The 57,671-nt window shown below is 69.4% G+C and carries 44 protein-coding genes (1 of these 44 running past the window's edge); 11 read left to right on the plus strand and 33 right to left on the minus strand.

Annotated elements, in window-relative coordinates; genetic code table 11:
- The 4 genes from H0E84_RS00005 to arfB all read right to left on the minus strand — a co-directional run.
- Window positions 1-679, minus strand: a 679-nt coding sequence (locus H0E84_RS00005) for a transglycosylase domain-containing protein (RefSeq protein ID WP_180676570.1), incomplete at its 3' end; no start/stop codon positions are given.
- Entirely contained in the window at window positions 676-6,480 is a 5,805-nt protein-coding gene (locus H0E84_RS00010; protein WP_180676571.1) for an alpha-2-macroglobulin family protein, read from the minus strand. The genes H0E84_RS00005 and H0E84_RS00010, both read right to left, overlap by 4 nt.
- A 68-nt stretch (window positions 6,481-6,548) precedes the next feature.
- Window positions 6,549-7,109, minus strand: a complete 561-nt coding sequence (locus tag H0E84_RS00015; RefSeq protein WP_180676616.1) for a 1-acyl-sn-glycerol-3-phosphate acyltransferase — start codon at window positions 7,107-7,109, stop codon at window positions 6,549-6,551.
- A gap of 46 nt (window positions 7,110-7,155) precedes the next feature.
- The gene (gene arfB, locus H0E84_RS00020; protein ID WP_180676572.1) at window positions 7,156-7,569 is read right to left on the minus strand and encodes an alternative ribosome rescue aminoacyl-tRNA hydrolase ArfB; all 414 of its coding nucleotides are present in this window, start codon (window positions 7,567-7,569) and stop codon (window positions 7,156-7,158) included.
- A gap of 101 nt (window positions 7,570-7,670) precedes the next feature.
- Between arfB and H0E84_RS00025 the strand changes: the two genes are divergently transcribed.
- Entirely contained in the window at window positions 7,671-8,165 is a 495-nt protein-coding gene (locus tag H0E84_RS00025) for a DUF2059 domain-containing protein (protein ID WP_257643975.1), read from the plus strand.
- Between the two features lie 387 nt (window positions 8,166-8,552).
- On the opposite strand, the gene H0E84_RS00030 is transcribed toward H0E84_RS00025, so the two are convergent.
- From H0E84_RS00030 to H0E84_RS00060, 7 genes are all read right to left on the minus strand, one after another.
- Window positions 8,553-9,263, minus strand: coding sequence for a pseudouridine synthase (locus H0E84_RS00030; protein ID WP_180676574.1), 711 nt, complete (start codon window positions 9,261-9,263; stop codon window positions 8,553-8,555).
- A 238-nt stretch (window positions 9,264-9,501) separates the two neighbouring features.
- Window positions 9,502-11,169: a ubiquinone biosynthesis regulatory protein kinase UbiB gene (ubiB, locus tag H0E84_RS00035; protein WP_180676575.1), complete on the minus strand. Its 1,668-nt coding sequence runs from the start codon at window positions 11,167-11,169 to the stop codon at window positions 9,502-9,504.
- Complete coding sequence (locus H0E84_RS00040; RefSeq protein WP_180676576.1) at window positions 11,166-11,843, minus strand: ubiquinone biosynthesis accessory factor UbiJ; 678 nt, start codon at window positions 11,841-11,843, stop codon at window positions 11,166-11,168. The genes ubiB and H0E84_RS00040 overlap by 4 nt, the downstream gene beginning before the upstream one ends.
- Window positions 11,844-11,945: 102 nt before the next feature.
- On the minus strand, window positions 11,946-12,104 hold the full coding sequence (locus H0E84_RS00045; protein ID WP_180676577.1) for a DUF1328 domain-containing protein: 159 nt from the start codon (window positions 12,102-12,104) through the stop codon (window positions 11,946-11,948).
- A gap of 64 nt (window positions 12,105-12,168) precedes the next feature.
- Window positions 12,169-13,179: a 2-alkyl-3-oxoalkanoate reductase gene (gene oleD / locus H0E84_RS00050; RefSeq protein WP_180676578.1), complete on the minus strand. Its 1,011-nt coding sequence runs from the start codon at window positions 13,177-13,179 to the stop codon at window positions 12,169-12,171.
- Complete coding sequence (gene oleC / locus H0E84_RS00055; RefSeq protein WP_180676579.1) at window positions 13,176-14,891, minus strand: olefin beta-lactone synthetase; 1,716 nt, start codon at window positions 14,889-14,891, stop codon at window positions 13,176-13,178. The genes oleD and oleC overlap by 4 nt, the downstream gene beginning before the upstream one ends.
- A gap of 54 nt (window positions 14,892-14,945) precedes the next feature.
- Window positions 14,946-15,863, minus strand: a complete 918-nt coding sequence (locus tag H0E84_RS00060) for an alpha/beta fold hydrolase (protein ID WP_180676617.1) — start codon at window positions 15,861-15,863, stop codon at window positions 14,946-14,948.
- A 170-nt stretch (window positions 15,864-16,033) separates the two neighbouring features.
- Between H0E84_RS00060 and H0E84_RS00065 the strand changes: the two genes are divergently transcribed.
- Window positions 16,034-16,672: a TIGR00645 family protein gene (locus H0E84_RS00065; RefSeq protein ID WP_180676580.1), complete on the plus strand. Its 639-nt coding sequence runs from the start codon at window positions 16,034-16,036 to the stop codon at window positions 16,670-16,672.
- Between the two features lie 432 nt (window positions 16,673-17,104).
- Complete coding sequence (locus tag H0E84_RS00070; RefSeq protein ID WP_180676581.1) at window positions 17,105-17,614, plus strand: hypothetical protein; 510 nt, start codon at window positions 17,105-17,107, stop codon at window positions 17,612-17,614.
- Between the two features lie 522 nt (window positions 17,615-18,136).
- Here the strand turns inward: H0E84_RS00070 and H0E84_RS00075 are convergent.
- The 4 genes from H0E84_RS00075 to H0E84_RS00090 form a co-directional block, all read right to left on the minus strand.
- Window positions 18,137-18,337, minus strand: coding sequence for a hypothetical protein (locus H0E84_RS00075; protein WP_180676582.1), 201 nt, complete (start codon window positions 18,335-18,337; stop codon window positions 18,137-18,139).
- Between the two features lie 66 nt (window positions 18,338-18,403).
- Window positions 18,404-18,601, minus strand: coding sequence for an RNA-binding protein (locus H0E84_RS00080; RefSeq protein ID WP_180676583.1), 198 nt, complete (start codon window positions 18,599-18,601; stop codon window positions 18,404-18,406).
- Between the two features lie 140 nt (window positions 18,602-18,741).
- Entirely contained in the window at window positions 18,742-19,191 is a 450-nt protein-coding gene (locus H0E84_RS00085) for a hypothetical protein (RefSeq protein ID WP_180676584.1), read from the minus strand.
- 207 nt (window positions 19,192-19,398) lie between these two features.
- Window positions 19,399-20,079 (minus strand): XAC0095 family protein, encoded by a 681-nt coding sequence (locus tag H0E84_RS00090; protein ID WP_180676585.1) that lies wholly within the window; start codon window positions 20,077-20,079, stop codon window positions 19,399-19,401.
- A 424-nt stretch (window positions 20,080-20,503) separates the two neighbouring features.
- Here H0E84_RS00090 and H0E84_RS00095 point away from each other — a divergent pair, with 424 nt between their 5' ends.
- Window positions 20,504-20,869 (plus strand): MarR family winged helix-turn-helix transcriptional regulator, encoded by a 366-nt coding sequence (locus H0E84_RS00095; protein ID WP_180676586.1) that lies wholly within the window; start codon window positions 20,504-20,506, stop codon window positions 20,867-20,869.
- 159 nt (window positions 20,870-21,028) lie between these two features.
- On the opposite strand, the gene H0E84_RS00100 is transcribed toward H0E84_RS00095, so the two are convergent.
- The 6 genes from H0E84_RS00100 to H0E84_RS00125 all read right to left on the minus strand — a co-directional run bounded on the left by H0E84_RS00100 (window position 21,029) and on the right by H0E84_RS00125 (window position 31,392).
- Window positions 21,029-23,680: a DEAD/DEAH box helicase gene (locus H0E84_RS00100; RefSeq protein ID WP_180676587.1), complete on the minus strand. Its 2,652-nt coding sequence runs from the start codon at window positions 23,678-23,680 to the stop codon at window positions 21,029-21,031.
- 4 nt (window positions 23,681-23,684) lie between these two features.
- Window positions 23,685-25,202 (minus strand): site-specific DNA-methyltransferase, encoded by a 1,518-nt coding sequence (locus tag H0E84_RS00105; protein ID WP_180676588.1) that lies wholly within the window; start codon window positions 25,200-25,202, stop codon window positions 23,685-23,687.
- Between the two features lie 477 nt (window positions 25,203-25,679).
- Window positions 25,680-26,741: a Fic family protein gene (locus tag H0E84_RS00110; protein WP_425600437.1), complete on the minus strand. Its 1,062-nt coding sequence runs from the start codon at window positions 26,739-26,741 to the stop codon at window positions 25,680-25,682.
- Window positions 26,742-26,955: 214 nt separating this feature from the next.
- Complete coding sequence (locus H0E84_RS00115) at window positions 26,956-27,972, minus strand: 3-oxoacyl-ACP synthase III (protein ID WP_180676590.1); 1,017 nt, start codon at window positions 27,970-27,972, stop codon at window positions 26,956-26,958.
- 175 nt (window positions 27,973-28,147) lie between these two features.
- Entirely contained in the window at window positions 28,148-28,456 is a 309-nt protein-coding gene (locus H0E84_RS00120) for a DUF4156 domain-containing protein (RefSeq protein WP_180676591.1), read from the minus strand.
- Between the two features lie 101 nt (window positions 28,457-28,557).
- Window positions 28,558-31,392, minus strand: a complete 2,835-nt coding sequence (locus H0E84_RS00125; RefSeq protein WP_180676592.1) for a M16 family metallopeptidase — start codon at window positions 31,390-31,392, stop codon at window positions 28,558-28,560.
- Between the two features lie 184 nt (window positions 31,393-31,576).
- Here H0E84_RS00125 and H0E84_RS00130 point away from each other — a divergent pair, with 184 nt between their 5' ends.
- Complete coding sequence (locus H0E84_RS00130) at window positions 31,577-32,287, plus strand: SDR family oxidoreductase (RefSeq protein ID WP_180676593.1); 711 nt, start codon at window positions 31,577-31,579, stop codon at window positions 32,285-32,287.
- Window positions 32,288-32,434: 147 nt separating this feature from the next.
- On the opposite strand, the gene H0E84_RS00135 is transcribed toward H0E84_RS00130, so the two are convergent.
- Window positions 32,435-35,311 (minus strand): TonB-dependent receptor domain-containing protein, encoded by a 2,877-nt coding sequence (locus H0E84_RS00135; RefSeq protein WP_345776235.1) that lies wholly within the window; start codon window positions 35,309-35,311, stop codon window positions 32,435-32,437.
- 250 nt (window positions 35,312-35,561) lie between these two features.
- Window positions 35,562-36,536: a helix-turn-helix transcriptional regulator gene (locus H0E84_RS00140; RefSeq protein ID WP_180676594.1), complete on the minus strand. Its 975-nt coding sequence runs from the start codon at window positions 36,534-36,536 to the stop codon at window positions 35,562-35,564.
- A 357-nt stretch (window positions 36,537-36,893) separates the two neighbouring features.
- Between H0E84_RS00140 and H0E84_RS00145 the strand changes: the two genes are divergently transcribed.
- Together H0E84_RS00145 and H0E84_RS00150 are read left to right on the plus strand one after the other, a co-directional pair.
- Entirely contained in the window at window positions 36,894-38,006 is a 1,113-nt protein-coding gene (locus tag H0E84_RS00145; protein ID WP_180676595.1) for a sensor histidine kinase, read from the plus strand.
- Complete coding sequence (locus H0E84_RS00150) at window positions 38,003-38,791, plus strand: response regulator (RefSeq protein WP_180676596.1); 789 nt, start codon at window positions 38,003-38,005, stop codon at window positions 38,789-38,791. Before H0E84_RS00145 ends, H0E84_RS00150 begins: the two co-directional genes overlap by 4 nt.
- 117 nt (window positions 38,792-38,908) lie before the next feature.
- Here the strand turns inward: H0E84_RS00150 and H0E84_RS00155 are convergent, their stop codons facing one another.
- Window positions 38,909-41,356: a TonB-dependent receptor gene (locus H0E84_RS00155; RefSeq protein ID WP_180676597.1), complete on the minus strand. Its 2,448-nt coding sequence runs from the start codon at window positions 41,354-41,356 to the stop codon at window positions 38,909-38,911.
- Between the two features lie 190 nt (window positions 41,357-41,546).
- Between H0E84_RS00155 and H0E84_RS00160 the strand changes: the two genes are divergently transcribed.
- Window positions 41,547-42,020, plus strand: a complete 474-nt coding sequence (locus H0E84_RS00160; protein WP_180676598.1) for a tRNA (cytidine(34)-2'-O)-methyltransferase — start codon at window positions 41,547-41,549, stop codon at window positions 42,018-42,020.
- Between the two features lie 127 nt (window positions 42,021-42,147).
- On the opposite strand, the gene H0E84_RS00165 is transcribed toward H0E84_RS00160, so the two are convergent.
- The 8 genes from H0E84_RS00165 to H0E84_RS00200 all read right to left on the minus strand — a co-directional run bounded on the left by H0E84_RS00165 (window position 42,148) and on the right by H0E84_RS00200 (window position 54,132).
- Window positions 42,148-43,776, minus strand: coding sequence for a serine hydrolase (locus tag H0E84_RS00165; protein ID WP_180676599.1), 1,629 nt, complete (start codon window positions 43,774-43,776; stop codon window positions 42,148-42,150).
- Between the two features lie 65 nt (window positions 43,777-43,841).
- Window positions 43,842-44,981, minus strand: coding sequence for a YkvI family membrane protein (locus H0E84_RS00170; protein WP_180676600.1), 1,140 nt, complete (start codon window positions 44,979-44,981; stop codon window positions 43,842-43,844).
- A 37-nt stretch (window positions 44,982-45,018) separates the two neighbouring features.
- A complete protein-coding gene (locus H0E84_RS00175; RefSeq protein WP_180676601.1) occupies window positions 45,019-46,071 on the minus strand; it encodes an N-acetyltransferase DgcN family protein in 1,053 nt (350 codons plus the stop codon).
- Between the two features lie 85 nt (window positions 46,072-46,156).
- Window positions 46,157-48,496, minus strand: a complete 2,340-nt coding sequence (locus H0E84_RS00180; protein ID WP_180676602.1) for a TonB-dependent receptor — start codon at window positions 48,494-48,496, stop codon at window positions 46,157-46,159.
- A 44-nt stretch (window positions 48,497-48,540) separates the two neighbouring features.
- Complete coding sequence (locus H0E84_RS00185) at window positions 48,541-49,677, minus strand: dipeptidase (protein WP_180676603.1); 1,137 nt, start codon at window positions 49,675-49,677, stop codon at window positions 48,541-48,543.
- Window positions 49,678-49,728: 51 nt separating this feature from the next.
- Window positions 49,729-51,039 (minus strand): oligopeptide:H+ symporter, encoded by a 1,311-nt coding sequence (locus tag H0E84_RS00190; protein ID WP_180676604.1) that lies wholly within the window; start codon window positions 51,037-51,039, stop codon window positions 49,729-49,731.
- Window positions 51,036-52,028 (minus strand): dipeptide epimerase, encoded by a 993-nt coding sequence (locus tag H0E84_RS00195; protein WP_345776236.1) that lies wholly within the window; start codon window positions 52,026-52,028, stop codon window positions 51,036-51,038. The genes H0E84_RS00190 and H0E84_RS00195 overlap by 4 nt, the downstream gene beginning before the upstream one ends.
- A gap of 70 nt (window positions 52,029-52,098) precedes the next feature.
- Window positions 52,099-54,132 carry a serine hydrolase domain-containing protein gene (locus H0E84_RS00200; protein ID WP_180676606.1) on the minus strand — a complete coding sequence of 678 codons (2,034 nt, stop codon included), beginning with the start codon at window positions 54,130-54,132 and terminating at the stop codon, window positions 52,099-52,101.
- A gap of 208 nt (window positions 54,133-54,340) precedes the next feature.
- Here H0E84_RS00200 and H0E84_RS00205 point away from each other — a divergent pair, with 208 nt between their 5' ends.
- On the plus strand, window positions 54,341-54,982 hold the full coding sequence (locus tag H0E84_RS00205; protein WP_180676607.1) for a helix-turn-helix domain-containing protein: 642 nt from the start codon (window positions 54,341-54,343) through the stop codon (window positions 54,980-54,982).
- 20 nt (window positions 54,983-55,002) lie between these two features.
- Here the strand turns inward: H0E84_RS00205 and H0E84_RS00210 are convergent, their stop codons facing one another.
- Window positions 55,003-55,749 carry a MipA/OmpV family protein gene (locus tag H0E84_RS00210; protein ID WP_180676608.1) on the minus strand — a complete coding sequence of 249 codons (747 nt, stop codon included), beginning with the start codon at window positions 55,747-55,749 and terminating at the stop codon, window positions 55,003-55,005.
- Window positions 55,750-55,949: 200 nt separating this feature from the next.
- Here H0E84_RS00210 and H0E84_RS00215 point away from each other — a divergent pair, with 200 nt between their 5' ends.
- Window positions 55,950-56,609 carry a response regulator transcription factor gene (locus H0E84_RS00215; RefSeq protein WP_180676609.1) on the plus strand — a complete coding sequence of 220 codons (660 nt, stop codon included), beginning with the start codon at window positions 55,950-55,952 and terminating at the stop codon, window positions 56,607-56,609.
- A 15-nt stretch (window positions 56,610-56,624) separates the two neighbouring features.
- Window positions 56,625-57,671, plus strand: the 5' portion of a protein-coding gene (locus H0E84_RS00220) for a sensor histidine kinase (RefSeq protein WP_257643981.1). 339 nt of this gene lie beyond the right edge of the window; only the first 1,047 of its 1,386 coding nucleotides appear in the window; it begins with the start codon at window positions 56,625-56,627; the stop codon falls past the right edge of the window.

A 57,671-nucleotide genomic window follows, 5' to 3' on the forward strand; every position in this document is an offset into this window, starting at 1 on the left:
CGAGGCCGGCGCCGGCATGGCTGGCGTCCGCGTCCGGCGCGGCGTGCAGGCGGCCGCGCCGGGTCGGCGCCTGCGGCAGTACCGCCAGGGTCAGCGCTTCGGACAGGGTGAGCGCCGAGGCCGGCTTGCCGAAGTAGATCAGGCTGGCCGCACCGACGCCCTCGATGTTGCCGCCGTAGGGCGCGAGGTTGAGATAGGCCTCGAGCAGCTCGCGCTTGGAGTAGCGCGCCTCGAGCTGCAGCGCGCGCGCGATCTGCACCAGCTTGCCGCCCGGGGTGCGGGTATCCAGGCGCCAGCGCAGCCGCGCCAGCTGCATGGTCAGGGTGGACCCGCCGATGCGCGGGCCGCCGGTGTAGGTGCTCCAGGCCGCACGCGCCAGGCTGGCCGGATTGACGCCTGGATGGGCATGGAACCAGGCGTCCTCGTGCAGCAGCGTGGCCTGCACCAGCGCCGGCTCCATCTCCTCCAGCGGCAGCCACAGGCGGTAGCGCTGGTCGCCGGCCAGCACCAGGCGCAGCAGCCCGCCCTCGCGGTCCAGCACCGCCAGCGATTGCGGCACGCCCTGCGACAGCGGCGGGTGCGGGAGCAGCCGCACCGCGAGCAGCGCCGCGACCGCCAGCGCCGCGACGATCAGCAGGCGGCCGGCGCGGCGCCACCAGCGGCCCGCCGCCGCGCTCATCGCTCCGGTGCGGTCACGTTGAGCGCGGCGCCCGCCGCGCCCTGGGCGTAGATCACGCGCTCGTACATCGACTCGGCATGGATCGGCGGCACCGCGAAGCGGCCGACGTTGCCGGCGCGGATGCGGTAGCGGAACTCGCGCGCCTCGCCGTGCGCGGTGCCGTACAGCAGCACCCGGTCCTCGCGCGGCTCGATGTGCTCGGGGACGAAGCTCGATCCCGGCAGGGCCAGACTGGCCGCAGGCGGCTCGGAGGCGTCGGCGTCGTCGCTGGCGCGCGCCGGCAGCTGCATCACCGTCTCGAAGCCGCCCGGCAGCAGGTCGACGATGGCGATGTCGCCGCGGCGCTCGGCGTCGAGCGCGCGCACCCGCAGCCGCACCGTGACCTCGGCGCCCAGCGGCACCTCGGCGACCGGCCGGCCCTCGTCGTCCAGGTAGTCGCGGACCACCTCCAGTCCGCGATCCTGCACCGCGGGGCCGGGCTGCAGATCGAAGCCCGACTGCGACAGCGCATACCACGCAGTGGCGCCGTCGCCGGGCAGCACCCGCAGGGCGCGGTCGTCGGCGGCGAACGTCGCCTGGCGCAGCAGCCCGGCGACCTCGCCGATCGGGCGCGCCCGTCCGCCGGCGTCCACCGCCTCGATCGCCGGCGGCGCGGCCTGCGCCTGCGCCGCGCCGTAGGCCTCCAGCGCCAGCAGGGTCAGCGCCGAGGACAGCGTGTTGTGGCGGTTCTCGCGCAGCGGCGCCAGCAGCCCTTCGATCGCCGCGGGGCCGAGCCGCCGCGCCATGTCGGGGAAGTGCCGGTGCAGCAGCAGCATCGCCCAGCCGCGGGCGATGCCGGGGTCGTGGTAGTCGGCGAATCCGGACCACGGCACCGGCGCGGCCGCGTTCATGCGCTGGAACACCGGGCCCGCCAATGCCCGCGCCGGTTCGTCCTGCTGCAGCAGGCGGTAGCTCGAGGCCAGCAGCATCACGGTGGCATCGTCGCCGTGCCAGCGGTCGGGGAAGTCGCGCTGCAGTTGTTCGCGCACCGCGCCCAGCAGGTTGCCGGCGCTGCGGCCCTGGCGCACCAGCAGGTAGACCGCCAGCGCCCGCGCCCGCAGCTGCGCCTGCGAGCGCAGCGCACGATCGGCGGCCATGCCGGCGAGATAGCGGTTGGCGGCATCGAGCATGCCCGGCGGCACCGGCCGGCCGCGCTCGCGCGCCTCGACCAGGTACAGCGCCGTGTAGGCCGACACGAAAGGATCGGCATCTGGCGTCGCCCGCCACGTCCCGAACCCGCCCTCGCCGTTCTGGCGCGCGCGCAGCGCGGCGATGGCGCCCGCCACGGCGTCGTCGCCATTTCCGGGCAGCAGCCCGAACTCGGGATGCGTCGCGTCGACCAGCCCCGGCACCGCGGCGCTGACCACCTGTTCGGTGCACAGGTGCGGATAGTCGCGCAGGAACGCGGCCAGGCCGTCGACGGCCACGAACGGCGACGTCGAGGCCGCGATCCGCCGCTGCGCGCGCTGCCCGTACATGCGCCGCAGGTCGGTCAGCTCCTCCCGGCGCTGGGCGTGGCCGAGCCGCACGTCCTGGCGCGCGACCGTGGCCGGACGCACCGAGACCTCGATCGTCCGCTGCGCGCGGTAGCGGCCGGACTCGGCGATGACCGTCACCGGCACCGCGCCCAGCCGCTCGCCGGCGCGCACGCGCAGCCGCACGCTGTCCTCGCGCCCGGAGCCCAGCGACACGGTCGCGGCCGGGTCGCCGACCGCCTCCAGCTCCGGCGGCAGCGACAGCCGCACCGTCACCGGCAGCTCGCCATCGCCGCCGGTCACCATGTTGGCCACCCCGACCGGCAGCTCGAACTCGTCGCCAGGCGCCACGTGGGTCGGCACCGTGGGCGTGAGCACGAAATCGCCGCGCGAGACCATCGTGGTTTCGGCCAGACCGATGCGCTGCGGCGTGACCGCCACCGCCACCACCCGCGCGCGGCCGTTGAAGTGGTCGGGCAGGCGGAACTCGAGCGTTCGTTCGCCGTCCACCTCCACCATCCCCGACCACCAGACCGCCGGCTTCTCGCTCTTGCGCCCGAACGGGTTGAGGTGGCGGGCGAGACCCGCGTCGCCGTCGCCGCCGGGGGCGGCGATCGTGGCCAGGCGGCTGAATTCGGGCAGGATCAGGTCGAGGATCTGCGCGGTGTCCACCTGCAGCCGCTTGCGGGCGAAGAAATCGTCGAGCGGGTCGCCGACACGGTAGCGCGCGACCTGCAGGATGCCCTCGTCGACCGCGAAGGCCACCACCCGCGCGCGGCCCTCGGTGCGGATGGTCAGCGGGATCTCCGCGCCCGGCCGCGACACTTCCGGCAGCGAGACCGACAGCGGCTGGGTGCGCGCGCCGCGGTCGACCCGGAACGGCGCCACGCCGTAGGACAACGGACTCATGAACACCTCGTCCGACATCGGGTCGCGCAGGAACTGCACGTTGACGTAGCCGTTGCCCTCGAACCCTTCCGGCAAGCGGATCCGCTGCACCGAGCTGGTGGTGTCCGCCTTGAACCAGGCGTGCGCGTACACCCGGTCGCGCTCGATGGTGATCAGCCCCGCGCCGGGATACGGCGCGCGCACGCCGATCTCGATGACGTCGCCCGGCGCGTACTCCTGCCTGGATAGCGACAGCGACAGCTCCGCGTTGCGCTCGAGCGAGCGGGCCAGGTTCGCGGCGCCGGCCACCGAGTACGCGATGCGGTTGAGCACGCTGCCGTCGCCGTCGCGGATCTCGAGCAGGAAGTCCCCTGGCCGGTCGGTGGCCAGGACATGCTCGCTCTCGCCGGCCCGCAGCGCCAGCGGCTGGTCGCTGCGGTCGTCCAGCCGCTGCTGCGATACGTAGCGGTAAAGCCCGGAACGCTGCCTGGTCAACACCGAGACGTGGCTGCGCTCGACCAGCACCGCGCGCAGCCCGTCCACCGCCCGCGCCTTGGCGTCCGGGCCGATGGCGACCAGGCGCACGCTGCGCTTGCTGCCGCGAGCGACGTGATGCAGCGGGTCGGCGCTCTTCATGCCGACCAGGAACGCGTTGTCCGACACCAGGGTGGTGGCGCGTGCCGCGACGTTGCGGCCGCTGCCCGGCTCGAACGCCCGCACCAGCAGGTCCAGCTGATAGCTGGCGCGCGCGTAGCGTTCCAGGTCCAGGGCGATCTCGGCCTCGCCGTCGGCGTCGGTCACGGTCTCGCTCAACGATTCCTCGTAGCCCTCCTCGGCGCGCTGCGGATCGTGGAAGGTCCAGCCCGGCCAGCCGGCGAACGCCGGCAGCGCCGGGCGCAGCACCATGTCCGCCTCGACCCGGCGCTTCGCTGCCGGGGTGCCGAACAGGTTCTCGGCACCGACCCGCGCCACCAGGCCCTCGGGCCTGACCCAACCGTCGCCGGCCTGTCGGTTGAAGCGCACCCCGACCCGCATCGAGTCCGGCAGGAACTCGCGCACCTGCACCGTGGTGGCGCCGATGCCGGTGCGCTCGTCGTCCTTGCCGAGCAGGTACAGGTTGGCCTCCCAGGCGCCGCTGGGCGCGTGCCGGGGCGGCGTGAAGTCGAAGCCTTCGAACCCGATCTCGCCAAGGGTCAGCCGCTCGCGCCGCGCCACCGTGCCGCGCGGATCGGTGATCACCATCTCCAGCGGCAGTCCCTGCAGGGGCCGCGACCAGTCCGCGGCGCGCACGATCAGGCCCAGGTGCACGGTGTCGCCGGGGCGGTACAGGCCACGGTCGGAAAACAGCGACGCCTTCAGCGCGCCGGCCTCGCGCTGGTTCTCGTCGCCGCCGACGTCGAAGCGCGAGTAGTCCAGCCGCCGCCGCCGATCGTCGATCGGCAGGAACGACAGGTCGTCGCCCTGCGCCACGGTCAGCATCAGCGGCTGCTTCTCGCGCTTGAACTCGTCCAGCGCCGGCAGTCGCGCACGGCCGTCGGCGTCGGTCAGCGCCTCGACCAGGGTCTCGCCGTTGCGGGCGATCGCCCGCACCCGCGCGCCGGCCACCGGGGTGCCGGCGGAGATCGACTGCACGAACACGTCGCGGCTGCCATCGAGCGCGCGCTTGACCAGCATGCCCAGGTCGGTCAGCACCACCAGCCGGCTGTCGCGCTCGCTGCCGGCGTTGTCGGCCAGGGTCTGTTCGGCGGGCTTTTCCGCATCCGATTCGCTCAGGGTGCGCAGGCTGAGCAGGAACACGCCGCGCCTGCCAGGCGCCAGGTGCGGCCCCAGGTCGATGCCCTCGTAGCGGGTGCGCGCCGGATCGCCGGCGGGAAGGCGGCGGCGGATCTCCTCGCGCTCGACCAGGCTGTCCTCGGACAGCGAATAGAAATGCGGCTCGCCGTAGTCGCCGCGGTTGTGCTGCACCAGCTGGTGCAGGGCGCCGGGCAGCACCCGCGCCACCTCCAGCCGCAGCCCGGGCACGTTGCGCGCCGCGACGCTGACCCGGCGCTCGCCGCGCAGCGACAGCAGCGCGCCCTCGCCGACGAAGCGCAGCAGTTCCGGGTAGTCCGGCACCCGCTGCACCGCCGATGCGGGCTGCCCGAGCAGGAACCCGCCGAACGACTTCAGCCCCTTGTCGACGCGGACGTACAGATAGCGTCCGGGCGGCGCCTGGTAGCGGAAGCTGTGGGTCTCGACGTATTCGCGCTCGGCCGGCAGCGGCGCCAGCGCCAGCGCCTGCGAGGCCTTCAGCACCGCTTCGTCGACCTCCGACGGCGACCAGCGCCAGGGGCCGGACTGCCGCGACGCCGGACGCTGCGGATGCCGCTCGGGCAGCAGCCAGGCCTCGACCGCCTGCGACACGTCGGCGTCGCGCATCGCCTGGTTGAAGCCGACCACCAGCACCTGTTCCGGTTCGTAGCGGTCGTTCTCGGCCAGCGCCGCGTCGATCGCGCCGACCTCGACGCTGTACAGCGACGGCAGCGCCACCTCCGACCAGAGCGCCTCCGGCGTGCCCTTGCCGCCCAGCGCGCTGGCCACCCCGGCGTCGACCTCCAGCTTCAGCGCGCCGCCGTTCTCGGGAATCCGCAGCGGCGCCGAATGCACCCAGGCCTCGAGCCGGCTGTCGTCGTAGACCACGGTCCACTCCGGCGCCGGCAGCGCGCGCCCGGCACCGTCGCGGTGATCGAAGGCCAGGGCCCGCTCCAGCGACGCGGCATCGACCGGATGCGAGAAGCGCAGGGCGTAGACCGCCTTCTTCAGGTTCGGGTCTTCCGGGTCCTGGTGGAAGTCGGCCCCGGAGGTCTTCGCCTCGAACGGCGCCGTGGAGAACCCGAACCCGGTGTCGGTCAGCGGCCTGCCCGGGGCCAGCGCCTGCGCCGGGTCGATCCGGATCTCGAAGTCGGTGGCCACCGGCCAGTCCTCCGCCGGGGTGAACACCAGGGTGCGGTCGTCGCTCCACAGCCAGGTCCCCGGATGCGCCGGCTTCAGCGCCACCCCCTGCGGCTCCTCGCCGATGCGTTCCAGCGGCGCCACCGGTTTGGCGAAACGCAGGCGCAGCGGCGAGATCCGCGGCGGCGACTTCGCGTAGTCGGTGGCCTTGGGTTCGATGACGGTGGCGGCGATGGCATCCGGCCGCGGCGGCGGTTCCGGACGGTCGTGCCACCACAGCAGCACGGCGATCAGCGCGAACGCGCCGCCCAGCCAATGCATCGGCCGGTTGCGCACCTGCCCGCCCCAGGCCCGGAGCCAGCCGGGCGGTTGCCAGTCGAAGCGCCCGAACAGCGCCTGCGCAAGCCGCTCCGGCCAGCTGTCGTGCCGATACCGCGACGGCGTGGATGCCGGTTCCCGCGTTGTCATCGCTTCCCTGCCCGCCGGCCGAGGCCCCATCCCCTGTTGGGGTCGAGCTTAGCAGTCCCGATGCGCGCCTACACCGTGCCGCGGCACTTGCCCTGCCAGGGCCGATACCACTCGCGCAGGCGGGCGATGTCGGCCTGGGCATCGTCGCCGACGTGGAACAGCTCGCCGATGCCGATCACCCGCTCCGGGTAGTGGAAATAGGCCGGCAGGATCGGCACCCGCGCGGCATGGGCGATCTTCCAGAAGCCGGTTTTCCATTGCCGCACGCGCCTGCGGGTGCCTTCGGGGGTCACCGCGAACCACATGCGGTCGGCGCGCATCAGCATCTCCACGGCCTGCCCCACCGTGCCCTGCGGCGCGCTGCGGTCGATCGGGATCACCCCGAGCCGCCGCAACAACGGCGCCAGGGGCCACCAGAACAGTTGCCGCTTGCCCAACACCCGCACCTCCAGCCCCATCGCCAGCTTGGCGGCGAAGCCCCACAGGCCGTCCCAGTTGGACGAATGCGGCGCCGCGATCAGCACGAGCTTGGGCAGGTCCGGCAGGGTGCCGACCACCCGCCACCCGCCCAGCCGCAGCACGCTGCGCCCGATCCAGCGGGCGAAGGCGTTGGGCCGCACCCGCGGCATCGACGGCGGGATCGGCGGAGTCAGCGGCTGCGCGCGGTCCAAGGATTCACTCCAGGTCGGGCGAGGAACGCCCGCGCTTGACCTGGCTGCGCTGGCGCTTGCCCTCCAGGCGCCGGCGCTTGGCGGCACGGCTGGGACGGGTGGCGATGCGCGGCCGCGGCGCCTCCAGGCTGGCGCCGATGAACGCCTGCAGGCGCGCGCGCGCGTCCTCGCGGTTGCGCTCCTGGGTGCGAAAGCGCTGGGCGCTGATCACCAGCACGCCGTCGTCGGTGACGCGGCGGTCGCGCCTGGCCAGCAGCCGCTCGCGCAGCGCCTCGCTCAGCGACGGCGAGCGTGCGATGTCGAATCGCAGCTCGACCGCGGTGGCGACCTTGTTGACGTTCTGCCCGCCGGGCCCGCCGGAGCGCACGAAGCGTTCGACGAGTTCGCGCTCGGGGATCTCTGGCATCGGCTCGGTCATACCACCTCCGCGGGGGATTGTAGTCATCCCGTCGTGGCGCCGTATTGACGCACCGCGATGCAGCATCGACGATGCCGGTCCCGACAGCAGGAGAAGTCCCGATGAGGCAGATGTCCCGCGTACTGGCGCTCACGGCGCTGCTGCTGGCGGCCCCGCTGGCGTTCGCCCAGCAGGCCAGCGACGCCCAGGTGGACCGCCTGCTCGAGGTGATGCGGGCGCAGGCAACGGTGGAGGCGATGATGCCGCAGGTGCAGGCCTCGCAGCAGCAGATGGTGGCCCAGCTGACCGCCGGCCAAGAGCTGAACGAGCAGGACCGTGCGAGGCTCGACGCGATCATCGCCAGCTCCAACCAGCGGATCGCCGAGACCCTGACCTGGGACAGGCTCGAGCCGATCTACCGCGACATCTACATCCGCACCTTCGCCTCCGAAGACATGGAGGCGATGATCGAGTTCTACGAGAGCCCCGCGGGGCAGAGGCTGCTCGACAAGATGCCGCAGCTGATGCAGAACACCATGGTCGCGGTGCAGCAGCTGGTGATGCCGATGATGCAGCAGCTGGAGCAGGACATCCGCGAGCACACCGCCGCGGAATGACCGCCGCCGGCCCGCTTCGCGGCATGCCCGCGGGTCCGGTCCGGCTGTCGTAGAGCGGAGCTTGCTCCGCTGCTCCCGGCTCCGGAGCCCGCGCAGCCGAGCAAGCTCGGCTCTACGGGGCGGAGTGATTTTCGCGACGGCGATGGCATCCCCGGGCGATTTTCGCGGCGGCGACGGCATCCCCGGGGCGATTTTCGCGGTGGCGATGGCATCGCCGTAGAGCGGAGCTTGCTCCGCTGCTCTTTGGCGCCGGAGACCGTGCAGCCGAGCAAGCTCGGCTCTACGGGGGGCTTCGGTGCCCGCGTCGCCGGTGGTCCGGCCTTCGTAGAGCGGAGCTCGCTCCGCTGTTCCCGGCTCCGGAGCCCGCGCAGCCGAGCAAGCTCGGCTCTACGGGGCGGGAGCGTCGAAGAGCGCCAGCGCCTTCGCGAACTCCGCGTCCGGCGGCGCCTCCACCGTCACCCGGCGGCCGTCGCCGGGGTGCAGGAACGCCAGCCGCTGCGCGTGCAGCAGCATCCGGTGCACGCCGAGCATGCGGAAATGGCGGTTGTGGCGGCCGTCGCCGTGGCTGGTGTCGCCGATGAGGTGGTGCGAGGCGTGCTTGAGGTGGCGGCGGATCTGGCGGAAGCGGCCGGTTTCCGGCGCGGCGCGCAGCAGCGCGTAGCGCGAGGTCGCGAAGCCGGCCGAGGGCACGTCCAGTTCCGCGGTCGCCAGGCGCACGAAGCGGGTGATCGCCGGCTTCCTCAGCCGCTTGCCCGGCCCGCCATCGAGCGGATGGTCGATGGTGAACTCCGCCTCCGGCCAGCCGCGGCACACCGCCAGGTAGTGCTTTTCCACGGTGCGCGACATCAGCTGCTCGCCGAGCGCGCTGGCGGCGTCGCGCGCGAAGGCCAGCAGCAGGCAGCCGCTGGTGGCGCGGTCGAGGCGATGGACCAGGAACACCGCGCGTCCGAAGTGCCGCCGTGCGCGATCGACCAGGAAGTCGGTCTCGCCGCCGGCCAGCTGGCTGTCGTGGACCATCATCCCGGCCGGCTTGTCGACCACCGCCAGCAGGTCGTCGGCGTAGAGCACCTCGATGCCCGCGGACACGCCGACGCTCATGCCGCCGCCCCCGGCTGCGCACCGACCGGTCGGTCGCGCTGCGCGCCCCGGCCCGGCGACACAGCAATCGACCGCCCACACCGCCGCCAACCGGAAGGCCAGGGCGAGGTCCCGGCGTATTGGTCACTCAGACGGTCTATGTCGTTGGCCAAGGGTCGTGGGATTCAGGTGGCATCGGCAAGGTGCGACACCAAGTCCAGGGGTCCGGCGCGCAGCCGCCACGGATCGCCGGCACGCGCTACCTGCGTGGCCAGGCCGCGAGCAGCGCCCACAGCCCGCCCAGGCCGGCCACCCATGCCGCGGCGGGCACCCCGGCCAGGGTCGGGCCGCCGGCCTCCAGCGCGTACAGCACCGCCGCGGCGATCAGCAGGCCGGTGCCGAGGATCGCCGCCACGGTGCGCCGCTGCAGCGCCCGCATCACATGGGTCAGCTCGGCCAGGTCGTGCGAGCGCAGGCGCAGCTCGTGGCGGCCCTCCACCTGCTGGGTCAGCCAGGTATGCAGCAGCCGCGGCATGTCGGGGGCGCGGGTGATCAGCTCGGGCAGTCGCTTGCGGAACTCGCCGGCGAGCCGTTGCGGGCTGTAGCGCTCGACCAGGATGCGCTCGAGCACCGGCCGCGCCACCGCCCAGATGTCCAGCTTCGGATCCAGCAACCGCCCCACCCCCTCGATGCTGAGCAGGGTCTTCTGCAGCAGCATCAGCTGCGGCTGCAGGGTCAGTTCGTAGCGCTGCGCGGTGCGGAACAGCTTGCCCAGTACCTCGGCCAGCGAGATCTCAGACAGCGGCCGGGTGAAGTACGGCTCGCAGACCGAGCGCGCGGCGGCCTCCAGCTCGTCGATGCGGATGTGCGCGGGCATCCACCCGGCCTGCACGTGCAGCTCGGCGATGCGGCGGTAGTCGCGGTTGAAGATCGCCATGAAGTTCTCGGCGAGGTAGTACTGGTCCTCGCTGGAGAGCTGGCCCATGATCCCGAAGTCCAGGGCGATGAAGCGCGGGTTCTCCCGGCGCTCCTGGTCCACCCAGATGTTGCCGGCGTGGGCGTCGGCATGGAAGAAATTGTCGCGGAACACCTGGGTGTAGAACACCCGCACGCCCTTGGCGGCCAGCGCCCGGCGGTCGATGCCGGCGGCATCGAGCGCGGCGATGTCGTCGCTGGGGATGCCGCGCACGCGCTCCAGGGTGAGCACGCGCTCGGCGGTATGCGACCAGATCACCTCGGGCACGTACAGGTCGGCCGAATCGAGCCAGTTGCGCCGCAGCACCGAGGCGTTGGCGCCTTCGCGCTGCAGGTCGAGTTCCGCGGCCAGGGTGTTCTCGATTTCGGCGACGATCGCGCGCGGGCGGATCTTGTCGGCATTGGGGTGGGTGCGGTCGACCAGGGCGGCGAGACTACGCAGCAGGCCGACGTCGGCGGCGATCTGCTTCTCGATGCCGGGCCGCAGCACCTTGACCACCACCTCGCGGCCGGACGCCTCGCCCTCGGCGTGCAGCGTCGCCGCGTGCACCTGTGCGATCGAGGCGGAGGCCAGCGGCACGGTATCGAACGCGGCGAAGGCACTGCCGATGTCGCGTTCGAGCGAGCGCTCGACGATGGCGCGCGCGGCATCGCCGTCGAACGGCGCCACCCGGTCCTGCAGCAGCGACAGTTCCTCCGCCACGTCCGGCGGCACCAGGTCGCGGCGGGTCGAGAGGATCTGCCCGAACTTGACGAAGATCGGGCCGAGCTCCTGCAGCGCCATGCGCAGCCGCGCGCCGCGCGGCATCGCCTCGACCTCGCGGCTGGCGCGCGGCACGAACGGCCGCATCAGCTTGAGCCAGCGCTCGGCCGGGGTCTGGTCGAGCAGCGCGTCGAGCCGGTAGCGCAGCAGCACCCGGCCGATGCGCGAGGCGCGCAGCAGCGCGCTCACGCCCGATCTTCCGCCGCCGCGGCTCCCGCGGCGCCCTGCAGCCGCCGCACGCGCGCCGCCATGCGCTCGATGTCGTCGCGCAGGGCATCGACGTCGTCGAGGAAGGCGTTGAGTTCCTCGCGCCCGACCGCGTCGCGCGACTCCTCGGTCAGGTACTCGGCGGCGCTTCGCGCCAGGCTGTCGCCGGTGGCGCGCGCCTCGCGCAGCGCGCCGGCGATGGCGCGCGCGATCTGCACGCCGACCACGTCGCCGAACGCGCTGGCGAACGGCTGCTCCCAGTCGGGATCGAAGCGTTGCGCCAGGCGTTGCAGCTGGCGCGCGAGTTCGGCGTCGCCCTCGACGCGGATCCGCCCGACCGGGGCAGCGGCGGGCTCGCCCCCGCCGCCGAGCATGCCGGGCAGCTGCGCGAGCAGGCCGCCGAGCGTGCTGCGCACCGCCAGGTCGGGATCGCCGGCGGCGTCCGCCGGGCCGACCTCGATGCGGCCGCCGGCGATCGTCAGCCGCAGCGCCAGCGCCGGTGCCTCCAGCCGCAGCGCGACGCTGCGGCCATCCAGCGGCTCGAGCGCCTCGCGGGTCGCCGGGTCGAGCGCCAGGGCGCGGTTGAGCGCGGATTCGAGCACGCGCCCGGCGAGCGGGCGCAGCGCGATCAGCGGCGAGGTCGTGGGGGTGGCCATGCCGGCATTGTAGCCATCACCACGGGCGCGGCCGCTGCGGTTTCGGCAAAGAAGAAGGGCCCGCCTGTGCCGGCGGGCCCTCCGGGGTCCGACGCGGCTGCGTCAGACCTTCCTGCCGCGGATCATCGACACCACCGCCAGGATCAGGAATACGACGAACAGGATCCAGGCGATATTGGTGGCGGCGCCGGCGATGCCGCTGAAGCCGAGCACGGCCGCGATGATCGCAATGATGAAGAAGATGACGGCATAACTCAGCATCTCGAACCTCCGGTAAGGGGGAGCCGGTAGTGGCGTACCCCCGATCATCACCAGCGCCCGGTCGTCAGCGGGTGATGGCGCCGTCGCGGGCCCACCACTCCTTCAGCCTGGTGAGGCCCTCGTGAACGGAAACGCGCGGGACGTAGCCGAAATCGCGCGTGGCGGGCGTCATGTCGTACCAGTGCGTGGTCGCCAGCTGCTCGGCCAGGAACCGCGTCATCGGCGGCTCGCCGCGCAGCCGCAGCAGCGGCCAGACGCCCTCGCAGATCGCGCCGACGGCGTAGGCGACGCGGAACGGCACCGTGCCGGTCACCTCCGGCGCGCCGGCCGCGCGCAGCAGGGCGTTGACGATCTCGCGCACCGGCATCGGCTCGCCGTTGCTGATGAAGTAGGCGCGGCCGGCGCAGGCCGCGCCCGGCGCCAAGTGCTCGAAGGCGTCGAAATGCGCCTGCGCGGCATTGTCGACGTAGGTGGTGTCGATGCGGTTGTCGCCGCCGCCGACGAAGCGCAGGCGTCCGGCGCGCGCGCGTTCGACCAGCCGCGGCAGCAGCTGGTTGTCGCCCGGGCCCCAGATCAGCCTCGGCCGCAGCGCCACCGTCGCCAGGTCCGCGGCGTTGGCCGCCAGCACCTCGCGTTCGGCGACGGCCTTGGTGGCCGCGTACGGCGCCTTGAGATCCTCGCCGTAGGGCACGGTGTCCGCGGTGCCGCCCTCGACCGGGTGGGTGGCGCGGTGGGTGACGCTGGGCGTGGAGGTGTAGACCAGCCGGCCAACGCCATGCGCGCGGCAGGCGGCGATCACGTGCGCGGTGCCCGCGACGTTGGCGCGGTGGTAGCTGGCATGGCTGCCCCAGGCGCCGGCCTTGGCGGCGTTGTGGAACACCGCGTCCACGCCGCGGGCGGCGGCCAGCACCGCATCGGCCTCGCCCAGGTCTCCGCGCAACTGCCGTACGCCGAGCGCGTCGAGCGCCGGGTAGTCGCCGCGATTGAAACTGGTCACCGCGTGACCGCGTTCGACCAGGCCGCGGCACAGCGCCTGGCCGAGGAAGCCGCCGCCGCCGGTGACCAGTACCTTCATGCCGACCTCCCTTCGCCGCCCGGGTGCGGCGGCGCCTGGCGCAGGCGGGTGGCCGCCCAGGCCGCCAGCCGCTCGCGGCCGATCTTGGCGTTGTGGCGGATGTCGACCGGGAACCGCGGATGGAACAGGAACGCGTCGATCATCGCGGTATGCGCGTGGCCTGCGGCGATGCGGCTCAGTTCGGTGGCGATGCGCGCATGGTCCGCGCGCGACGCCTTCGGCAGCAGTTCGACGCACAGCACCGGCCGCTGGCTGCCGCGCGGGCCGACGCCCACCAGCGCGCTGCGCCGTACCGCCGGGTGGCCGTTGAACACCGGCTCGACCTGCTCGGTGCACAGCATGGCGGCGCCGGTCTCGACGCGCTGGGTCTTGCGCCCGCAGAACCACAGCCGGCCATCGTCGTCGAAGTAGCCGAGATCGCCCATGCGGTGGACCACGCGCTCGCCGCCGTCGGGCAGCGTTTCGCGGATCTTGGCCAGGCGGGTCTGCGCGTCGCGGTTGAAGTAGCTGTCGGTGGCGGTGGGGCCGGCGACGGTGATCTCGCCCACCTGCCCGGTCGGCAGCGGCAGCGCTTGGGCCCAGTGCTCGAGCGCGCCGTCGTCGATGCCGATGATGCGCACCTCGTTGGGCGGCACCGGCCGCCCCACGCAGGTCCCGGCGCCCTGTGCGGTACGCTCGCCCAGCGCGATCAGCTCGCGCCCTTCGATCACCGCCACCGGCAGGCATTCGGTGGCCCCGTAGGGCGTCCAGAACCGCGCATCCTCCGGCAGCAGCGCGCGCATCGCCGCGACCACGTCCGCCGGCACCGGGGCGCCGGCCGAGGTGACGCGGCGCAGCCCGGGCAGCGGCGCGCCGTGCTCGGCCAGCACCCGCATCAGCGCGGGGGAGCCGAACAGTTGGTCCACGCCGAAACGTTCGATCGCCGCGTGCAGTTTCGCCGGGTCGGCGCGGGCCGGGCGGGTGGGATCCATGTCGGGAATGATCGAGGTCAGCCCCAGGGCGGGATCGAACAGCGCGAAAGGCGGGAACGTCGGCAGGTCCACCCCGCCGGGCACGATCCCGAACGCCTCGCGCATCATCGCGATCTGCGCCACGAAGTGCCGGTGCCGGTAGACCACGCCCTTGGGCACCCCGGTGGATCCGCTGGTGAAGAGGATCGCGGCGATCTCGTCCGGGCCGGTGTCGGCCAGCTGCGGACCGGCGCCGGCGCCCTCCCGCTCCACCTGCACCAGCGCGACATCGGCCAGCCACGGCCGGCGCCCGGTGGTCACGCGCACGCGCGCAGATTTCGCCCAGCCCAGCAGCCGCCGCGCCAGCATCGCCAACGGAATGCCGATGAACGCCTCGGGCTCGGCCTCGTCCAGGCACTGCCGCAGCGCGGCGCGGTCGATGCCGGGGTCGACCAGCACCGGCACCGCGCCGGCCTTGAACAGCGCGAACATCAGCAGGAAGAACTCCGGCGTCGGCCGCACCATCACCACGGTGCGGGTGCCGCGGACGATGCCGTGCCGGGCCAGGCCGGCGGCGATGGCGTCGCTGCGCGCGTCCAGCTCGCCGTAGGTCAGGGCGACGCGATAGCGGCCGCCGCGCCCGGGGCAGCGCATCGCGACCTGCTGCGGATGCTCGGCGGCCAGCCGCGGCAGCGCCGCGGCGATGTTGCAGGCGGCCCCTTGGGCGGCGTCCGCGCGGGCCGGATCTGGTCGTGTGGTCACCCGCACAGCTTACCCGCTCGCCTGCGGCCCGACCCTCTCCGCGCCCGGCCGGACCTAGACCGGGTGGCGGTCGAGAAAGCCGCGGATCTCCGGTACCAGCACCTCGTGGCGATCCTCGAGCACGTAGTGGCCGGCGTCCTCGAACGCGTGCACCTCGGCCTGCGGCAGCGCGGCGCGGAAGCCCTCGAGGAAGTGGCGGTCGAAGACGAAATCGCGCAAGCCCCAGCCGATGAAGGCCGGGCGATCGGCGTAGTCCGGCAGCCGCCGCGCGGACTCGACCAGCAGCGGCCAGGCCGCATCGCCCTCGCCCAGCGGGATGTCCTGCATGAAGCGCAGGGTGGAGATGGCGTTGCGCCAGCCGCGGTAGGGGGCGATGTAGGCGCGCCGCACCGGCGCCGGCAGGCGGCGCTCGGTGCCCAGCCAGGCCGCGCCGCGCGCGAACAGGTTGAAGGCGCGGATCAGGAAGCCGCCGACCCGCGAGTCGCGCCCCAGCGACAACTGCCAGGGCATCGGCTTGGCCGCCGGCAGCGGGAACGCCGCGGTGTTGAGGATCACCAGCCGCCGCACCCGTTCGCTGCGCGCCAGCGCCCAGCCGAAGCCGATCATGCCGCCCCAGTCGTGCACCGCCAGGGTCAGCGGGCCGTCGATGCCGAGCCGCGCGAGCAGGGTCTCGACGTCGTCGATGCGCGACTGCAGCGTGTACGCGTAGCGCGGCTGCGCGCCCGGCGCGTCGTCCGGCCGGTCCGACAGGCCCATGCCGACGTGATCGGGCACGATGCAGCGATAACCCTTGCCGAGAGCCGGGTCGCGCAGGCCCAGTACCAGGTGGCGCCAGTAGAAGCTCCACGACGGGTTGCCGTGCAGCATCAGCACCACCTCGCCGTCGCGCGGGCCCTCGTCGAGGTAGTGCATGGCGATGCCCGGCCGCACTTCGAGGCGCCGGCCGGTAAACGGGTAGTCGGGATGGTCCACGCGCCTGCCGCAGGTTGGGACAAGGGTGCGCATTGTAGGCAATCGCTCCCGCGCAGACGGGGGGCGACGCCAGCCGGCCCCGGCGGGCGGCACTCGCCGGTCCGGAAACAGGCCCGCTTGGCAACGCCCCCGCCGCCCGCTACGCTGCCGCGCTTTGCGCCGGTGCAGCCATGTCCACCCCGTCCCAGCCCCGCCTCAACCCACTGCCCGCGCTGATCTTCAGCTCGCGCTGGCTGCAGCTGCCGCTGTACCTGGGGCTGATCGTCGCCCAGGGCGTCTACGTGTTCCTGTTCGTCAAGGAACTCTGGCACCTGATCCAGGACGTCAACAACCTGTCCGAGCAGGCGATCATGCTGCTGGTGCTGGGCCTGATCGACGTGGTGATGATCTCCAACCTGCTGGTGATGGTGATCGTGGGCGGCTACGAGACCTTCGTGTCGCGGCTGCGCCTGGAAGGCCACCCGGACCAGCCGGAATGGCTGAGCCACGTCAACGCCAGCGTGCTGAAGGTGAAGCTGGCGATGGCGATCATCGGCATCAGCTCGATCCACCTGCTCAAGACCTTCATCGAGGCCGGCATGGTCGGCGGCCTGCCGCTGTGCGGCACCATGGAAGCGCTGGAGGCCGCGCGCCTCTACGCTGCGGCCGGCGGCGACTCGGCCCGCACCTGCACCACCTACAGCGCCGCCGGGGTGATGTGGCAGGCGGTGATCCACACCATCTTCATTCTCTCCGCGCTCGGCATCGCCTGGACCGACAAGCTGATGCAGCACACCGCGAGCAGGCGCCAGGGCGTCGTCAAGGAGTAAGGCCGGCCACGCCCGCGCCCCCTCGTAGGAGCGTGCCATGCACGCGAGAGCCGGCGCGGCAAAAGATGCCGGCATCGCCGCAACCCGCCGCGCGTCCCCCAAAGGAACCTGACCCCGGGTCACGAAGATGAATTCGTAGCGGACGACCCCCGCTATGCTTTTCCGATGACTCCCGCCGCAACGACCTCCTCGCGCCACGCCACCTCGACCGCCAGGCAATCGGCCAGCTGGTGACACCTACCTCGGCCGACTGCCTGGTGGAGCGGCCTGTCGTAGTATCGCCACCCCAGCACACGGAAGCACTGGAGGTCGGTCATGGCAAGGACGTGGGCAGTGGTGGGCGATGCCACCACGGGCGACTCGAGGACGCGCTGGATCCGTTTCCTGTGCGGCCCTTCCGACCCGAGAAACCTGCCGCGAGCGAGAATTCCATTGAAGCGAGCGACCCTCATTCTCGCGTATGCGCTGCCCATCCTTGCGAGCGGGTGCGAAGCCCGGCAACGCATGCTCGACATGCCGATCCAGGACCAGGGCGGGCTGCCCTGCTTCGGCGTTGCCGATACCCGCGAGGCGCGCCGTCACCCCATCAAGCTCGGCGCCATGGTGGTGTCCGAGCTGGACGCGTCGGAGAACGTGGTGCGTGAAGTCTGGTCGCTGGCCGGCAGGCTGCCGCCCGTCATGCTGGACCCGGCGCAGTGCCTCCCGTATGGCGCCCAGCCCGAGGGGGCGGAAGCGCTGGTCGAAGCCGCACCCGTCCAGCCCGGCACGCGGTACTCGGCTTTCATCAATGCCTACATCCAGGACGGGGCGAACTGGAGCAACCGCTCCTACCTCGGCGCGTTCTGCCTGACGGAAGGGCCCGAAGGGCGGCAGGTGCACCAGATCCCTTCAGGCTCGATAGCCGACAAGGCCAGGTGGGCAGCCTGCCGGGTGGATCCCTGAGCGTTGCTGTCGCTACGCCGCCTTGGCCGGTTCATGAGGGCGACGAGCAACCTAGGACTGCGACCGAAGCCGCCAGGGATCCGAATCAGATCGTCGATCGGCAGCAATACCAGTTCCTTGCAGGCGTAGCGCTTGGCAGCAAGCGCGACGATGGCCTCGTGCGGCAAGCGTTCGCGCACTTGGCGAACTGGGGTGATCAGATCGTTGTGCAGCGATAATCGCCTAGCCCCGCCGGGGATAGCATCCTCGGCCCGACGCCCGCCTCGCGCGGGCGTCTCTTTTTGGTCCGGACATCCTTGGGATGATTTCGGCAGGCATGCAGGGGGCGCGCTGATTTGCAGGTAGATACCGCCTGTACACGGAGCGGCCGGGGTGGGCTATCCTGCGGTCGACCCTGCATTGCGCGAACGCCCAAGTGCCACTTGGGAGGGTCCCGGGAAACCGGCTAGCGCGTGCGGGGTTGCTTTCTTTTCGCTTCGCGAACTCCGGGCGGATCACCACCCCCTCCGTCCGGAACAGCCTTCACTGCGTGGCTTTCAGTTCGGCCTGCAGCTGCGCCCGCACGTCTTCAGCCGGGATCGTGTTGCCCGCCCTGACCTGCGCCAAGCCGCGCTCGATGGAGGCGTGCAGTTCGACTTGATACAGCACGTCATCCCATGTCGCTTCGGGCGGCAGCTCATCCGCGATGTGATGCACTTGCTGCCGTAGTGTCTGGGCAGACATGGCTGAGCCTCCGAGGGGGTCCAGGCTTACGCTTCATCGAAGTCGATCAGGGCCTTGATCGACCGCTCAAGCTTCAACGTCCACGCCCCACTTCCGGAATGCCCGCCGCACGTCCTCCTCGCGGGCGAATTCGCCGCGGTCGGCCGCCGCGATGCCCTCCTGCACCGCCTTGCGGAAGCGCGCCTGCTCGATCACGTCGTCCCAGGTCGCCTCCGGCGGCAACTGGTCGGCCAACTGGTGGACCTGCTGACTGAGGTTACTCATCTCGGCACTCCCGTGCGGTTCTGCGGGCATTCTATGCCTCCCCCGGGATCGCTGCTCCGGCGATGCGCCTGGGCACCTGGATGGTGTTGTTTAGTGCGACATCCGCAGGCGATGTCAGGCGAATACGCCGAATCGACCCGCTAGTTTGCAGCCGAGACGCTTGCAAGCACCTCGGCCAGCTGTCGTCGATCACCCGGAAGAAGCTCGCACACCCGTTCCGAGACGCCATCTTCCTTGACGAAATGGAGACCGGATGCGCCGAACTCCTTCTTCAGCCGATCTCCATCGAAGAATTCGACCAGCAAGTAGTAGTCAAGCGACGACTCGACCGGCGCTCGAACTTGGCGGCATTGGCTCGGGATCACCGAGTTCAGCCTGCCTATCGTCGCGGCGTCGTCCGTGCTGAACTTTACCGAGGCCCAGCTGACAAGATCTGATTTCGAGTACGAGACGGGCGCGAGAGAATCGAAGCTTCGATAGTGCACATCGACATGCGTGTACCGGCCAGCGCCATCGTCTACCACTTCCGCCCGGTCACAACCCACTAGCCCGACAGCCGCGAACGCGATGGAAATCGCCGACTTGAACATCTACGGGCCTCCTCAACTCAATCCCAACTCGAAGCGGGCACTTGAACGCAATCACCTGCTCCCCATCCGCCAGGGACGAGCAGCGCCGATAGTGGCGAAATGCTGGCGATGCTTCAATCGGCTCTCTCGGCCCATGTCGGCGCGGATGGCACGAGCCCGGCGCGCCATCGGCGCCGGCCCGCGAGCCGGGCGCCTTGGTGGCCTTGATCAATGGAGCTGGAGCACAGCGGGGCGTTTGGCGTGTCCCAACGCCGAGCTTGCGGGCAGCGAGATGCCGCAGGGCAGGCTACCGGCAGCCGTACCCGAAGCCGCGCCCCGATAGACCGCCTGCCCTTCCCCCACGCGGACACGGGAGCGTGCCCCCTTCCCGAGCCGCTGCGCCTCCACCTGATCGAGGAGGTCGCGCACCGCCGCGGCGCCTTCGAAGATCGCCCGACCCAACATGGGCAGGGTGTGGTCGGCCTGCTCGCCCGCGCGGGCGGCCGCCACCACGCCGCCATGCGCCGAGATGGTCTGGATCAGCCGGCCGAGCGCGTCGATCTGGTCCAGAGTGACGCCGAAGGTGAAGCGTTCGCTTGCGGCGGCGTAAGCCTGCGGGAGTAGGGCCTCCGCCTTGGCGGCGGGCCCATCTGCCGCGGCCTGCCGGTGGGCCGGCCAGGACACGGCCTCCAGCACCAGGGTGGCCTGCGCCGCCAGCAGCTCCAGGCAGATCGCCAGATCGGCAGCGCCCGCTTCGGGCATCCACCCTTGCCGTTCCGCCGACGTGCGCGGTTGCGCCAGCCGGGACAGGAACACCATGTGATCGCGCAGTTTCTCCAGCCGAAGCTGGCTGTCTTCCGGCAGGAAATAGCCCGGCACCTGCAGATCGTCCGATTCACGGTTCGACATCGTTGCCTCCTCCTTCCATGAAGTGGCCGCCCACCGCGGCACGGCGGACGGGAAGTCGGGAGGTTAGAAACCGCACAGAGCCGGCGGGCGTATTTCCCCGAAGGGTGTTGTATTAGCCGCCCTCCCGACGCAGGCATCGCGTCGGTCGTGCCCGCAGCAGCACGGGCACAAAAACCCACTGGATTTTCGGAGGTGGGCACCGCTCTGTGTGGAGTTTCTACGCTCCGTAGGCGTGAGTTTGCTATGAGCCAAGGGCACCGTCAAGCGCCATTTCGAGCGCAATTTCATCGTGCCATTCGCAAGTAGTTCCCGCGCACCGTGCTCCAAAAGATCGCTCTTGCTCACGACGACTTGTAATCGCCCAGGACGAGCTTCACCATACGAAACCCCGCGCAGCGAGCGATGGTTCGAGACTGACTAACCTATGACGTTGACGCAAGACCAAGTAATTGCGGCACTACAAGCCGCACTACGTGAGTTCCGAACACATCATCCTGATATCACGGCGGCGCGTATCCTCACCCTTCTCGCCGTCGCCCGCAGTCCCGGCATCCAACAGAGCGAAATTAGCTCCGCAATTGGAGATATGTCGCAGGCGGCTTCCAGCCGCAACGTGCTTGACTGGACTGAGCTCAATAGCGCGCGTCAAGTCGGTCCCGACTTCATCGCACAGCGCCCCGATCCGAACTTCCGTAAGCGCAACGTTCTATACCTTACTCCGAAAGGCCATGCCTTCCTCGGCAAGATCGCCAGTACGGTCAACGCACGAATCGATAGACGCACTAGCTGAGCCTTTTTTCGCATTCCTGCGAACGTCGCGTACCAACCTTCCGGTTGCAATAGGAGAACGTGAGCGCCCGACTGCCACTGCGGCTTGTACCGGCATCGGGTTCGTATCGAGGTGATCCACACCTTGGGCTTCTTCTGTTGCTCCGCCAATGCGTTCCGGTCAAGTCCTCGCGATAGCGTTCGCGATCTGCTGGTCGATGTCGCGCCCTTCGTCATCCTTCTCGCGCGGCATCAGATAGATCCCGTTGGAGTATTTTCGCGCCCAGAGTTCGCCGACCGCGCGCTTGGCGACGTTCTTCGGGTGGTCGTAGCGGTCATCGCCCTTGTACTCGATCACGAAGATGCGGCCGTCCTTCAACTTCGCAATGAAGTCGGGATAGGTGGAGCCGGTCGCGGTCGGGAAGCGGAACTGCGTCGGATGGGGCAGGTTCCGCACCCACACTTCGACATCGGGATTGCGCTCGATGGCCAGCGCGCAGCGGTACTCCTCCGCCGGGGTTCCATCCCTGCGGCGGTACGGAAGATCACCGGGCACCGCATAGTAGTGCTTCGGCCACTCCTGCGGAGCTGGACACGGCGACCGCATGGGATAGGCCAGATTCGAGAAGGAGAACACGACAGCCGGATCAACCACCACTTCATCCAGCGCGAACAGCCGTTGGTGGGCTTGGTTGCCGCGCTGCGCACGAGCCTCGTCCAACAGCGCTAAAAGACGCCGTGCAATGATGAAGCGACCACGTACCAGTTGACCCAGGCTGTATCCCTTGCGCTTCAACGGAGCGATGGCGCGGGCGATCCATTCCACCATCGTTTCCTGTCGTACGTCGTTCTGGACCACCTTACTTTCGAGCCACACCAGCAGGTCGGCCTCCTGCCAGTCACCAGTTAGGCCGGACAGATACTCGGCCTGTGGTTCCTGGACCATCTTCATCTTCACAGCCCTCTCGACAAGGTCAATCTCCCAGGTCTGCGTGCGCGTATCGAACGTCAGCGTATCAAGGGTGCCCGCCGAGTCGGCTGGGTTCCAGAACCCGTCTTCCACCAGCAAGTCGTTCTCGACAGGGACCACGCGGTCGCCGAACTTGATCGACAGCTGCGGTACCTCGAACTTCACGCCCTTCTGCGCGGGTGTCTCCCGCAACTGAGCCCTCGTGTTGTGCTGTTCGAGCGACGTTCGCACGCTGTCACGCGTCTTCCCGGAGAACAGCTTGGCGATGGCCTCGACGCTCTCGGGCTGGATGGCACCCTGGACCACAACCTCGAACTTGCCGTCCTCGACGGCTGGCTCGATCCGGATGCTCGCCAGATCGCCTGCAGGCACGTTCGCCAGATCCGGCTTCTTCCCTGCCGTGAACCGAATCGTCTCCGCCATCAAGGCGGGGCGCTCATCTCCGCCTGGGATCAGGGCGGGTTGCATCGGAAGGTTCTGTGCGGCTTCCAGCCGCGAGAACCCCATGCTCTCCAAGTGGTCGGTGAACTCGACCGCCTTCGCCCCGAAGTAAGGCGAGACCACGTGCGCATAGGCCTTGTTCAACACAGGCTGGCTCCGTGTCCGCGCATAGGGCATGCGTAGCACGCGGCCAAGCAGCTGCTCGATGGCGGTCGCAGACTTTGTACCGGATACGGAGCAAAGTACATAAGCGAACGAGCAGTCCCAGCCCTCCTTCAGTGCCTCCATTGTGATGATGACGCGCACGGAGCAGTCTTCGGCGAACAGGTCGATTCCGTCCAGTTGGCGCTGGTCGCCCGTCGCGATCTTCACCCACTCCTTGTCGATGCGCTCGCCGTCCTCGCCTGTCAGGTGCTCGTAGATCGTCTCGACGGTGGCCTCGCCACCCCTGTGCTCGGCTTGGATCAACAGAATTGGCCGAATGTAGTCGGCTTCCTTCTTGGCGATCTCCTCGAGCTCTTGCCGTCGAAGCAAGGCATGGCGCAAGGCAACATCCCACCCGTCCAGATGCTCTTCCAACAGCACCGGCAGCTTGATCATCTCCTCGGCGAAGAGTTGCGAGGCCGAGACGCGCACCAGCACATTGCTGGCAGCCATGTCCGGCGTCGCAGTCAGCTCGATGATGGCGCTCGGCGCGAGGCGCTCATAGACAGTGCCAGACAGCTCGCTGGTAGCGTTGTGCGCTTCATCAGTGATAACCAGCGGGCGATAGAGACGCAGGAGATTGGCGAACGAGAACCTCGGCCCGCTGCCGCCATCGGCCTGCTCCAGTTCCGCGAACACTTCGGCCTTGGGGAGGGCGATGAAATGAGGTTCCAGCGCCTCCTTGTGGGCATAGAAGTCCCGGATGTCGATGTCCTGAACACGAGCGGCGGCCATCGTGGCCACCACCACGCAGGTGCGATTGGCCAATTCCTGGGGCGTCAGCTGCTCGATGTCGTCGCTGTCGAACACCGAAACCTGTCCGCCGAACGCGTCATCGAGCTCCTGACGGTAGGGGTGGCGCCGGTTCTTCAAGGCGTCCAGCGTCTGTTGTTTGATCACGCGGCTCGGCACGAGCCACATGACCAACGGCCGGTCGCGGTCCAGCCAATTTTCAGCTGCGCACCGGATGAAGTGCGCACCCATCAGTGTCTTGCCGCCTCCTGTGGGAATGCGGATGGCAACATACGGCACCTCTCGCAGACTTGGTAGTTCCGCCCCGTCCTTGCCACGAAGGGGGCGATAGTCCGGCGCCAGCATCGTCTTCGGATCTGGATGGGCATGGACGGCAAATGCTGCCGCTACATCATGCTCCTGGGCGGCGCGCAGGAAGTCGCCAAGCCGTTCGAGCGCCTTTTCCTGGTAGCCTTTCAGTTCCATGCCATTACCTCGCCCGGATATCGTTCGGCGTCTTCTTGAACTTGATCCCCAGCGAGCGCAGGCGATCGTTGGTCATGTTCGTGCCCTCGCCGTAGATCACCTTCGGGCCGTCATGCTTCGGCAACCCCGCTAGCACCTTCATGGTCAGCATGTTGCCGCCCGAGAGCGATTGGTCACTAAGGATGCCGTTGTAGAGCAGGTAGTAGGCCGTGCCGCGGTGGATGCCCAGCAGCGGCGACCGCATGGCGCGCGTACTGCGGGCGGTTCCGGTTTCGGCGAACCAGACGTGGGCGGCTAGATGCTCGAACCTGATCTCGGGGTTGATGCGGCCCTGGTCATCGAACACCTTGGGACCGAGCTGATAGAAGCGGAAGCCTCCGCCACCCTTCCAGCCGACCGCCCCGGAAATGCCTCCCTGCTCGCCATCGACGACTTTGGTCATACGCGTCTGACAGTGCGTCCGCGCGTGCTCACCCATCTCAACCCCTATCCAACGGCGCCCCAGCTTGTGCGCCACGGCAGCCGTAGTCCCAGACCCGAGAAAGCTGTCTAGAACTAAGTCTCCTGGGCGGGATCCAACTTCCAGTATCAGTTTCATTAGCTTCTCGGGCTTCGGCGTCCCGAACACGTCGCCCCCGAACAGCGCAACGATCTCCTTCTTAGCATCCTGCGTGTGCCCGGCCTCATCGTAATGCCAGTATGTCTGTGGAACTCGGCCTTGTTTCACGTCGGTCAGAAAACGCTTCAATGATGGAGCGCTGTCCCCATCCTTGCCCCACCAGATCCTATTGTCGGCGTCAAGCTCCATCAATCGTGCTTTGGAGATCGACCAGTAGCGCCCGGACGGTGGGCCGGGGATGACCCTGCCGCTGGGGGTCTCGACTGGATAAATCCCGAGGCTGTACGAGTTGCGCGCCGATAGGTCGCTAGTCTTCCATACTCCCCGTGGGTCGTTATCGGGGTTTTTATATGCCTTGTCTTGCTCTGCCGTGCGGGGCATCAGGTTGGGAAACCACTTGTCACCTTGCTTAGCGTAGACAAGCAGATTGTCGTGATCCACCGAAAAGTGTCGTGCGGATGACTTCGGTGAGTAGTTCTTCCGCCAGATCACGTTCGCGATGAAGTTCCTGCGCCCGAAAACCTCGTCGCACATGACCTTAAAATAGTGCGACTCGTTATCGTCCAACGTGATCCAGATAGAACCTTCCTCACTGAGCAGTTCGCGCAGAAGCACCATGCGCGGATACATCATTGAGAGCCACTGAGCATGTTCCAAGTTGTCGTCGTAGTGCTCGAACGCGCTCTTGGTGTTGTACGGCGGGTCGATGAAGACGCACTTCACTTGCCCGGCGTAGTAGGGCAACAACGCCTTCAATGCCTCCAGGTTGTCGCCCTGGATCAGCATGTTCGGTCCGTCCTCGTCGCCGTGCGATAGAGATTTCACGGGTTGGAGCAGGCGATACGGTGTCTTCCCCGTCGCCTTCAAATCGTCGTTACGGTTGTGCCATTCAAGCCAAGGCATCAAGGGTCCCCATGCGGCGCGGGCGCGTTGCCGCGCCTGCTGAACTTCGTGGGCGCCAGACTCGCCAGGCACCGTCGCACTCGATGATACCCGCCAGGGGGCAGGTTAGACCCACCTCCGTGTGGTCAGGCTTACGTATCTCTCGCCGAGCGCGACGGGATCCAGGACCTGGACTGAACCCGCTCCCTCAGGCATTCGGTCAAGCCGCTTGCTTCAGTCTTCTTGTGTAGTCCTTGGGCTACAAGCAACCCTGAGCGAGGAGTGCAGACGTGCTGGGTTGTAGAGGCTGGGGCGCAATAGTTGCTGGCGCCCGCACCTATGGACCTCAGCGCCGAGGTACCACACTTTGAAAAGAACGACGCGAGTTCTTTCAAAGCCCGGAGAGGAATGAAAGCAGACTTGGCTTCCGTCGGATCTGGCGCGCTATGGGTGGCTGGCTTCGATCCGGTCCAGACCGGAAGACCAAGGTCATGCTGTTCAAAACGGCTGCGCTCCTTCGCTGAGGATGTCAAGATACGATTGGTAGGCGAAGACCTTGTAGCGCTGCTTGCCGGTGACTTCGCGGATCACCGCCAGGTCTTGCATGATGGTGAGCCCTCGGCTGATGGCCGGTTTGGACAGGCCTGTTTCCTTCACCAGTAGAGCTGAGGTGCGCAGGGGATTGCGGGAGAATGCCTCGTGTAGCTGCAGCGCGGTCCCGGCAGTGCGGCCGGTGGTGCGCAGGCGATCACGGTCATCCTGGAAGAGGCGCAGGAGGCGCTGCGCGGTGTCCACGGCCTGCCCGGAAGTGGCGGCGACACCATCGAAGAAGAACCGCAGCCACCCTTCCCAGTCGCCGTGTGTCCTCACGGCATCCAAGCGCTGGTAGTACTCCTCGCGGCGGGATTTGAAGTAGAGGCTCAAGTAGAGGGAAGGCTCGTCCAGCAGGCCCGCGTCGCAGAGCATCAGCACGATCAGCAGGCGTCCGAGGCGGCCGTTGCCGTCGAGGAAGGGATGGATGGTTTCGAACTGGACATGGGCCAGCCCGGCCCGCGCCAGCGGGGAGATGCCGTCTTCGGTGGAGTGCAGGAACTTCTCCAGTGCGCCGAGGCAATCGGCTACATGGTCGGCGGGCGGCGGTACGAACTGCGCGCGATCCGGGCTTGGCCCCCCGATCCATACCGGCGTGCGCCTGAATTCTCCGGGTGCCTTGCCGCTTCCGCGGCCCCGCCGCAGCAGATGCTCGTGCATTTCGCGCAGCAGCCGGAGCGACAGCGGAAAGCCACCGCGGATCCGGCCGAGTCCGTGCTCGAGCGCGTCGATGTAGTTCGAGACTTCGCGCACATCGTCCAGCGGTACGCCGGGCACTTCGTCGAGTTCGAACAGCAGCAGGTCGGACAGCGATGACTGCGTCCCTTCGATCTGCGACGACAACAGGGCTTCCTTACGGACGTACTGATAAAGGAACAATCCCGCATCGGGAAGGATGCGCGTCATGCCTTTCAGTTCGCCCAGGGCCACCAGCGCTCTGTCGCGCAGAGTCGCCAGATCCTGGTTCAACTGGAGCGGTGGGTCGGGGGGCAGCGGTGCCGGAACAAAAGCACGGTAGGGCTGCCCATTCAGGGTGCTAGTGACGTAGGTCCCCGTTTCCCTGACCATAGTCTCGCTCCAAGTAACGTTTCCGTCCGGAAACGTTACTTAAAGGATCAGGCTGCGTCAACGGGTCCGCTGGCGTTACTTAGATCCGCCAACACCAACCTAAGTAACGCTTCCCCTACCAGACCACCTCGGCCATCGAGCAGTTCAGGCCCGAGCCGATGCCGAGCAGGGCCACGCGGTCGCCCTTCTTCAGGCGGCCCATCTCGCGCAGCTTGCTGAGCACGATCGGCACCGAGGCCGGGCCGATGTTGCCGTGCTCGCCGAAGATGGTCATGACCTTCTTCGGGTCGATGCCCATGGCCTTGGTGAAGGCGGCGGTGTGCGCCTTGCTGACCTGGTGCACCACGAACTCGTCCAGCTCCTCCACCACCCAGCCCAGTTTCTGGGTGGCGACCTGGAAGGTCTTCTGGGCCAGCTTCACGCCCTCGATCAGCAGCATGCGGGTGTCGGTGATCATGCCGTCCAGGTTGCCGCGGCACAGCTTGTTCCACTCGGTGGCGGCGCGGGTCACGCCGCCGCGGTAGCGCGGGGCGCCCGGGGCCAGCTCGGCGCGCGCCAGCACCATGCCCGCGGCGCCGGAGCCCAGGGTCAGGGTGGCCAGCTCGTTGCGGAAGTCCTCCTCGCTCACGTCCACACGGGTCATGCGCTCGAGGGTCTTCTCGTAGGCCAGGTCCGCGGTTTCGCCGTCCACCACCAGGGCGTAGTCGATCTCGCCGCGCTCGATCATGCGGCTGGCGATGTCCATGCCGTTGATGAAGGCGAGACACGCGTTGGCGATGTCGAAGTTCTGGCAGGTGTCCGGCAGGCCCAGGTTGCCGCTGACGATGCTGGCGGTGGACGGCTCCAGGTAGTCGCGGCTGACCGAGGTGTTGACCAGCAGGCCGAGCCTGCCCGGGTCGATGCCGGCGTCGGCCAGCGCCTTCACCCCAGCCAGGGTGGCGGCGTCGGAGGCCAGCATGGCGCCGTCCCACAGGCGCCGGGCGTGGATGCCGGCGATGTCCTTGAGCACGTCGGTCCGGATGTTGAGCCGGTCGAGGGTGGGCTTGAGCCGTGCGTTGATCTCGTCGGTCGAGAGCCGGCGCGGCGCGTCGATATGGGCCAGGCCGGCAATGGCGACGTGTTGAAACAGCATGGCGGGCGCACCTTGGACAAAGGGCGCATAGCTTACCGGCTTCGCCCCCCCGGCGCATGATTGTCCCGCCAGTGCGCCGGATACGGTTCACGCGGCGCAGGTCTGGGTGCACCGGAGCCGAGCTTTGGGCCGACATCGCTCCGGCCGACGCGGTGTGAACCCTCGGGTGAACGGTTCAGCCGCCGCAGCGCCACGCCGCGTAGCGCTGGCTGCCGCGCGCTGGCTCGGACAGCGGATGCACGGTATCGGCACCGAGACCGGGCGCCTCGTTGCGGGCCAGGGTCTCCAGTTCCTCGCGCACCCGCAGCGGGTTGCGATCGATGAAGGCCACGCTGTGCTTGACCGAGACCTCCACCTCGCCGCGCTTCTCGCAGCCGCTGGGTGCGCTGGACGCGACCCGCACGGCGCTGGCGCCCGGCGCCATGTGGACCCAGGTGCAGGCGCTGGCGGTCAGCGTGAGGACGAGCAGGACGGGCAGGCGCATGCGGGGATCCCGGAAGTCGTGGCCGGCGCCATGGTGCGTCGCCGGCCTGGGTGGACACAAGCGGCCTGCCGCCGCGGGTGGCGGCGGCAGGATCCCGCGGTTCAGGGTGCGTCGGCGGCGGCGCCGTCCGGGAGGACCGGATTGCCGTCGGCGTCGACGATGGTCACCTCGCCCAGCCCGAGCGCGCGGACCGGCTGCTCGATCTGCCGCAGGTCGCCGACCACCACCCAGGTCAGGGCCGCCGGGTCGATGGTCGTCGCGGCGGCGGCCACGCGGTCGGGGGTCAACGCCTCGATCTCGGCGCGCCGGCGCAGCACGTAGTCGTCCGCACGCCCGTAGCGGACGATGCCGCCGATCTCCGAGAGCACCGCGCGCGCGGTCTCGTACGAGCCCGGCAGGCCGCGGATCTCCTGCGCCTGGATCTTCGCCACCTCCTCGGCCGAGGGCGGCGCCTCGCCGGTGGCATAGGCGGCGATCTCGCGCTGCAGCTCCTGCAGCGATTCCACGGTCTTGTCGATCTGCACCGGGGCGAAGGCCATCCACGGCCGCGGCCCGACCGCCCCGGGGCTGAAGCTGTAGGCGCCGTAGGCCCAGTGCTTGTCCTCGCGCAGGTTCATGTTCAGGCGCGAGGAGAAGGTGCCGCCGAGCACCGCGTTGGCGATGTCGAAGCGGGTCGCGCCCGGGTCGCGGGTGGAGGGCACCACCTGGCCGACGAAGATGTTGGCCTGCACCGCGCCGGGCTGGTCGATCAGGAACACGCGCGAGGCGGACGGGCGCGCGACGTCGCCGACCGCCGGCGCCTGGGGGGCGGCACCGGCGCCGCGCCAGTCGCCGAAATGCCGCTCGAGCAGCGGCACGATTTCCTCCAGGGTGGTGTCGCCGACCACGATCAGGGTGGCGCCCTCGGGACGCACCCAGTCGCGATGGAAGCCGACCAGGTCCTCGCGGCCCAGCGCCGCCACCGATTCCTCGGTGCCGGTGCCGCTGAACGGGATCGCGTAGGGATGGGCGTCGCCGTAGAGCAGCGGCGGCAGGACGCGCATCGCCGCGCCGTTGGGCCGCGCCTTCTCCTGGCGGATGCCGGCGATCCAGCTGGCCCGGACCCGTTCGATCTCGGCCTGGTCGAAGCGCGGCGCACGCACCATGCTTGCGAACAGTTCCAGCGAAGGATCGAGGTTCTCCTTCAGCGCCGACAGGTACGCATTGCCGCCGTCGAGCGAGGCGCCGGCGCCCAGGCTGGCGCCCAGCGATTCGGCGCGGTCGGCGAACTCCAGCGCCCCCAGTTCCCCCGCGCCCTCGTCGAGCATCGCCATGGCGAAGCCGGAAGTGCCCAGCCGGCGCCCCTGGTCGGCGCTGTAGCCGCCGTCGAACTCGTAGCTCAACTGCACCACCGGCACGTCGTGGCGCTCGGCCAGGATCACCTGCGTGCCGTTGCCCAGGGTGGCGCGCTGCAGCTCGGGAAAGCGCAGCTCGGGGAACTGTTCGGTGACCGGGACGCCGGTGGCGCGGTCGATGGCCGACGGCGTGGTGCCGTAGCGCGGATCGGGCGCGGGCAGGTCGAAGGGCGCAGGGGTCACCGCCGGGTCCTCGGCGATCTCCTGGCGCTCGCCGGGGACCACGGTGAGGACGTGGTCGCCGCTCGACAGCCACTTGCGTCCCGCCGCGGCCACATCCTCCGGCGTGGCCGCGGCGATGTTGGCCAGCGAATCGCGGAAACAGCCCGGGTCGTCCTCGTAGACCGCGCATGCCGCCAGCACGTCGGCCTTGCCGCCGAACCCGCCGATCCGCTCGATGCCGCGCACGAAGCCGGCACGGAACGCGGTCTGCGCCTGGGCCAGCTCGGCCGCGGTCGGGCCGTCGGCGATCAGCCGCGCCAGCTCCTCGTCGATCGCCGCTTCCACGCGCGCCGGGTCGATGCCCTCGCGAACGTTGGCCATGACCATGAAGCTCGAGCCCAGCTGCGAGCCCCAGGTGCCGGTGCTGATGCTGTCGACCAGGCGATCGGCATGCAGCAGGCGGCGGTCCAGCCGCGAGGCCTTGCTGCCGCCGAGCACGTGGGCGAACAGCTGCAGGTGGTCAAGATCGACCGTGCCGGTCTCGGCCACGTTCCAGACCCGGTAGATCCGGGTCTGCGGCACCTTGTCTTCCAGGGTGCTGCGGGTGGTCGTGTCGCGTTTGGCCGGATCGACCGGTGGCTGGGCCATCTCCGGCCCGGCGGGAATGTGACCGAAATGGCGCGCCACCTTCTCGCGGGCAGTCTCGACGTCGATGTCCCCGGCCAGCACCAGCACCGCGTTGTTGGGGCCGTACCAGGCGCGGAACCATTGCTTCACGTCGTCGAGCGTGGCGGCGTTGAGGTCGTTCATCGAGCCGATGGTGCTGTGGTGGTACGGATGTCCCTTCGGGTACATCGCCTTGCCCAGCAGCTCCCAGACCTGGCCGTAGGGCTGGTTCTGGCCCTGGCGCTTCTCGTTCTGCACCACTCCGCGCTGCTCGTCGAGCGCGGCCTGGTCGATCGCGCCGAGCAGGTGGCCCATGCGGTCGGACTCCATCCACAGCGCCATGTCCAGGGCGGTGGTGGGCACGTTCTGGAAATAGTTGGTGCGGTCGGAATTGGTGGTGCCGTTCATGTCGGTCGCGCCGACCAGCTCGAACGGCGTGAAGTACTCGCCCTCGTGGTGCTCCGAGCTCTGGAACATCAGGTGCTCGAACAGGTGGGCGAAGCCGCTGCGGCCGGCCGGCTCGTCCTTGCTGCCGACGTGGTACCAGATGTTGACCGCGACGATCGGCGCCTTGCGGTCGGTATGCACGATCACCCGCAGGCCGTTGGGCAGGGTGAACTGCTCGTAGGGGATGTCGACGGCCGCCTCGGCGGCCCGGGTCTGCGCGGACACCGGCAGCGCGGCAGCGCCCGCGACGAAGGCCACGGCGATCATCGCCGCGCGGCAACCTGCTGCGCAGCGGCGCGCAAAGGACTGGACTGACGGCATCTGGGGCACTCCCTGCGGTGTGGTCCGGGACATCCTAGCCCGAGCCGGCCGGCCGGGCCCGGGCCACAAGTCCCGGCCGGGCCGGGCCGCGCTGACGCCGCGGCAACGGCGGTTGCGGCACACTGGGACCATGAGCGAATCCCGACACGTCCTGGTCACCGGCGCCAACCGCGGCATCGGCCTCGAATTCACCCGCCAACTGCTCGCCCGCGGCGACCGCGTGGTGGCCGCCTGCCGGCAGCCGGGCAAGGCTACCGATCTCAACCACCTCGCCGGGGAGCACCCTGGCCGCCTGCACGTGCTGCCGCTGGACGCGACCGCGCCGAAGACGCATGCGGAGCTGGCGCGCGAGCTGCCCCTGGTGCTGGGCGAGGACGGACGCCTGGACCTGCTGATCAACAATGCCGGGGTGTTGCACTCCGGCGAGGCCTTCGGCCGGGTGGACGCCGCGAACCTCGACCACAGCTTCCGCACCAACGCCGCCGGGCCGTTCCTGCTCACCCAGACGCTGGCGCCGCTGCTGGCCGACGGCGCGCGGGTGATGAACCTGTCCTCGCGGCTGGGCTCGATCGCCCTGACCACGCGCTTCGGCACCCCCACCTATGCCATCAGCAAGGCCGCGCTGAACATGGCCACGGTGCTGCTGGCCCAGGCGCTGGCCGATCGTGGCATCGTGGTGATCGCGGTCAGCCCCGGCTGGGTGCGCACCGAGATGGGCGGCGAGGGCGCCGAGGTGGCGCCCGGGGATGCCGCCGCCGGATTGTTGCGGCAGATCGACTCCGTGTCGTCGGAAGACAGCGGGCGTTTCATCGACTGGCAGGGCGAGGCCGTCGACTGGTGAGCCGCCCCGCCCGGCGATGCCATGGCCCGCCGCGAAAGGTAGTCCGCCCCGGTAGAGCCGAGCTTGCTCGGCTGTCCGGGCTCCGGAGCCGAGAGCAGCGGAGCAAGCTCCGCTCTACGGCCAGGCCGTGGCACGGGCACCCCGGTGTCAGTCGAACCTGAAGGTCGCCCCCAAGGTGACGTAACGGCCCAGCACGTCGTAGAACTGCGGGTACGTGTTTCCGCTGTTCTCACTGGTCGCGCCGATGGTGTTGCCGACGATCGGCGGCCGCTTGTCCAGCAGGTTGTTCACCGACAGGCTGATCTCGGCGTTGAATGGCGTCTTGTAGTTGGCGCTGAAATCGAAGTAGCTGTAGGCGGGGATCCGCCGGTAGTCCTCGAACCAGTTGCCGCTGCCCGGTTCCACCTCGATCGCGCTGGTGTAGCGCCAGTTGAGCGACAGCGCCAGGTCGTCGACCGACCAGGTGGTGCGCAGGATCGACTTGAACTCGTGGCTGGGCGTGCAGGAGATGCTGTAGTACCCCAGGCAGTCGCGGTCGATCGAGACTGGCGTGGCTTGCTGGCGATTCCTGGTGACCTTGGTGGCGTCGAACGAGAGGTTGAGGCGTCCGTAGTGGGACGGCAGATCGAAGCCGTAGCGGACCCCGACATCGAACCCCGCGCGCTTCAGCCGGCCCTGGTTGGTCGTCTCCAGCACGATGCCGGGTGCGGTCGCGCCGTTGAAGGTACCCGTCACCAGCGAGCGCCTGACCAGGGCGCAGAACTCGTTGAACTCCAGGCCCGGGTTGAAGGCGGTGTCGTAGCAGCCGCTGAGAATGTCGTCGACCTCCGGCTCGGAGATGGCGTCCTCGATATCGATCTGCCAGTAGTCCGCGGTCAACGCGAAATTGGCGGTCGGCGCCCACACCACGCCCAGGGTGGCGGTGTCGGCCAGCTCCGGCGCGAGCGATAGGTTGCCCGCGGTCAACACGTTGACCTGACCGGCCGACGGCTGCGGCAGGCTGCCGATGAAGGACTCCGGCACGCCGGTCAACCGGCACAGATTGGCCAGGGTGCCGGGTGTGTTTGCCTGCGACGGATCGATGGCGCCGCCGCCGCAGGGATCCACGTCCAGGTTGTCCAGGCCCGTCACCGCGGGCTGGAACAGCTCGTCGACGTTGGGCGCCCGGGTGGCGCGCTGGAACATCCCGCGCAGGCGCAGGCTCTCCATTGGAGCCCACTCCATGCCGTACTTGTAGCTGCCGTAGTCGCTGCCGGTGCCGGAAGAGGTCTTGAAGTCGCTGTGCCGATAGCCCAGCTCCAGCGACAGCGAATGGATCCCGGGGCGCTCGTTGACCAGCGGCGCGATCATTTCCAGGTAGGCCTCGTTCAAGGCGAAGCTGCCCTCGCGATCCGGGCGCGGTGCGCCCGTGCCCATCACCTCGCTGTCGATCTGCGAGGCGGCATCGGCGAAGGTGCCGGCCTTGACCTTGCGGTACTCCACGCCGGTGGCGACGCCGACGGGCAGGTACGACCAGGGACTGCGGGCCCCGCCCAGCTCGCCGGAGACGTTGAACGCCGCATTGGTCTGCCGGACCCGCAGCCCCAGGAACGCGCTGAGATTGATGAAATCCAGCATCTCCGGCGTGATCGATCCCTCCGGACCCCAGATGTCGAGCGGCACGCAGTTGTTGCTGGTGTCCAGGCATGCGTCCGGGTCGATCGCCAGCAGGGCCTGCTGGGTCTTGGACAGCGAGCCCCAGTTGCCGCGCCGCTGGAACTGGTCGGATTCGCCGTGCGACCAGTAGCCGTCGTAGCGCCAGCTGTCGCCGATATCGCCGCGCAGGCCGGCGGTGACCTGGAACGTCTTGGTATCGTGATCGTTCCGGCGGGGCCCCAGCTCGGTCATGCGCCGCCCGATGGTCAGGTTCTCGAACAGCGTCTCGCTACCGGCCACGCAGTCCGCGGCGGCGATGCCGTACGCCTGGCATAGCTGCTGGCGTGCCGGCTCGGGAATGAACGGGTTGCCGACCGGCACGTCGAGGCTTTCGAAGAACAATCCGCTAGGCGCGGCAAGCGCATCTACGCGCGAGCGGACGTACCGCAGTTCGGCATAGGCTTCAGCGTGCCGGCTGACTTCGAAGTGGCCCAGGGCGGTCGCCTGATACCTGTCCAGCGCAGTCTGGAAATAATTGAGCGGGTTGAAGTTGTAGGTGGAGATGGCGCCGGAGATCGCGCCGGTGTCCGGATCGATCTGGCCGACCAGCCCGGGCGCGATGATGACGGACGGGACGGTGGTGCTCGAGCCCTGTACGGCGCCGCTGGCCGATGAGAATCCCGTTTGACTGTAAGAGCGATCCGCCATCAATAGGGGATCCACCTTGGTGTAACCCACGCTCAGCACCGCGTTGCCGCGGCCGTCGGCCAGATTCGCGCCCATCGTCAGTTCGGTGCGCAGACGGGAGGCGTCGCCCTGGCCGGATTGCCCATAGGAATTGGTGAGCTCGATTCCTTCGAAGTTCCGCCGCAGCAGGAAGTTGGCGACGCCGGAGACGGCATCGGCGCCGTACACGACCGACGCGCCGCCGGTCAGGATGTCGACGCCCTGCAGCAGCGCCAACGGGATCGTGTTGGTGTCGATGACGCCGCCCAGGTCGTAGGGCACTGGCCGGCGGCCGTCGATCAGCACCAGGGTGCGGTTGGAGCCGAGGCCGCGCAGATCGATCTCCGCCGCGCCCGCCGTTCCGTTGTTGGTGCCGGGGCCCATCCCCGGCACCACGCTCGGCAGCTGGCGCACGAACTCTTCAACCGCGGCCGGCTGCGTACGCAGGAAGTCGTCGCGCTCCACGCTCATCACCGGACTGCTGGTTTCCAGCCCCGGCACCAGGATGCGGCTGCCGGTGACCTGGATCCGATCGAGAGTGACGGCCTCCTCGGCGGCATCCGGCGCCTCCTGGGCTGCAGCCAGCATCGGTGCGAGGGCAATGGCGATGGCCGTGGACAGCGCGGCGAGTCGGGGCGTCGGATGCGTGCAGCGGTTGGTCACTTCGGTTCTCCCTGGCAGGTACGTTACGGATGCGTTAAACGTCAGATTAGGTTCCGCTTCAGCCGATGGCATTAGCCGGAACCGGCGGTTGGAAATGGCCCGGATGGCCGTGGGATTGGCGTTGCTTGCACGTTGGTGCGGAGACTGGGCGGCGCCGGCCCGTGGCGTGGCGAAACGGCACTTCGACTGCCACCTCATCTCGTTTCTAGGCGACGGCGGACCCGCCAGCGCGGTGCTCGCGATGACGCTGTCAGCGCGACGTCGAGCACGGTTGGCCAGCGGCGCCGTCCAGCGCGGCCACAGCGGGAGAACCCTGCCATCGCGGCGGCAGACCTTGGCCGCCCAGCCGCCTGTCCTCGCGCCATCGCGACGCGGTCTGCCCGTGTCGGCTCTTGAACAAGCGGGCGAAGCTGCAAGGATCGTGGAAACCGCAGGCTTCCCCGAGTTCGCCGATCGACAGGGAGGTGTTTTCCAGCAGCTCGCAGGCGCGTTGCATGCGCAGGCGGATCGAGGCCTCCTGCACCGTTTCCGCGTAAATCGCGTGAAAGGTCTTGGAGACCCACCATTCGGAAAACCGCCCTAGCTCGGCCAGTTCCGCCAGTCGCACCTGTCGGTGCGTGTTGCCCTCGAGCATCATCCGTACGCGCTGCATTCGCGCCAGGACCTGATGCTTCCTGGCCGTGGTCCTTCCCGGGCAACGGGCAACGAGCCGGTGCAGATCGCTCTGCAGATGCTGCAGATGCAACAGCAGCGGCCAGGTGGCCGGCGCCGCTTCCTTCGCCGCAACGGCAGCGCCTAGCCGGGTCTGCGATGCACGACGACGCCACAGGTTCAACGCGATGCGGATCTCCGCCCTGCGCGCACGACCGCTGCCGGGGAAGAGAAGGCCTTCCGGAGCCATCGATGCTCTTGGCAGCAGCAGGCCCACGGTCATCCCGTTGCGCATCGCTTGCAGCTCCTGCCGGGACTCCGGATCGAACACCATCCACATGCTCTGCCGCAGCGTGAAGCGGCCCTCGCTGGCATCGATCCGGGTGCATCCGCGCAGCTGGATCCAGAGCGCGGTCCGCGCTCCGGCGTGACGCAGGCTACCGAGCCGCGACACCACCGCAGCAAGCGGTTGCGTACTGTCGGCGATGGCGCCCAGTTCGATCGACGTCCCCGCGTCCGCGATCACGTGCGCCGCTTCGTGATCGGAGTGTCCGGTTGCCAACGGGCTGCCCATTTCTTTCCCCTTGCCGTGCTGATGGATCCCAGGCGGCGCGCCTGCAGGGCCGCGCGGTGCCGCCAACAGGCCGATTCGAACGCATCGCGCGCGGCGCTTCCCGCGTTTTTCGATCAAGTCAGCGGTAACGGCGGTCGATCGCGGCGCAATCGACGAAGGCTGCGATAGCGTCGACGAAGCGCGGCCCGTGTGACGCGGGCGCCATAGAATCCATGTGGCAGGATCGCGCCGGAGCGCGTGCAATGGCGGCACGTCCACCCGCGCGCGGTCGCATCCGCCAGCGTTCCGGGCGATAGTGTCCCGGGAGACCGGACGGCGAACCGCATCCAGCCCACCGCGCCGGACCCGCCTGTAGTCATGAATCCGATCAACGCAACCCTAGATCGCCCCGCGGATCCGTTGCCGGCGTCGCGTCCCGACACGCTCGACAAGAGCGTCCTGCTGCTGACGCTCTGCGTGTGGGCAGGCTACTTCGTGCTGACCAACTCGCTGACATTTCTCGTCCCCGGGCGGGGCGTCGACGCTGGAACGCTCGCCTCCCGCGCGGTGATCGCCGTGGTGGGCATTGCACTCTGCCTCGGCATGTATGTCCTGCTCAGGCGTTTCGGCGGCGCGCGCCCCTGGGCGTTGCTGGCCAAGGCGGCCAGCCTGAGCGTAGTCCCCGCCGCCCTGCTCGTGTTCACCGGCATGTACGCCTTCCGGTCGCTCAGCTCCTATTACGAGGCGCGGCCCGAAGAGTGGATGGACCCGTTCCTGATGGGCTGGAACCTCCTCAGCCACCTGTGGATGCTGTTCACCTGGTCGGCGCTCTACGTCGGCGCCGTCGCCATTCTCGAGATCCGCCGCCGCGACGTGCAACTGGTCGCCGCGCGTAGCGCGGCGCAGCAGGCACAGCTGCTGGCGCTGCGCCTGCAGATCAATCCGCATTTCCTCTTCAACACGCTCAACACTCTGGCCGCGTTCATCGTGTTGGGGCGGCGGGAGGACTCGGAGCAGATCGTGCTGAACCTGTCGCAGTTCCTGCGCCAGACGCTGAGCCGTACCCAGTCCGAGCTGGTGCCGCTCGAGGACGAAGTCGAGATGTTGCGCCGGTATCTGGACATCGAGACGGCGAGATTTCCGGACCGCCTGCAGGTGCGCTACGAAGTGGCGCCGGGGTGCGCGCGCGCCCGGGTGCCGGCGCTGGTGCTGCTGCCGCTGGCCGAGAACTCGGTGAAGTACGCGCTCGCAGGCTCCGAGTCGGGGATCGCGATCGTGGTAGGGGCGCGCCGCGAGGACGATCAGCTGGTGCTCTGGCTCGAGGATGCCGGAGCCCCCGGCAGCGGCGGCAAAGGCCTGGGGATCGGCCTGTCGAATCTCGGCCAGCAACTGGCGGCGCTGTTCGGCGAGGACGCCAGCCTGCAGGCAGGCCCGACCTCGCGGGGCTGGCGCAACGTCGTGCGGCTGCCATGGCGTGAGGTGGACGCGTGATCCGCATCCTGCTCGCGGACGACGAGCCGGCGGCGGTGGAGCGCCTGGCGCTGGCGATTGCCTGCATCCCGGACACCGAACTCATCGCCTCGGCGAGGAACGGCAGGCAGGCACTGGAATTGCTGCGCGAACTCGCACCGGATGTCGCGGTGCTGGACATCCAGATGCCGGGGATGGACGGGTTCGCGGTCATCGATGCGCTTCGCGTGAGCGATCACGTCCCAGAGATCGTCTTCGTCACCGCGTTCCACGAGCACGCGGTGCGCGCATTCGACGTCCATGCGGTCGACTATCTGCTCAAGCCAGTGCCCTTCGACCGCTTCCGTGAGGCGATCGAGCGCGCCAGGGCGCGGCTGCTGGCGCGCAGCACCGAGGTACGTTTCGGCGAACTGCAGCAGCTGCTCGTCTCCCTGCAGGCCGCGACGGGCGACGGGACGCCGCCCCAGGCACGCGAAGTCTGGGCCCGCACTCGCGCCGGTCTGGTCCGCGTACCGCTCGAGACAGTGGATCTGGTCACGGCCGAGGGCGACTACGTGCTGCTGCACGCAGGTCAGGCAACCTACCTGCTCAAGGAAACCATGGCCGCGATGCAGGAGCAGCTGCAGCCGGGCGGCTTCCAGCGCGTGCACCGCTCGGCGATCGTCAACCTGTCGCGGGTCGACCAGTTGCGGCGCCGCGGCCCCCGGACGCTGGAACTGGTGCTGTCGAGCGGCGCGACCGTCGCGGTCGGCCCCAGCTACGCCGCGGACACCCTGGCCGCCCTGCGGGCGCGTCGCTGGCGCTGACCGCACGGGTCGCGCGCCCACGGCCGCGGGCACGGCGGAGGACGCATCCCGCGCAGTGGCGCGACGGCCCGCGTCCGGTGCCGGGGGGTGGGTACGCCCGCCCCCCCGGCTGGTGCCTCAGAAGGTGTAGTCGAACCTCACCCCGACCCCGCGTTCCGCGCCGTAGCGCTCGGTGAGCGCGTGACGGCTGGAGGTGCGCGAACGCGCGGAACGGTAGGTGATGTAGTCCTCGTTGAAGAGATTGGTCACGTGGACGCTGACCACCGCGTTGTCGTTCAGGTGCATGCGGCCGGAGAGATTGACCGTCTTGTAGGACGGCGCCACGTCCTCCGGGCGGGTGTTGAAGTGGGACTTGAACTCGCCGTAGGCGGCCAGATCCACGCGCGCGAATGCCTGGCGCCCGAACAGCGCGAACTCCTGGTCGAGGGCGAGGTAGGCGTTGTACTTCGGCACCATGGTCATCTTGTCGCCGGGCTCCGAGCCGAGGGCCTCGTTGCCCACGGTCATCTCGGTGTCGGTATAGCCGTAGTTGAGGGTCACCATGGTCGAGTTGCCCAGGGCCAGCGAGCTCTCGAATTCGAGGCCCTGCGACTTGGCCGACTGCCCCGGGGTATTGGTGGTGTAGCTGAACCCGCAGGAGGGCATGTAGACCGACGCCCAGGTCTCGCTCCAGTCGATCCTGTAGACGGCCGAGGACAACCGCAGGCGCTGATCGAACATGGCCGCCTTGACGCCGACTTCGTGGTTGTCGATCAGGTCGCTGGTGTAGCGCGCCTGGTAGGCACCGGCGAAGTCGTCGTCCAGGCACGAGGTGGGCAGCGGGGCGTTGTTGCCGCCCGGGCGATAGCCTTCCGAATACAGCGCATAGACGTTCATGTCGGTATTGGGCATGTAGGAGACGCTGAACTTCTTGCGGCTGCCCGATTCCTTGCCGCCGTAGGCCTCGTCGAAATACGGGCTGTCGCCGTTGGTGCCGAACCAGATGCCGCTGCGCCGGAACGAGGTGGCGTCCTCGAAGTCGAACGCGCGGATGCCACCGGTGAGCTCGAACCGGCCGATCCCGGTGTCGAACAGGTAGCTGAGCTCGCCGAAGGCGGCCTGCTCCTTGGCGTAGTCGTAGTTGGTGGTGAGGTTGTAGTTGATGCCCGGGTTGCCGTACAGCGCCTGGCCGAGCTCGGCGATGTTGTTGATCCCCAGGTCGGTGAAGCCGTACTCGAAGAAGTCGTTCCAGGCCGAGAAGATCGCGATGCTCTGCGGGTCCGTATCGTGGTACTGCCACTGGACGTTGGGGTTGTAGCCCTCCCAGGCGCGGTCCTGGAACACGCCCACGGTCCAGTCGAACCCGCCGACCCGCTCCAGGTTCTGGAAGCGCAGCTCGTGCGTCGTGCGGTAGTCGCTGCTGCGGTTGATGATCCAGGTGCGCGCCATGTCGTCCATGTCCAGGCGCGACCAGTTGTCCAGCGAGTTGCTGAAGTTCTTGCGGTAGGAGCCGACGTAGTGCATCGAGGCGATGCCGAACAGATCGTCGTGGTCCACGTTCAGCGAGAACAGGTTGGTGGTGTCGCGCGACCAGCCGTCCATCAGTTCCCAGACCGTGAACTTGGCGTCGGACTTGACCACCGGCGAGGTGGCCCGGCACGCGGGCCGCTCGGCGCCGGCCGGACAGTCGACCGTATCGAAGTCGACGTCGTAGCCCCAGGGCGAGTCGGGGTTCGGGGTCAGCTCCGGCACCCAGTAGTAGCCCGCGGTGGAGCGGTCGGCGTTCAACGTGCCCCGGGTATCGGTCGCGGTCCAGATATGGCCGAAGTTGACGTTGAGGTTCTCCATCGGCGCCCAGCGCAACTGGGAGCGGATGAACTCGCTCTCCGCCTGGCGGGCGTTGCCGGTGTAGGCGTTGACGATCTTGCCGGGCGTGTCGCTGACGCTGGCCGCAACTCGCATCGCGAGGGTGTCGTCGATCAGCGGGATGTTGATGCCGGCCTGCGTCCGGGTGCGGGTGCCGGAGCGGTTCTTCTCCTGCTCGGCGACCAGGGTGCTGTAGAGCTCGAAGTCGTTGAACTGCGGCGCGCGGGTGCGGATCTGCACCGTGCCGCCGATGGCGTTGGAACCCCAAAGCGTGCCCTGGGGGCCGCGCAGGACCTCCACCTGCTCGACGTCGAAGACGTTCCCGAAGTTGAACGGGATGCCGTCGACGAACTGGCTGGTGGTGCCGGGGGTGGTGGTGTTGCCGCCGACCAGGCCGCGAAGAATCAGCTCTCCGGTCGCAGTCGCTCCGCCGGCGATCGTCCGGTAGATGTCCTGGACGTTGGCGATATTGCGGTCGCTGAGTTCGGTGGCCGACACCACCGTGATGTTCATGGGAACTTCCATGATGTTCTCGGTGCGCTTGCGCGCGGTCACCATCACGCGATCCAGCGTGGTCGCCGTCTCGTCCGCCTCCGTCGCCGGCACCTGCGCTGCGTCCAGTTGTTGCTGCTGGGCCGAAACCGGGCCTGCGGCCAGGACCGCGGCCAGTGCACAGAACAGCATGCGCCTCTGCGGGCGCGCGATACGGTTGAAACGCATGGAATTGTTCCCCTCGAATTGATATGGACCGAGCCGCGTCCCCAGGCAGTCGCCCGCGCGGATCAGGCGGTCTGAATACCCCATAAAGGACGAAACATGCAAGATTTTCGAGCCGATTCGGCAAAGTCCGGGACCGCCCCGCAACTCCCGCACGTCCCCGGAACTGCCGGCAAAGGCGCATAATCCCGCCATGTTCGACATCGTGCTCTACCGTCCAGAAATCCCACCCAACACCGGCAACGTCATCCGCCTGTGCGCCAACACCGGGGCGCGCCTGCACCTGGTCGCGCCGCTGGGGTTCGATCTCGACGATCGCCAGCTGCGACGCGCCGGGCTCGACTACCACGAATACGCCGCGTTGCGGGTGCACGATTCGCTGGAGGCTGCGCTGGCGGCCATCGCCCCGCCGCGGCTGTTCGCGCTGAGCACCCGCAACAGCCACCGCTACGACGCCGTGCGCTACGCCGCCGGCGACGCCTTCCTGTTCGGCCCGGAAACCCGCGGCCTGCCGGACGAGGTGCTGGCGCCGCTGCCGCCCGAGCGGCGGCTGCGCCTGCCCATGCGGCCGGACAACCGCAGCCTGAACCTGTCCAACTGCGTCGCCGTGGTGGTGTTCGAGGCCTGGCGGCAGTTGGGGTTCGTGGGCGAGGCGGCGCCGTTGTAGGAGCGACCCATGGTCGCGAAGGCCGCGGGACGGGCCGGCCGGCGTGGAGCGTGGATCCGGTGCGCATCGGCGCAGCGGCGTGCGGCAACGGCGACGCGCGGATCCCGGTTTTGTCCGGGAGGACGGGTTACCGAGAGTTCGGTCCGGCCGCCTCCACCGGCGTGAACAGCAGGTCGTGGTAGTCGTAGCTGAAGTCCGCGACCGGCGACACCGCCTTCATGGTGATGCGTTCGACCTCACCCTCGGCGTCGAGCGCGAAGGTCGCGTAGGCCGGCTCGATCGCGCGGTCGTCCCAGTCGGCGCGGAAGGTGTCGTGGCGGTGGTGGGTCAGCGTGCCGACCATGCCGGGGCTCTGGCTGAAATCGATGCGCAGCCGGCCGCCGTCGGCGCGGATCGCGATCGGTCCGTACCACGGGTCGGCGTAGGCGCCGGCGTAGCCGGACGGTGCCAGCGACGGCCTGCCGCGCGCGCGCTCGTCCTTGCCGCCGGCGGCGTCGAGCGCGGCCACGCCGGCCTCGAGGCGTGCCCGGTTCCATTCGTCGAAGGCGGCCACCCAGTCCTTCTGCGGCCACCCGTCCGCGGGCCCGTCGAGATAGTGATCGAGCAGCTCGTACATCAGCCCGCGCAGCACCTGCACGTCCTCGGAGTTCATCTGCAGGGCAAAGCCGACCTCGCGGTCCGGCATCAGCACCACCATGGTCAGCACGCCGAACACCGCACCGCCGTGCTGCACCAGCCTGGCGCCGCGGTAGTCCTGCACGCTCCAGCCCAGCGCATAGGTCGAGAACTGCGGGGTGATGCCGTCGATCGGCGGCGGGAATCGTCGCACCGGGACCAGGACTTGCGGCGTCCACATCTCCTGTGCGCTGGCCTCGCTGTACAGGCGCGCGTCGCCTCCGCCGGGCAACGCGCCCTGGCCGAGCTGGATCTGCAGCCAGCGCGCGAGATCGTTCGCGCTCGACGACAGGCCGCCGGCCGGCGCCGCGATCTGGCCCAGGCCTTCGCGCTCGGGCAGCACCTGCTGCTCGCCGAGCCCGCGCACGCGGCCGCCGATGCGCGCGTGCGGATGGGCGCGGTTGGGATTGGCGAACCGGTCGTCCTCCAGGCTCACCGAACTCGTCATCCCGGCCGCCTCGAACACGCGCCGGCGAATGAAGTCCTCCCAGCTCATGCCGCCGACCGCGGCGACCAGTTCGCCGGCGACCACGTAGAGGATGTTGTCGTAGGCGTAGCCGCTGCGGAAGCTGGTGGCCGGCGCGATGTGGCGCAGCGCCCGCACCACGTCGGCGCGGCTGCGCGAGGTGCGCGGCACGTACAGCAGGTCGCCGGCGCCCAGGCCGAGGCCGCTGCGGTGCACCAGCAGGTCGCGCACGGTCATCTCGCGCGTCACCCAGGCGTCGTGCATGCGGAAGTCCGGCAGGTGGTCGATGACCTTGTCGTCCCAGCCGAGCCTGCCCTCGTCGACCAGGATCGCCAGCGCCACAGCGGTGACCGCCTTGCCGGTGGAACCGGTGGGGAAGATCGTGTCGGCGTCCACGGGCTCCGGAGCACCCACCCGGCGCAGGCCGTAGCCGCGCGCCAGGGCGACCTCGCCATCCTCGACGATGGCGATGGCCATGCCGGGCACGCCATGGGCCTGCATCGCCTCCTGCACGCGTGCGTCGAAGCCCCCGGGCGGTGCGGCGGACGCCGCGGTGGCCGCGAGCAGCGATGCGAGCAGGGTCGCGATGCGCGAGAGTCGCAAGGAATTTGCCATGCCTGTTCTCCGTTGAATGCAGGATCTTTCGAAGCGGACGACGTGCGTTGCGGCCGCCCTCGGGCTCAACCGGGCAGGTTCGCGTCGCGACTGCCCCCGGGCCTGGCCCACAGCCGCCACGCTCCGACGGTCAGCAGCGGCAGCACGAACACGAACAGGATCATCCACGCCAGCGCCCGGTAGCCGTGGGCGATCAGGTCGACCAGGCCGAAGCGGGCGGCGACGAAGATCGACCCGACCAGCAGCAGCGCGGCGATCGCCGGCCGCGCCCCGCGCGGCAGCTCGCCGGCGCCGCGCGCGCGCCAGGCGCCGGCGACGCGCTCGTTGATCGCGTGCACCGCGCCAACGCCGCTTTCCAGCAGCGCGGAGAAGATCATCGCCTGGAACAGCAGGTGGAACAGCGGGCGCTGCATCTGCCGCAGCAGGTAGTCCGCCGGCAGCGGCTCGTCGGCGATCGCCGGCAGCCAGGCGGCCATGCAGGCGAAGAACGCGATCGCCGGCAGGATCGCGACCGGCCCGGCCAGCAGCCCGGCGACGGCGGCATCCCGGCGGCTGGTGAAGTGCCGCGCCACCGGCAGGATCGCCACCGCGCCGACGACGTTGTAGCAGGCGTAGGTCAGGCCGCCCCGGATCCAGTCGCCGGCGAGCGGGCCGGTCGCGGGCGACGGGCTCGACACGGCGGCGGCGATGCGATCGCCGAAGGCCGACCAGGCGAACACCACGAACAGGAAGTACACCGCGTACAGCAGCAGCGAGGCCCAGCCGAACAGGCGCTCCACCGAGCGGTTGCCGAACGTTACCACCGCGCCGATCGCCAGCATCAGCGCCAGCGTGCCGACGATGGGCGGCCAGCCGGTCGCCGCCGCCACCACCGCCCCCGCGGCCGCGCCGAACACGGCCAGGATCAGCACCAGGAAGACGAGGTACGCGGCCTCGAACGCGACCCAGCCGCGCCCGACCAGATGGCCGAAGAAGGCGCGATAGTCGTAGCTGCGCGTGGCCCGGGCGAAGACGAAGGTCAGCGCGCACACCGTGCTCCAAACCAGCATCGCCAGGGCCAGCCCGAGCAATCCGCCCCGGGGCCCGGCCGGCAGGAAGTATTCGGCCAGTTCCCGTCCCGTGGCGTAACCGCCGCCGATCACGAATCCCTTGAACGCCAGGCCCGGCAGCAGATAGCGCTGGAACCATGTCGGCGCGCCGCTCATCGCACCTGCGCCGGCCGTCGCGGCAGCGATGGCGCGATCACCGCAGGCAGGCCTGCGCCAGCCGCCGGAACGCCTCGCCGCCGCGCATCGGATCCGCGACCGGGCAACCCAGGCGCTCGCTCTCCGCGGCGATCAGCCGTTCGGCCTGCGCGGCGTCCAGCTTCGCGGTGTTCAGGCTCACCCCGGCGCAGCGGATCCGCGGATTGGTGCGGCGGCCCAGGCGCAGGTTCAGTTCGATGGTCTCCTCGATGCCGGGCAGCGGATAACCGGGATGGCCGAGCACGGTCTCGCGTCCGGCAGCATGGCAGACCACGATCACGTCGGGCTGGCTGCCATGCAACAGCGCCAGCGCGACCCCGGCATAGGCCGGATGGAACAGCGAACCCTGGCCCTCGATGACGTCCCAGTGTTCCGCGCCGGCATCGGGCGACAGCATCTCCGCGGCGCCGGCGGCGAAATCGGCGACCACCGCGTCCAGGGCGATGCCCTGCCCTGCGATCAAAATGCCGGTCTGGCCGGTGGCGCGAAAATACGCGTCCACGCCGAGTGCGCGCCATTCGCGGACCAGCGTCAGCGCGGTGTATTTCTTGCCCACGGCGCAGTCGGTACCGACGGTGAGCAGGCGCATCCCGCTGCGCTTGCGGCCGCTGGCGACCGGAATCCCGGGCGGCGGCTGGCGCACGTCGAGCAGGCGCCGCCCGAGCCGTGCGGCCGCGCTGCGCAGCGGTTCGATATCGGCCAGCCGCGCATGCATGCCCCCGATCAGGTCCAGCCCGGCTTCCAAGGCCTGCAGCAGTTGCGGCACCCACGCCGGCGAGATGTGGCCGCCCGGATTGGCGACGCCGATCGCCATCGAACGCGCGCCCTCGGCGAACGCCTGTTCCGGGGTCAGGTAGCGCAATCCGGTGCTGACCTTCGCGCCGACGCAGGCGTACTCGCCCACACAGCGCTCGCCCGCCCAGTCGCGCAGGCCGAACGCGGTCTTGGCATAGGCCGGCTCGGCGACGTCGCCGAGAAACAGCAGGTAGGGCTGCGGCAGCGGTTCGATCGCGCCTGGCGCGGCCTGGATGGAGCGTGCGGGTTGCGGCATCGGCGGGTCCGGTCGACTTGCAGGCATGGTGCAAAGTGGCGCCGCCACCACCACGACATCCCGTGGCGGCGGCGCCCGTCCTGGTTCAGAACCGGTAGTCGAACTCCACGCCCCAGGTGCGCGGCTGGATCGGGACCGCGCGCAGCTGCACGACCTCGCCGGTCAGGGCGCTTTCGGCGCGGCCCATCGACGACCAGCCGCGCTCGTCGGCCACGTTGTTGACGTAGGTGCGGACCGACCAGTTGCCATTGCCGATGCGCGCGTACAGATCCAGGGCCTCGTAGCTACCCACGTCCAGCGGCGGAGTGATGTCGTCCTGCAGCACCGTGCCGTCGGCCAGCACCACCTGCTGGCGGTTGCTGGTGCCGGCGACGCGGTCGCCGACGTGGCGGAACGCGCCGCCGACGCTGCCGTTCCAGCCCCTGGGCAGATCGAAGTAGTATTCCGCGGTGGCCGACCATGCCAGCTTCGGCACGTACGGCATGCGGTCGCCGGCCAGGCCGGTGTTGAGGATCACGTCGAAGCCGTCCTGCGGGATCACCGTGGACTGGAAGTCGTTCTTCACCCTGGCCCTGGTGTACGCCCCGTTGAGTCCGAGCTGCAGCCTGTCGGTCGCGCGGAACAGCGCCGACAGCTCCAGGCCTTCGCTGCTCGCCTCGCCGCCGTTGACCAGGCCGCCGATGCCTTCGAACTGCACGCCCACCTGGATGTCCTCCCAGTCGATGCGGAACGCGGCCAGGTCCAGCTGCACGCGGCGATCGGCGAATTGCGACTTCAGGCCCAGCTCGTAGCTGGCCAGCATCGACGAGTCCACGCTTGGCGGCATGCCGGGCAGGGCGACATTGGGGCCGCCCGGCTGGTAGCCGGTGGCGGCGCGCGCATACAGCATGGTGTCGTCGCCGAGCTTGAACTGCGGGCTCAGGCTCCAGGTGAACACGTCCTCGCTGGACGAACCCGGCGAACTGCCCAGCTCGACCAGGAAGCCCTCGGTCACGTCCTGGCTGAAGGTCTGGTCGTTGCGCGCCTGGCGCACGCCGGCATCGATCTTGAGCCGGTCGGTGACGCGCCATGAGCCGTTGGCGAACAGCGCCGTCTCCTTGTAGCTGCTGGGCAGCGCCAGCAGGGCCGCGGTGCCGAACATCGCGTCCAGCGGCGCGGGCAGCGGCGAGCCGTCGCGCTGGCCCAGCCAGACGTGCTGCCCCTGCACGCCGTCTTCCTTGGTGTAGAACGCGCCGAGCATCCACTCGAACCGGCCGCCGCTCTTCGAAGTCAGGCGGAACTCCTGGGTGAACTTCTCCAGGTCCAGGCTGTAGCGCGCGTAGCTGCTGCCCGGCTCGGGCAGGCCGAGCAGCAGGTTGGTGATCTCGCCGAACTGAAGGGTGCTATCGATCTGGTCCACTGTCTTCGTGTCCGACCAGCCGGTCGCGGACACGACGTCGGCCCAGCCCAGGTCCCAGTCCAGGGTCAACGCATAGAGGTCGATGTCCTTGCTGAAGGGCCGGGGTGCCCACAACTGGTCGACGACCTCGCCGAACATCTGCCGCCCGGTGGCCGGGTTGAGGGCGACGCTGGCGCGGTCGTCGAAGTCGAGTTCCTGCCGCATCGCCGACAGGCGGAGGTTGAACGCATCCCCGCTCCATCCGAACGCGATGCGTGCACTGGACTGGGTGCCGCCGTTGATGTCCTCGCGGCCATCGTGCTGGCTGTCGGTGTAGCCGGGCAGGTCGTTGTAGGCATACCCCACGCGCACCGCCATGCGATCGTCGACCAGCGGCAGGTTGGCGCCGAAACGGCCGTTCCAGCCGGTGCCGCCCTTCTTCACCGACGAGACGCCGCCGCCAATGCGGAATTCGCTGGCGACCGGGTCGGGCTCCCGGCTCACGTACTTGAGCAGCCCGCCGATCGCGCCGGCGCCGTACAGCGTGCCCTGCGGCCCGCGCGTCACTTCGACACGCTCGATGTCGTACGGCAGCAGGTCCAGGTTCAGCGTGTTCGCCGCCTGGTACAGGCCGCTGGAGCCGAGCGGCACTTCGTCGAGGTAGCTGGCGACGGTGGCGCCGGACGAGATCGCGGCGATGCCGCGCATCGAGACCGCGGTCAGGCCCGGCACGCCGTTGTCCTGCACCTGCAGCCCGGGCACGTAGTCGGCGTAGTCGGACAGCGAGTTGGCGGCCATGTTCTCCAGCTGCCGTTCGCCGATCAGGGTGATCGACGCGCCGACCTCGCGCACGTTCTCCACGCGCTTGTTCGCGGTCACCACCACGGTGTCCAGCTCGGTCGCCCGGTCCTCCACCCCGGCCGGCGACGACTCCTGTGCGATCGCCGTCGCCGATGCCAGCAGCGCCAGCGCCGCGGCGGTCGCCACGAACAGCGGCCTGCGTTGCGGCGCCCGACCGTGGATCCCCATCTCCCCTGCTCGTTTCATGACTCCCCTCCTCGAAGAATGTCGTGACCGCCTCACGGCGGCTTTCAGCCCCAGATCTCGCCCAGCAGGCGCCGGAAGTTGCCGCCCAGGACCAGTGCGATGTCGCCGTCCGAATAACCGCGCCTGGCCAGCGCCGCAACGAGATTGCGGAACTTGTCCGGCGCATCGAAGCCGTCGGTGTCCAGCCTGTCGCGGAAGGCATAGCTGGACTTGTAGAGGCCGCGCAGCATTTCCAGCTGGTCTGCGGGCATGTCGTCGTAGCCGTGCAGGTCGGCATCCGAGCCGATGCCCACGTGCTCCACGCCGACCAGCCGCGCGACGTGGTCGATGTGGTCGACGACGTGCTCGACCGTGGTCGGCTCGCGGTCGCGGACGAAGTTGCGCACGCCGGTGATGCCCATCACCCCGCCCCTGGCGGCGAGCTTGCGGATCGCCTCGTCGGTCTTCAGCCGCGGATGGTCGTTGAGCGCGCGGCAGTTGGAATGGGTGATCGCGATCGGCGTCGACGACGCCTCGATCGCGTCGAGCGTGGTGCGGTCGCCGCAGTGCGACACGTCCACCAGCATGCCGACGGCGTTCATCGTCTCGACGATCTGCACGCCGTAGTCGCTCAGGCCGCTGTCGACGCGCTCGGTGCCGCCGGTGCCGAGATAGTTCTGGCTGTTGTAGGTCAGCTGCGCGCAGCGTTGGCCGAGCTGATGGAAGAACTTCACGTCTTCCGCGGTGCGGAAATGATCCGCGTTCTGCACGCCCATGATCACCGCGACCCGGCCCTGCGCCTTGGCGCGGTCGAGGTCGGCGGCATCGCCGGCCAGGCAGAACACCTCGCTGTTGCGGGCGATGAAGCCGTTCCAGGCGGCGAGATAGCCCAGCACTTTCTCGTGGGCCCCGGGTCCTTGGAAGCCGATCGCGTGGTGCATCGCGGTAATGCCGCTGGCCCGAAACTCGGCGGCTTGCGCCTCGGTCAGGCGGCCGGCGTAGGCCTCGGGCCGGAAGTCGATCTTCAGCGGCGCCAGCATGTCGATGACCATGGCCCGCTCGACCAGCCCGTCGACGCCCCCGTCGACCGCCGCACCGGCCGCGGACGTGGCACCGGCGATCGCCGGCGGCAGGGCCGTGGCCAGCGTGCCGGCCGCCAGCGCCTGCAGCACGCGACGCCTGGAGAGGTCAGCAGTTGTCATTCGGCGCCCCTAATTCTCTTATCGGGCATCTTGATCCTAATTGGAGAATTGTCAAATTCGCACCGTGGTCATGGCCGCCCTGTCGGGCCCGACCTCCGCCTCCATCCGCCGCGCCGGTCGGTCCAGCAGGCCCAGCAGCACGCCGGCGCCCGCGGCCACGGCCGCCATCAGGGCGAAGAACGCGGCCGGTCCGAGCCGGCTCCAGGCCATCCCGAGCAGCCCGGCCAGCAGGTTTCCGCCGAACGCGGCGAAGAACCACGCCGCCACCGTGGTCGCCCGATGCTTCGCCGGCGCCAGCCGCGCGAACAGCCCCAGGCCGACCGGCAGGATGAACAGCTCGCCCATGGTCAGGACCAGGAAGAACAGCGCCAGCCACACCCAGCTCGCCTGGCCCGCCGCCGTGCCGGCGCTGACCGCGGCCAGCAGCAGGTAAGCCAGCGCCACCCCGCCTGCGCCCAGCGCCATCTTCCGCGCCGATCCGGGCTCGCGGCCGCGCCCGGCCTGGCGCGACCAGTGCGCCACCAGCACCGGCGTCAGCAGGATCACCAGCATCGGGTTGAGCGCCTGGAACCAGGTCATCGGAATGGTCAGCGCGCCGAGGCTGCGGTCGATGCCGGTGTCGGCCCACAGCGCGATGGTGTTGCCGATCTGCTCGTAGGCGCCGCGGAACAGCATCACGCACAGGGCGATCGCGAGCAGCACGCGCAGGCGCAGGGCGAGGCCGGCGTCGTTCGCCTCGTCGGTGGCGGCGACCGCCTCGCGCCTGCTCGCCTCGGGCGGCAGGTAGCGGCCACCGCCCACGTAGACGGCCAGGCCCAGCAGCATGCCGATGCCGGCGGCGCCGAAGCCGTAGTGCCAGCCGTACAGCTCGCCCAGCGTGCCGCAGACCAGCGGCGCCAGCAGGCCGCCGACATTGATGCCGACGTAGTAGATGTTGTACGCCGAACCGCGGCGCGGATCGCGGCGCTGGTAGAGCCCGTCGACCTGGCTCGGCAGGCTGGGCAGGAACAGGCCGTTGCCCAGCGCGATCGACGCCAGCGCGAGGTAGAACAGGCTCTCGGAGGCCATCAGGAAATGGCCGATGGCCATGATCGCGCCGCCGATGATCACCGCGCGGCGGCGGCCGAGCCAGCGGTCGGAGACGATGCCGCCCAGGATCGGGGTGAAGTACACCGTCGCCGCGTACAGCCCGTACACCAGCGAGGCCTGCTGCTGGCCCATCAGCAGCTGCTTGGTCATGTAGTAGACCAGCAGCGCGCGCATCCCGTAGTAGGAGAAGATCTCCCACATCTGAGTCAGGAACAGGATCGTCAGCCCGCGCGGCTGGCCGAACCAGTCCCGCTGCGCGGGCGTCGTGCTCACGGACTGCCCCAGACTTCGGCCGGGCAGTCGAGATAGCCGTCGCGATAGACCACGCCCGGCTTGCGGTCCGCCTTCAGGAACACCGGTCCGTCCAGGTCGACCACGTCGCAGAACTGCCCCAGCACGAACGCCGGCGCCATCGCCAGGCTGGACCCGGCCATGTTGCCGACCATGACCCGCTTGCCCAGTTCGCGCGCGCGCCGCGCCATGCGCAGGCCTTCGCTCAGGCCGCCGCACTTGTCCAGCTTGATGTTGATGACGTCGAAACGATGGTGCCGCGCCTCGAGCTCGGCGAGATCGAGGATGCTCTCGTCGGCGGCGAACGGCAGCACGCGCTCGATGCCGTCGAGGTCGGCCTCGTGGCCGCGCCTGCACGGTTGTTCCAGCAGGGAGACGTTCTCCGCGACCAGCACCGGCAGCAGCTCCGGCAAGCTGTCGGCGTCGTAGCCCTGGTTGGCGTCGACGCCGATCCACGCGTCCGGGCAGCGCCTGCGCACCGCGCGCACGCGCGCGCCATCGAGTTCCGCTTCGCCGGTCAGCTTGAGCTTCAGCGCGCGCGCGCCGGCGAAGGCAGCGGCACGTTCTGCCATCGCCTGCGGATCGTCCGCGCCGACGGTGAAGGTGGTCAGCAGCGGCCGCACGCGGTCCAGTCCGGCCAGCTTCCACACCGGAACACCGCCGCGCCTGGCGTCGAGTTCCCAGAGCGCGCAGTCGAGCGCGTTGCGCGCCCCGCCCGCCGGCAGCAGGGCGTTGGCGGTGGCGCGATCGATGCCCGCTTCGATGCGCGATCGCATCGATTCCAGCGTGGCGAGCATGCCTTCGGGACGGTCGTCGTTGTAGTACACGCCGGCGGCTTCGCCGCGGCCGACGTGATCGCCGTCGCGCAGGGTCGCCACCGTCGCCGGCATGGCGTCGAAGACGTAGCCGGAGATGCGGAACGGCGCCGACAGCGGCAGCGGCTCGTTGTGCAGTTCGAGTTGCAGGCTCACGCGCGTCCCCGCAGGTTGGGGATGCGGGCCGGCGAGGAGGTCGCCGGCCCGCATCGATCGGCAACGGGGATCAGTAGTAGGCGCCGTAGCCGAGCAGGTGATGCGAGATGCCGATCCACAGCAGGAACACGCACGACAGCGCCAGCACGATGCTCCACAGCTTGGCGAGCAGGCGGCGCCGGCCGCGCAGCACCTTCCAGCAGTTCCACAGCGCGGCCAGCGCGCCGAGCGGCAGCACCACCAGCGCCAGCAGGCGCATGAGGTTGAACACCGCATCGGTGTCCGCGCTCAGCTTTTCGAGGTCGCTCATCATCCCGACGATCAGGCCGAGCGCGCCGGCCATGACCACCAGCACGGCGAGCGCGGCGATGCGGACGATCCGGTGCATGCGCGCGTCATCCCCCGACAGCCCGTACGGCACGCCGTAGTACCGGCGGACCAGCGCCGACACCGGCCACGCCACCACGGTCGCGGCCAGCGCCAGCAGGCTCGCCGCCAGCAGCGTCAGCAGCAGGCCCGGCGACTTCCACCAGGGCAGGCGCTGGAACACCATGATCGCCGCGTACGGCTCCATGCTGAAGCGGGTCACCTTGCCATCGACCACGTCGGCGGCGAGGCGGTCGCCGCTGGCGACGTCCTGCCACAGGTACGGCGAGATCTCGCGCCACTTCGTCGGTGCGCCGGAAGCATCGAGCGCGATCGACACGCTGATGGTGCCGTCCTCGTTCGCGAACACCTTGACCGGGCCGAGCAGGTTCAGCAGCGACATGAAGTTGCTGTCGGGACGGCGGCTGCTGGTGTAGGCGCCGGCGATCTGCGCCGCATGCAGCTTCGCATCTGCTTCGGACACCGCGCTCACCGGCGCCTCCGGACCCGGCAGGTATCGGTCGGCGAAGCCTTCGGCCAGGTTGTCGCGGATCTGCAGGGGCGCGCCATTGCGGCCGGAGCTGTTCATCGAGACGTAGATGCCGATGCCGTCGTCGATGAACAGCTGCAGGTCGCTGTGGAACCACAGCGTGTCGCCGCCGTGCGAGATCGCGCGATGGCCGTTGAGCGAGGTCTCGTAGAAGCCGAGCATCATCCTGTTCAACGCACCTACCGAGGTCTGCCCAGTGGTGTGCATCGTTTTCGCGGTGTCTTCGCGGAGGATGCGGGCGTCGCCGTACGTGCCGCCCTGCAGGTGCGCGATCATGAACTTGGCCATGTCCGCGCCGGTGGCGGCGAGGCTGCCGGCCGGCGCCAGGCTGATGAACTCGTAGTCGCGCGGCTTGCCGTCCGAGGCGCTCTCGTAGCCCTTGGACATGTTGGCCAGCAGCGCGTCCGGCAGCGGCTGGCGGAAGCTGGAATCCTCCATGTCCAGCGGCGCCAGGATGTGCCTGTCGATGTAGTCGTAGAACGATTCGCCCGACACGCGCTCGATGATGTAGCCGGCCAGCGCGGTCGCGTAGTTCGAGTAGGCCGGCGTGGTGCCGGGCGCGTGGATGCGCTCGGGCACCCAGCGCTTGAGCGCCTGTTCGAGCGGCACGATCTGGTCGGCGTTGCTGGTGATCAGGCCGCGGATCTGCTCCTCGAAACCCACGGTGTGGGTCATGACCTGGCGCAGCGTGGCCGGCTTGCCGTCGCGCGCGGGAACCTCGAAGTCGATGTACTGGTTGAGGTCGGCGTCGAGGTCCAGCTTGCCCTGCTCGACCAGCTGCATCACCGCGGTCCAGGTGAACAGCTTGGAGATCGAGCCCGGGCGGAACAGGTGCCTTGCCGGATCGACCGGAGTGCGCGTCGCCAGGTCGGCGTAGCCGTAGCCCTTCTGCAGCAGCACCTGGCCATCCTTGACCACCACGACCACGGCGCCGGCGATGTCGCCGGTCTGCAGGGCGTAGGGCATGTAGCCGTCGAGCCAGGCCTCGAGGTCCTGGCGGGTGAGGTTGGCCGGTCCGGCCTGGACGGTGGCGTCCGCCTCGGCCCCGGCGTCCTCCGCGTCCGGCTCGCCGGTCTTCGGCGCCAGCTCGGGCGGAACGATCGAGGTCGGCGACGCAGCCGGAGCGGCCGCAAGCGGCAGGGCGAGCAGCATCCCCGCGACAAGGGAAAGGATCGTGGACACGCGCATCGCAAGCCTCCTGATTGGTTCCCCGGACGGCCGCTGGTGCGGCCTGTTCACGCCAACACAGCCCGATCAGGCCTGCTGAAGCGATAATGATCCTAATTGGAGAATTGTCAACCTGCCCCGGTCTGGCGGTCGATGCCGCAATCGCGCGAATATGCCCCCGACACGGGCGGCATCGGCCGCATCCGCTTCTATCAGGAGTTCCCGGCGAATGCCTTCGCAACACCCCACGATCGGCCACCTGCTGCGCGCCCTGCGCACCCGCAACGGCTGGACCCTGAAGGAGATGAGCCAGCGCTGCGGCATTCCGCTCTCGACGCTGTCCAAGGTCGAACACGACCGCCTGAGCCTGACCTACGACAAGCTGCTGCAGATCAGCCAGCGCCTGAACATCCGCATGTCGGAGCTGTTCGCCGAGCCGGACACCGCCAACGAGCCGCCGGTCACCGCGCGGCGCAGCATCGCCCGGGTCGACGATGCGATCCGGGTCACCACGGACAACTACGACTACTTCTATCTATGCCCGGAACTGCGCCGCAAGCGCATGATTCCGGTCCTGACCCGGGTGCGCGCCAAGAGCCTGCACGAGTTCGGCGAGCTGGTGCACCACTCCGGCGAGGAGTACGTCCACGTACTCGAGGGCCGGGTCGAGGTGCACACCGAGTTCTACGATCCGATCGTGCTGGAAGCCGGCGAGGGCGTGTACATCGACTCCAACATGGGCCACGCCTACCTCGCCGGCGCAGACTGCGACGAGGCGCTGTTGCTGGGCATCTGCTCCAGCGCCGACGAACAGCTGCTGCAAGCGCTGTTGACGCTGCATGGCGACAACGGCGCGCCGGTGAAGAAATAGCCTTTGCCGAGGCCGGAGCCTCAAAACATGCGCACGAGACCTACGGTGGCGAACGGTGCGGTGGCCCGCTCCACCACCGGACTGTCGTGGGCGTCGCCCTGCAGGCGATTGACGCCGGCGGCGGTGACCAGGCTCCAACGGCTGCCGGCGAAGCGGTGCAGCCAGCTGGCCGATGCGCCGACCGACTTGATGCCCGAGGAGGCGGCGTACGCGGGCAGCCCCGCTTCGCTGCGCGCTGCGTCTTCCGGCGTGATGCCGAACCAGGTCTGCATGCTGTCGTCGTCGGCCCATTCCGCATTCGCGCCAAGCGTGACGACGTCGCGCTCGCGCTGCAGCACGTGGTACCCGGCCTGCAGGTCGACCGTGGCGCCGTAACCGCTCTTGGCCACGCGCCGGTACGCCACGCTCGCCGAGAATCGCCCCGGCTCCCAGGCCAGGAAGGCGCCATAGACGGCGTGGTCGTCGATGTCCTCCAGGCCCCGCAAGATCGCGGCGTCGCCGCCGTCGCGGCCCATCCCGGCACTCAGGAACAGTCCGGCGACCAGATCGGTCTCCGTCGACCACTTCACTCCCAGCGCCGGCAGCCCGGCACGCGGCGAGAAGAAGAAGTGCTCGGTCTCGTAGCGGATCAGCGGCAACGGCAGGAAGCGGTCGTCCTCGGCGCCTTCGTACTCGGGCACCATCGCCACGCCGATGCCGGCGTAGTTCTGGGCCGCCGCCTGCTGTGCGCACAGCGCGAGCCCGAGCGCCAGCCACCAGCGGCGCATCGGCCGCGGCTTCCGCGCCCGCATGGAGAGTGATGTCATGGATTGCCGCCCGGGGTCGTTTGGATGATGGCGCAGCATCGGCCGTCGTGTTTAAGTTTTCTTTAAGCCACGGACGCGTTCACGCCCGGCCGGGCAGCGCTTAAACCTGTTTTAATCGCCTTCGGCGAGCCTGCCCGGCCACATTGCAGTTCCCGCGCCCCATGGACTCCGTGCTCCTGGTCGAAGACGATCGCATGCTCGGCGACGCACTCACGGCGGCGCTGGCGCAGGACGGCTGGCGCGCCGACCGCAGCGAGGACGTCGCCGCGGCGCGGCTGGCCCTGGTCGACCACGCCTACGCCGCGGTGCTGCTCGACCTGGGCTTGCCGCGCGGCTCGGGGCTCGACGTGCTGGCGGCGATGCGGGCGCGCTACGACACCACGCCGGTGCTGATCATCACCGCCCGCGACCAGCTCAGCGACCGCATCCGCGGCCTCGACAGCGGCGCCGACGACTACATCGTCAAGCCGTTCCAGCGCGACGAACTGCTGGCGCGGCTGCGCGCGGTGGTGCGGCGCAGCCGCGGGCGGGTGGCGCCGGTGCTGCGTTGGCGCGACATCGCGCTCGATCCGGCCGAGCGCACGGTGACGCGCGCCGGCGAGCGCGTCCACCTGGGCGTGCACGAGTACCGCACACTTCTGGCGCTGATGGAGAGCCAAGGCCGCACGCTCAGCCGCGACCAGCTGCACGACCGGCTGTACGGCGACGACGGCGCGATCGAGAGCAATACCGTCGCCGTCTACATCCACCAGCTGCGGCGCAAGCTCGGCGAGCAGCTGGTGGTCACCGTGCATGGCTACGGCTATCGGCTGGGGGACTAGGGCTTGTTGACGCTGATGCGTTCGCTGCGCACCCGGCTGCTGGTGGTGCTGACGCTGATGGTTCTCGCCGCATGGGCGATCTGGATCGGCTGCCAGTACCAGCAGATGACCCGCCAGCAGAGCGGGCTGTTGGACCGCTCCCTGCGCAGCATCGCCGAGCAGATCCTGCAGTCGATGCCAGGCGATGTCGAAGCGGTCGGCGCCGGCCCGCGCTTGCGGCTGCCGCACGACCCCGCCGCGCTGACCGGCAAGTTCGACAACTTGCATTTCCAGGTCTGGGGACTGGCACGCCGCGAGGGCATCGTGAAGTCGCCCCATGGGCCTTCCGCGCCGATGCGCGCGGATTTTTCCACTGGCCATGCCGATGTGGTGATCGACGGCGTCCCCTGGCGCGTGTTCGCGGTCAGCGATGCCGACGGGCGGGTGCAGGTGCAGGTCGGTCACGACGCGTCGCTGCTGCACCACGAGCTCAAGCGCTGGGCGCGCGACAGCCTGGTCACCGCCCTGCTGGTGCTGGGCGGTCTGGCCCTGGCGGTCTGGGCGGTGGTGCGCTGGTCGCTGCAGCCGGTGCTGCGGGTGCGGCAGGCGATGGCGGCGCGAGAAACGCTGGACCTGACGCCGCTTCCGGAAGCCGGATTGCCGTCGGAGGTGCGGCCCCTGGTGGATTCGTTCAACACGCTGCTGCAGCGCCTCGACCATGCCCTGCAGAACGAGCGTCAGTTCCTGAGCGAGGCCGCGCACGAGCTGCGCACGCCGCTTGCCGCCTTGCTCACCCAGGCCCAGGTGGCACTGCACTCGAGCGATCCGGACGATACCCGCGAGGCGCTCGACCGGTTGATCCGCGGCATCGAGCGCACCTCACGCCTGGCGCAGCAACTGCTCGATTCGGCACGGGTCGAAAGCGGCCGCGGCGAGCACCGCCGCCAGGCGGTCGACTTGGCGCAGGTGATCGAAATGGTCGCGCAGGAGTTCGAGCTCGTGTCCGCACGCAAGCGACAGCGGATCGTGCTCGACACCGAACCCTGCATCGTCGCCGGCAACCTCGACGACCTCGGCATCCTG

Origin of the sequence: Luteimonas salinisoli (assembly GCF_013425525.1) — a bacterium.
Taxonomy (GTDB): Bacteria; Pseudomonadota; Gammaproteobacteria; order Xanthomonadales; family Xanthomonadaceae; genus Luteimonas; species Luteimonas salinisoli.

Bases quoted from the DNA above. Each gene is read 5' to 3' on its own strand.
- H0E84_RS00010 (WP_180676571.1), bottom strand. From the start codon at position 6,480: ATGACAACGCGGGAACCGGCATCCACGCCGTCGCGGTATCGGCACGAC.
- H0E84_RS00015 (WP_180676616.1), bottom strand. From the start codon at position 7,109: ATGCCGCGGGTGCGGCCCAACGCCTTCGCCCGCTGGATCGGGCGCAGC.
- arfB (WP_180676572.1), bottom strand. From the start codon at position 7,569: ATGACCGAGCCGATGCCAGAGATCCCCGAGCGCGAACTCGTCGAACGC.
- H0E84_RS00025 (WP_257643975.1), top strand. From the start codon at position 7,671: ATGAGGCAGATGTCCCGCGTACTGGCGCTCACGGCGCTGCTGCTGGCG.
- H0E84_RS00030 (WP_180676574.1), bottom strand. From the start codon at position 9,263: ATGAGCGTCGGCGTGTCCGCGGGCATCGAGGTGCTCTACGCCGACGAC.
- H0E84_RS00040 (WP_180676576.1), bottom strand. From the start codon at position 11,843: ATGGCCACCCCCACGACCTCGCCGCTGATCGCGCTGCGCCCGCTCGCC.
- H0E84_RS00045 (WP_180676577.1), bottom strand. From the start codon at position 12,104: ATGCTGAGTTATGCCGTCATCTTCTTCATCATTGCGATCATCGCGGCC.
- oleD (WP_180676578.1), bottom strand. From the start codon at position 13,179: ATGAAGGTACTGGTCACCGGCGGCGGCGGCTTCCTCGGCCAGGCGCTG.
- H0E84_RS00065 (WP_180676580.1), top strand. From the start codon at position 16,034: ATGTCCACCCCGTCCCAGCCCCGCCTCAACCCACTGCCCGCGCTGATC.
- H0E84_RS00075 (WP_180676582.1), bottom strand. From the start codon at position 18,337: ATGTCTGCCCAGACACTACGGCAGCAAGTGCATCACATCGCGGATGAG.
- H0E84_RS00080 (WP_180676583.1), bottom strand. From the start codon at position 18,601: ATGAGTAACCTCAGTCAGCAGGTCCACCAGTTGGCCGACCAGTTGCCG.
- H0E84_RS00085 (WP_180676584.1), bottom strand. From the start codon at position 19,191: ATGTTCAAGTCGGCGATTTCCATCGCGTTCGCGGCTGTCGGGCTAGTG.
- H0E84_RS00090 (WP_180676585.1), bottom strand. From the start codon at position 20,079: ATGTCGAACCGTGAATCGGACGATCTGCAGGTGCCGGGCTATTTCCTG.
- H0E84_RS00095 (WP_180676586.1), top strand. From the start codon at position 20,504: ATGACGTTGACGCAAGACCAAGTAATTGCGGCACTACAAGCCGCACTA.
- H0E84_RS00100 (WP_180676587.1), bottom strand. From the start codon at position 23,680: ATGGAACTGAAAGGCTACCAGGAAAAGGCGCTCGAACGGCTTGGCGAC.
- H0E84_RS00105 (WP_180676588.1), bottom strand. From the start codon at position 25,202: ATGCCTTGGCTTGAATGGCACAACCGTAACGACGATTTGAAGGCGACG.
- H0E84_RS00115 (WP_180676590.1), bottom strand. From the start codon at position 27,972: ATGCTGTTTCAACACGTCGCCATTGCCGGCCTGGCCCATATCGACGCG.
- H0E84_RS00120 (WP_180676591.1), bottom strand. From the start codon at position 28,456: ATGCGCCTGCCCGTCCTGCTCGTCCTCACGCTGACCGCCAGCGCCTGC.
- H0E84_RS00125 (WP_180676592.1), bottom strand. From the start codon at position 31,392: ATGATCGCCGTGGCCTTCGTCGCGGGCGCTGCCGCGCTGCCGGTGTCC.
- H0E84_RS00130 (WP_180676593.1), top strand. From the start codon at position 31,577: ATGAGCGAATCCCGACACGTCCTGGTCACCGGCGCCAACCGCGGCATC.
- H0E84_RS00140 (WP_180676594.1), bottom strand. From the start codon at position 36,536: ATGGGCAGCCCGTTGGCAACCGGACACTCCGATCACGAAGCGGCGCAC.
- H0E84_RS00145 (WP_180676595.1), top strand. From the start codon at position 36,894: ATGAATCCGATCAACGCAACCCTAGATCGCCCCGCGGATCCGTTGCCG.
- H0E84_RS00155 (WP_180676597.1), bottom strand. From the start codon at position 41,356: ATGCGTTTCAACCGTATCGCGCGCCCGCAGAGGCGCATGCTGTTCTGT.
- H0E84_RS00160 (WP_180676598.1), top strand. From the start codon at position 41,547: ATGTTCGACATCGTGCTCTACCGTCCAGAAATCCCACCCAACACCGGC.
- H0E84_RS00165 (WP_180676599.1), bottom strand. From the start codon at position 43,776: ATGGCAAATTCCTTGCGACTCTCGCGCATCGCGACCCTGCTCGCATCG.
- H0E84_RS00170 (WP_180676600.1), bottom strand. From the start codon at position 44,981: ATGAGCGGCGCGCCGACATGGTTCCAGCGCTATCTGCTGCCGGGCCTG.
- H0E84_RS00175 (WP_180676601.1), bottom strand. From the start codon at position 46,071: ATGCCGCAACCCGCACGCTCCATCCAGGCCGCGCCAGGCGCGATCGAA.
- H0E84_RS00180 (WP_180676602.1), bottom strand. From the start codon at position 48,496: ATGAAACGAGCAGGGGAGATGGGGATCCACGGTCGGGCGCCGCAACGC.
- H0E84_RS00185 (WP_180676603.1), bottom strand. From the start codon at position 49,677: ATGACAACTGCTGACCTCTCCAGGCGTCGCGTGCTGCAGGCGCTGGCG.
- H0E84_RS00200 (WP_180676606.1), bottom strand. From the start codon at position 54,132: ATGCGCGTGTCCACGATCCTTTCCCTTGTCGCGGGGATGCTGCTCGCC.
- H0E84_RS00205 (WP_180676607.1), top strand. From the start codon at position 54,341: ATGCCTTCGCAACACCCCACGATCGGCCACCTGCTGCGCGCCCTGCGC.
- H0E84_RS00210 (WP_180676608.1), bottom strand. From the start codon at position 55,749: ATGCGCCGCTGGTGGCTGGCGCTCGGGCTCGCGCTGTGCGCACAGCAG.
- H0E84_RS00215 (WP_180676609.1), top strand. From the start codon at position 55,950: ATGGACTCCGTGCTCCTGGTCGAAGACGATCGCATGCTCGGCGACGCA.